General features: G+C 65.3%; 57 protein-coding genes (2 of these 57 running past the window's edge). 28 read left to right on the forward strand and 29 right to left on the reverse strand.

Translation table 11 applies throughout. The features are described from left to right. Both K410_RS0107820 and ubiA read left to right on the forward strand, forming a co-directional pair. A protein-coding gene (locus tag K410_RS0107820) for a hypothetical protein (RefSeq protein WP_028134333.1) crosses the window boundary here: on the forward strand, positions 1–595 show its 3' portion. 59 nt of this gene lie to the left of the window's left edge; 595 of the gene's 654 nt are visible here — the last part of the coding sequence; its start codon lies off the left edge, out of view; its stop codon occupies positions 593–595. Beyond that, positions 592–1,524, forward strand: coding sequence for a 4-hydroxybenzoate octaprenyltransferase (gene ubiA, locus K410_RS0107825; protein WP_028134334.1), 933 nt, complete (start codon positions 592–594; stop codon positions 1,522–1,524). Before K410_RS0107820 ends, ubiA begins: the two co-directional genes overlap by 4 nt. A 100-nt stretch (positions 1,525–1,624) precedes the next feature. Here ubiA and K410_RS0107830 read toward each other — a convergent pair whose 3' ends face one another. Beyond that, positions 1,625–2,143: a DUF6101 family protein gene (locus K410_RS0107830; RefSeq protein ID WP_028134335.1), complete on the reverse strand. Its 519-nt coding sequence runs from the start codon at positions 2,141–2,143 to the stop codon at positions 1,625–1,627. 264 nt (positions 2,144–2,407) lie between these two features. Here K410_RS0107830 and K410_RS0107835 point away from each other — a divergent pair, with 264 nt between their 5' ends. The 6 genes from K410_RS0107835 to lpxK all read left to right on the forward strand — a co-directional run bounded on the left by K410_RS0107835 (position 2,408) and on the right by lpxK (position 7,947). After that, positions 2,408–3,796 (forward strand): TldD/PmbA family protein, encoded by a 1,389-nt coding sequence (locus tag K410_RS0107835; protein ID WP_028134336.1) that lies wholly within the window; start codon positions 2,408–2,410, stop codon positions 3,794–3,796. Then, positions 3,783–4,592, forward strand: a complete 810-nt coding sequence (locus K410_RS0107840; RefSeq protein WP_028134337.1) for a 3'(2'),5'-bisphosphate nucleotidase CysQ — start codon at positions 3,783–3,785, stop codon at positions 4,590–4,592. Before K410_RS0107835 ends, K410_RS0107840 begins: the two co-directional genes overlap by 14 nt. A gap of 78 nt (positions 4,593–4,670) precedes the next feature. Then, positions 4,671–4,913: a DUF4170 domain-containing protein gene (locus tag K410_RS0107845; RefSeq protein WP_028134338.1), complete on the forward strand. Its 243-nt coding sequence runs from the start codon at positions 4,671–4,673 to the stop codon at positions 4,911–4,913. Further along, complete coding sequence (locus tag K410_RS0107850) at positions 4,910–5,629, forward strand: lysophospholipid acyltransferase family protein (protein WP_028134339.1); 720 nt, start codon at positions 4,910–4,912, stop codon at positions 5,627–5,629. Before K410_RS0107845 ends, K410_RS0107850 begins: the two co-directional genes overlap by 4 nt. Next, positions 5,622–6,938 carry a 3-deoxy-D-manno-octulosonic acid transferase gene (locus tag K410_RS0107855; RefSeq protein ID WP_028134340.1) on the forward strand — a complete coding sequence of 439 codons (1,317 nt, stop codon included), beginning with the start codon at positions 5,622–5,624 and terminating at the stop codon, positions 6,936–6,938. The genes K410_RS0107850 and K410_RS0107855 overlap by 8 nt, the downstream gene beginning before the upstream one ends. After that, positions 6,931–7,947 carry a tetraacyldisaccharide 4'-kinase gene (gene lpxK / locus K410_RS0107860; protein WP_028134341.1) on the forward strand — a complete coding sequence of 339 codons (1,017 nt, stop codon included), beginning with the start codon at positions 6,931–6,933 and terminating at the stop codon, positions 7,945–7,947. Before K410_RS0107855 ends, lpxK begins: the two co-directional genes overlap by 8 nt. Positions 7,948–8,205: 258 nt before the next feature. Here lpxK and K410_RS0107865 read toward each other — a convergent pair whose 3' ends face one another. After that, positions 8,206–8,436 (reverse strand): DUF2093 domain-containing protein, encoded by a 231-nt coding sequence (locus tag K410_RS0107865; RefSeq protein WP_028134342.1) that lies wholly within the window; start codon positions 8,434–8,436, stop codon positions 8,206–8,208. A gap of 194 nt (positions 8,437–8,630) precedes the next feature. On the opposite strand from K410_RS0107865, the gene K410_RS0107870 reads away from it, so the two are divergent. Continuing rightward, positions 8,631–9,458: a dienelactone hydrolase family protein gene (locus tag K410_RS0107870; RefSeq protein WP_028134343.1), complete on the forward strand. Its 828-nt coding sequence runs from the start codon at positions 8,631–8,633 to the stop codon at positions 9,456–9,458. A 3-nt stretch (positions 9,459–9,461) separates the two neighbouring features. Beyond that, positions 9,462–9,653 (forward strand): hypothetical protein, encoded by a 192-nt coding sequence (locus K410_RS36595; RefSeq protein ID WP_049819960.1) that lies wholly within the window; start codon positions 9,462–9,464, stop codon positions 9,651–9,653. A 162-nt stretch (positions 9,654–9,815) separates the two neighbouring features. Here the strand turns inward: K410_RS36595 and xseA are convergent, their stop codons facing one another. Beyond that, a complete protein-coding gene (gene xseA / locus K410_RS0107880; protein ID WP_028134344.1) occupies positions 9,816–11,438 on the reverse strand; it encodes an exodeoxyribonuclease VII large subunit in 1,623 nt (540 codons plus the stop codon). A gap of 135 nt (positions 11,439–11,573) precedes the next feature. Between xseA and K410_RS0107885 the strand changes: the two genes are divergently transcribed. From K410_RS0107885 to K410_RS37970, 5 genes are all read left to right on the forward strand, one after another. After that, positions 11,574–12,584: an alpha/beta hydrolase gene (locus K410_RS0107885; RefSeq protein ID WP_028134345.1), complete on the forward strand. Its 1,011-nt coding sequence runs from the start codon at positions 11,574–11,576 to the stop codon at positions 12,582–12,584. Positions 12,585–12,586: 2 nt separating this feature from the next. Next, positions 12,587–13,108, forward strand: a complete 522-nt coding sequence (locus K410_RS0107890; protein WP_080672130.1) for a DUF2306 domain-containing protein — start codon at positions 12,587–12,589, stop codon at positions 13,106–13,108. Then, positions 13,105–13,656: a hypothetical protein gene (locus tag K410_RS0107895; RefSeq protein ID WP_028134347.1), complete on the forward strand. Its 552-nt coding sequence runs from the start codon at positions 13,105–13,107 to the stop codon at positions 13,654–13,656. Before K410_RS0107890 ends, K410_RS0107895 begins: the two co-directional genes overlap by 4 nt. Beyond that, complete coding sequence (locus tag K410_RS0107900) at positions 13,656–13,955, forward strand: winged helix-turn-helix domain-containing protein (RefSeq protein ID WP_028134348.1); 300 nt, start codon at positions 13,656–13,658, stop codon at positions 13,953–13,955. Before K410_RS0107895 ends, K410_RS0107900 begins: the two co-directional genes overlap by 1 nt. A gap of 329 nt (positions 13,956–14,284) precedes the next feature. After that, on the forward strand, positions 14,285–14,473 hold the full coding sequence (locus K410_RS37970) for a hypothetical protein (RefSeq protein WP_063831410.1): 189 nt from the start codon (positions 14,285–14,287) through the stop codon (positions 14,471–14,473). A 40-nt stretch (positions 14,474–14,513) separates the two neighbouring features. On the opposite strand, the gene K410_RS40800 is transcribed toward K410_RS37970, so the two are convergent. Further along, positions 14,514–14,780: a hypothetical protein gene (locus K410_RS40800; RefSeq protein ID WP_210164232.1), complete on the reverse strand. Its 267-nt coding sequence runs from the start codon at positions 14,778–14,780 to the stop codon at positions 14,514–14,516. A 470-nt stretch (positions 14,781–15,250) separates the two neighbouring features. On the opposite strand from K410_RS40800, the gene K410_RS0107910 reads away from it, so the two are divergent. Further along, complete coding sequence (locus K410_RS0107910) at positions 15,251–16,063, forward strand: nickel-binding protein (RefSeq protein WP_028134350.1); 813 nt, start codon at positions 15,251–15,253, stop codon at positions 16,061–16,063. A gap of 108 nt (positions 16,064–16,171) precedes the next feature. On the opposite strand, the gene K410_RS36605 is transcribed toward K410_RS0107910, so the two are convergent. Then, the gene (locus tag K410_RS36605; protein WP_245269339.1) at positions 16,172–16,459 is read right to left on the reverse strand and encodes an REP-associated tyrosine transposase; all 288 of its coding nucleotides are present in this window, start codon (positions 16,457–16,459) and stop codon (positions 16,172–16,174) included. Positions 16,460–17,343: 884 nt separating this feature from the next. On the opposite strand from K410_RS36605, the gene K410_RS0107925 reads away from it, so the two are divergent. The 4 genes from K410_RS0107925 to K410_RS0107940 all read left to right on the forward strand — a co-directional run bounded on the left by K410_RS0107925 (position 17,344) and on the right by K410_RS0107940 (position 21,907). Further along, a complete protein-coding gene (locus K410_RS0107925; protein ID WP_155253283.1) occupies positions 17,344–17,856 on the forward strand; it encodes a hypothetical protein in 513 nt (170 codons plus the stop codon). Positions 17,857–18,153: 297 nt separating this feature from the next. Next, a complete protein-coding gene (locus tag K410_RS0107930; RefSeq protein WP_028134352.1) occupies positions 18,154–18,756 on the forward strand; it encodes a hypothetical protein in 603 nt (200 codons plus the stop codon). Positions 18,757–19,513: 757 nt separating this feature from the next. Next, positions 19,514–20,797 (forward strand): phosphoribosylamine--glycine ligase, encoded by a 1,284-nt coding sequence (purD, locus tag K410_RS0107935; protein WP_028134353.1) that lies wholly within the window; start codon positions 19,514–19,516, stop codon positions 20,795–20,797. Between the two features lie 207 nt (positions 20,798–21,004). Beyond that, on the forward strand, positions 21,005–21,907 hold the full coding sequence (locus K410_RS0107940; RefSeq protein ID WP_028134354.1) for an alpha/beta fold hydrolase: 903 nt from the start codon (positions 21,005–21,007) through the stop codon (positions 21,905–21,907). Between the two features lie 139 nt (positions 21,908–22,046). Here the strand turns inward: K410_RS0107940 and tadA are convergent, their stop codons facing one another. Continuing rightward, complete coding sequence (gene tadA, locus K410_RS0107945; RefSeq protein WP_049819961.1) at positions 22,047–22,505, reverse strand: tRNA adenosine(34) deaminase TadA; 459 nt, start codon at positions 22,503–22,505, stop codon at positions 22,047–22,049. 119 nt (positions 22,506–22,624) lie between these two features. Between tadA and K410_RS0107950 the strand changes: the two genes are divergently transcribed. Beyond that, positions 22,625–24,694, forward strand: coding sequence for a pseudouridine synthase (locus tag K410_RS0107950; RefSeq protein ID WP_028134356.1), 2,070 nt, complete (start codon positions 22,625–22,627; stop codon positions 24,692–24,694). 140 nt (positions 24,695–24,834) lie between these two features. Next, a complete protein-coding gene (gene rsmD, locus K410_RS0107955; RefSeq protein WP_028134357.1) occupies positions 24,835–25,389 on the forward strand; it encodes a 16S rRNA (guanine(966)-N(2))-methyltransferase RsmD in 555 nt (184 codons plus the stop codon). 89 nt (positions 25,390–25,478) lie between these two features. Here rsmD and mutL read toward each other — a convergent pair whose 3' ends face one another. Continuing rightward, positions 25,479–27,293 carry a DNA mismatch repair endonuclease MutL gene (gene mutL / locus K410_RS0107960; protein WP_028134358.1) on the reverse strand — a complete coding sequence of 605 codons (1,815 nt, stop codon included), beginning with the start codon at positions 27,291–27,293 and terminating at the stop codon, positions 25,479–25,481. Positions 27,294–27,609: 316 nt separating this feature from the next. Here mutL and K410_RS0107965 point away from each other — a divergent pair, with 316 nt between their 5' ends. Then, positions 27,610–27,915, forward strand: coding sequence for a hypothetical protein (locus K410_RS0107965; protein WP_028134359.1), 306 nt, complete (start codon positions 27,610–27,612; stop codon positions 27,913–27,915). 170 nt (positions 27,916–28,085) lie between these two features. Here K410_RS0107965 and arfB read toward each other — a convergent pair whose 3' ends face one another. The 7 genes from arfB to K410_RS0108000 all read right to left on the reverse strand — a co-directional run bounded on the left by arfB (position 28,086) and on the right by K410_RS0108000 (position 37,230). Beyond that, on the reverse strand, positions 28,086–28,502 hold the full coding sequence (gene arfB, locus K410_RS0107970; RefSeq protein WP_028134360.1) for an alternative ribosome rescue aminoacyl-tRNA hydrolase ArfB: 417 nt from the start codon (positions 28,500–28,502) through the stop codon (positions 28,086–28,088). Between the two features lie 120 nt (positions 28,503–28,622). Continuing rightward, positions 28,623–29,990, reverse strand: a complete 1,368-nt coding sequence (locus K410_RS0107975; protein ID WP_028134361.1) for a M16 family metallopeptidase — start codon at positions 29,988–29,990, stop codon at positions 28,623–28,625. Further along, a complete protein-coding gene (locus tag K410_RS0107980; RefSeq protein ID WP_028134362.1) occupies positions 29,987–31,378 on the reverse strand; it encodes a M16 family metallopeptidase in 1,392 nt (463 codons plus the stop codon). Before K410_RS0107980 ends, K410_RS0107975 begins: the two co-directional genes overlap by 4 nt. Positions 31,379–31,563: 185 nt before the next feature. After that, entirely contained in the window at positions 31,564–32,292 is a 729-nt protein-coding gene (locus K410_RS0107985; RefSeq protein ID WP_028134363.1) for a hypothetical protein, read from the reverse strand. Positions 32,293–32,387: 95 nt separating this feature from the next. Then, positions 32,388–32,882, reverse strand: a complete 495-nt coding sequence (gene lspA / locus K410_RS0107990) for a signal peptidase II (protein ID WP_028134364.1) — start codon at positions 32,880–32,882, stop codon at positions 32,388–32,390. Between the two features lie 8 nt (positions 32,883–32,890). After that, positions 32,891–36,052: an isoleucine--tRNA ligase gene (gene ileS, locus K410_RS0107995; RefSeq protein ID WP_028134365.1), complete on the reverse strand. Its 3,162-nt coding sequence runs from the start codon at positions 36,050–36,052 to the stop codon at positions 32,891–32,893. A 206-nt stretch (positions 36,053–36,258) separates the two neighbouring features. Then, on the reverse strand, positions 36,259–37,230 hold the full coding sequence (locus K410_RS0108000) for a bifunctional riboflavin kinase/FAD synthetase (protein ID WP_028134366.1): 972 nt from the start codon (positions 37,228–37,230) through the stop codon (positions 36,259–36,261). A 229-nt stretch (positions 37,231–37,459) separates the two neighbouring features. On the opposite strand from K410_RS0108000, the gene K410_RS0108005 reads away from it, so the two are divergent. Beyond that, complete coding sequence (locus K410_RS0108005) at positions 37,460–37,855, forward strand: response regulator (protein WP_008567674.1); 396 nt, start codon at positions 37,460–37,462, stop codon at positions 37,853–37,855. Positions 37,856–38,034: 179 nt separating this feature from the next. On the opposite strand, the gene K410_RS0108010 is transcribed toward K410_RS0108005, so the two are convergent. Then, positions 38,035–38,889, reverse strand: coding sequence for a TIGR01459 family HAD-type hydrolase (locus K410_RS0108010; RefSeq protein WP_028134367.1), 855 nt, complete (start codon positions 38,887–38,889; stop codon positions 38,035–38,037). A 15-nt stretch (positions 38,890–38,904) separates the two neighbouring features. Then, positions 38,905–40,428 (reverse strand): EAL domain-containing protein, encoded by a 1,524-nt coding sequence (locus K410_RS0108015; RefSeq protein ID WP_028134368.1) that lies wholly within the window; start codon positions 40,426–40,428, stop codon positions 38,905–38,907. A 272-nt stretch (positions 40,429–40,700) separates the two neighbouring features. Here K410_RS0108015 and K410_RS0108020 point away from each other — a divergent pair, with 272 nt between their 5' ends. After that, a complete protein-coding gene (locus K410_RS0108020; RefSeq protein ID WP_028134369.1) occupies positions 40,701–41,540 on the forward strand; it encodes a class I SAM-dependent methyltransferase in 840 nt (279 codons plus the stop codon). A 66-nt stretch (positions 41,541–41,606) separates the two neighbouring features. Here K410_RS0108020 and K410_RS0108025 read toward each other — a convergent pair whose 3' ends face one another. From K410_RS0108025 to uvrC, 7 genes are all read right to left on the reverse strand, one after another. Continuing rightward, the gene (locus K410_RS0108025; RefSeq protein ID WP_028134370.1) at positions 41,607–42,737 is read right to left on the reverse strand and encodes a YihY/virulence factor BrkB family protein; all 1,131 of its coding nucleotides are present in this window, start codon (positions 42,735–42,737) and stop codon (positions 41,607–41,609) included. Further along, entirely contained in the window at positions 42,737–43,324 is a 588-nt protein-coding gene (locus tag K410_RS0108030; RefSeq protein WP_028134371.1) for a phage holin family protein, read from the reverse strand. The genes K410_RS0108025 and K410_RS0108030 overlap by 1 nt, the downstream gene beginning before the upstream one ends. A 92-nt stretch (positions 43,325–43,416) precedes the next feature. Then, entirely contained in the window at positions 43,417–44,376 is a 960-nt protein-coding gene (gene prmB, locus K410_RS0108035) for a 50S ribosomal protein L3 N(5)-glutamine methyltransferase (RefSeq protein ID WP_028134372.1), read from the reverse strand. Beyond that, the gene (locus K410_RS0108040) at positions 44,376–44,858 is read right to left on the reverse strand and encodes a molybdenum cofactor biosynthesis protein MoaE (protein WP_028134373.1); all 483 of its coding nucleotides are present in this window, start codon (positions 44,856–44,858) and stop codon (positions 44,376–44,378) included. The genes prmB and K410_RS0108040 overlap by 1 nt, the downstream gene beginning before the upstream one ends. Before the next feature lie 4 nt (positions 44,859–44,862). Then, complete coding sequence (moaD, locus tag K410_RS0108045; protein WP_028134374.1) at positions 44,863–45,114, reverse strand: molybdopterin converting factor subunit 1; 252 nt, start codon at positions 45,112–45,114, stop codon at positions 44,863–44,865. After that, positions 45,111–45,728, reverse strand: a complete 618-nt coding sequence (pgsA, locus tag K410_RS0108050; RefSeq protein WP_028134375.1) for a CDP-diacylglycerol--glycerol-3-phosphate 3-phosphatidyltransferase — start codon at positions 45,726–45,728, stop codon at positions 45,111–45,113. The genes moaD and pgsA overlap by 4 nt, the downstream gene beginning before the upstream one ends. Before the next feature lie 108 nt (positions 45,729–45,836). Next, positions 45,837–47,897, reverse strand: a complete 2,061-nt coding sequence (uvrC, locus tag K410_RS0108055) for an excinuclease ABC subunit UvrC (protein ID WP_028134376.1) — start codon at positions 47,895–47,897, stop codon at positions 45,837–45,839. Between the two features lie 241 nt (positions 47,898–48,138). Here uvrC and K410_RS0108060 point away from each other — a divergent pair, with 241 nt between their 5' ends. Next, on the forward strand, positions 48,139–48,762 hold the full coding sequence (locus K410_RS0108060) for an outer membrane protein (RefSeq protein WP_028134377.1): 624 nt from the start codon (positions 48,139–48,141) through the stop codon (positions 48,760–48,762). Positions 48,763–48,860: 98 nt separating this feature from the next. Here K410_RS0108060 and K410_RS0108065 read toward each other — a convergent pair whose 3' ends face one another. From K410_RS0108065 to K410_RS0108080, 4 genes are all read right to left on the reverse strand, one after another. After that, positions 48,861–49,076, reverse strand: coding sequence for a cold-shock protein (locus K410_RS0108065; RefSeq protein ID WP_008544396.1), 216 nt, complete (start codon positions 49,074–49,076; stop codon positions 48,861–48,863). A gap of 266 nt (positions 49,077–49,342) precedes the next feature. Continuing rightward, positions 49,343–50,203, reverse strand: coding sequence for a 23S rRNA (adenine(2030)-N(6))-methyltransferase RlmJ (locus K410_RS0108070; protein WP_028134378.1), 861 nt, complete (start codon positions 50,201–50,203; stop codon positions 49,343–49,345). A gap of 209 nt (positions 50,204–50,412) precedes the next feature. Continuing rightward, complete coding sequence (locus K410_RS0108075) at positions 50,413–51,117, reverse strand: ribonuclease T2 family protein (protein WP_028134379.1); 705 nt, start codon at positions 51,115–51,117, stop codon at positions 50,413–50,415. Positions 51,118–51,235: 118 nt separating this feature from the next. After that, the gene (locus K410_RS0108080; RefSeq protein ID WP_028134380.1) at positions 51,236–51,697 is read right to left on the reverse strand and encodes a hypothetical protein; all 462 of its coding nucleotides are present in this window, start codon (positions 51,695–51,697) and stop codon (positions 51,236–51,238) included. A gap of 185 nt (positions 51,698–51,882) precedes the next feature. Between K410_RS0108080 and K410_RS0108085 the strand changes: the two genes are divergently transcribed. Then, positions 51,883–52,182, forward strand: coding sequence for a hypothetical protein (locus tag K410_RS0108085; protein WP_028134381.1), 300 nt, complete (start codon positions 51,883–51,885; stop codon positions 52,180–52,182). 42 nt (positions 52,183–52,224) lie between these two features. After that, complete coding sequence (locus K410_RS0108090) at positions 52,225–52,755, forward strand: DUF3617 domain-containing protein (RefSeq protein ID WP_028134382.1); 531 nt, start codon at positions 52,225–52,227, stop codon at positions 52,753–52,755. A gap of 11 nt (positions 52,756–52,766) precedes the next feature. Here the strand turns inward: K410_RS0108090 and K410_RS0108095 are convergent, their stop codons facing one another. Beyond that, positions 52,767–54,155, reverse strand: coding sequence for an ATP-binding protein (locus tag K410_RS0108095; protein WP_028134383.1), 1,389 nt, complete (start codon positions 54,153–54,155; stop codon positions 52,767–52,769). 19 nt (positions 54,156–54,174) lie between these two features. Then, a protein-coding gene (locus K410_RS0108100; protein ID WP_028134384.1) for a response regulator crosses the window boundary here: on the reverse strand, positions 54,175–54,902 show its 3' portion. 4 nt of this gene lie beyond the right edge of the window; only the last 728 of its 732 coding nucleotides appear in the window; its start codon lies beyond the right edge, outside the window — the gene reads right to left on this strand; its stop codon occupies positions 54,175–54,177.

A 54,902-nucleotide genomic window follows, 5' to 3' on the forward strand; every position in this document is an offset into this window, starting at 1 on the left:
TGCCTATTCGCAAAGCGCGTTCCCGGCTCCCTTGCCCAATCAGGCCCCCGCCAGTTCGCCGTTTCCGCCGGTGAACGGTGCGGCGCCGACCGCGTCGGTCGGTACGGCTCCGCAATCGTCATTTCCCGTGAACGGCGCGGCGCCGATCGGTGGTGCCGGTGCCTTCGGCGCGGCTCCGCCGACGCAAGCCGGTCCCGGCGAGGATTGCATGAAGGCGTTCATGCCCCTGCGCGAAGAAGCCGAGAAGCGCGGCAAGCTGATCAAGGCCGCGAGCGACCGTCACGCGCCGCCTGACGAGGCCTGCAAGCTGCTCCGCAATTTCAGCCAGGCCGAGAGCAAGATGATCAAGTACATCGAGACTCACGCCGCCAAATGCGGAATTCCGCCGCAGGTCGGCGCGCAGATGAAGGACGGCCACAAGAACACCGAGGCCATGGCCAACAAGGTCTGCAACGTCGCGCAGCAACAGCAGACGCGCCCCGCAGGCCCGTCGCTGAGCGAGGTGCTTGGGTCGGCCTCGGCGCCTGAGGCCAATGCCGGCAAGAAGGGCGGCAGCACCTTCGACACGCTCAACGGCAACGTCCTCACCCGATGAACGACGCGTCCGCCCGCGTTGCCGATTCCACCGGCAACTGGGTCGATACGCTCGCGCCGCCATGGGCACGGCCTTACCTCCGCTTGTCCCGATTCGATCGTCCGATCGGCTCCTGGCTGCTGCTGATGCCGTGCTGGTGGTCGGCTGCGCTCGCGAGCGGCATGGCGCATGACGTCCGCGGCCTGCCGCTCACCATCGTGCTGTTCTTCATCGGCGCCTTCGTGATGCGCGGCGCGGGCTGCACCTGGAATGACATCACCGATCGCGATCTCGACGACAAGGTCGAGCGCACGCGCTCGCGGCCGCTGCCGTCGGGGCAGGTGAGCACGAAGCAGGCGCTGGCCTTCATGGTCGTGCAGGCGCTGGTCGGTCTCGTGGTGCTGCTGCAGTTCAACCGCTTCGCGATCGCGACCGGCATCGCATCGCTCCTGATCGTCGCGATCTACCCCTTCATGAAGCGGATCACCTGGTGGCCGCAGATCGTGCTCGGGCTTGCCTTCTCCTGGGGCGCGCTGATGGGATTTGCCGTCACCTTCGGCCGCATCGATGTCACCGCGCTGGTGCTCTATGCCGGCGCGATTTCCTGGGTGATCGGCTATGACACAGTCTACGCCCATCAGGACGCCGAAGACGACGCGCTGATCGGCATCAAGTCGACCGCACGCCTGTTCGGCGCGCATACGCACCAGGCGTTGATCCTGTTCTACGGGCTGTCGGTGATGCTGATCGGCGTCGCGCTCGCCTCGGCCGATGCGCTCTGGCCGGCCTGGCTCGGCCTCGCCGCGTTCGCCGCGCATCTGGCGTGGCAGATCGTGCGCTTGCGGATCGACGATCCCGAGCTTTGCAAGCGCCTGTTCTACTCGAACAAGTATGCGGGCTTGCTGCTGTTCGCGGGACTGCTCGCGGACGCGGTGATGCGGTCGGCGTAGCTCTCGCAGGGTGGGTTAGCGAAGCGTAACCCACCACTTCCGTGGCCGCGGAAATATAAGAGGTGGGTTACGCCTTTGGCTAACCCACCCTACGGCACCTTTAATTCCGCGCGATGATCTCGCGTTCGCCCTGATGAACGGTGAGTTCGCGCGCCATCGCAACGCGGCGGCGCATCAGGAATTTCGGACGGCGGGCGCGGATCGCGTTGGCGCGGCGGCGGCGCGGGGCGGGCTTGCGGGCGCCCTCGTCGAGCTGCGGCAGCGCGAAGATTTCGCTCCAGACCGCCCAGGCCTGCGCGATCTCGTCGCCGTCGGCCCCGACCAGCAGCGGCACGGACAGCGAGGGATCGCGATGCACCAGCACGAGGGCCTGGGCCTCGTCGTTGCCGCGCAGCGCGACGCCGGTGAAGTCGCTGACGCGGACGTTGATCGCCATCTGCATGCCGCGGACGGCACGGCGCAGCACGACACGTTCGCGATGAAGCTCGATCTGCCTCGTGTATCCGTCGGCGCGCGGATCATGCGCATCGAAGCGGACCGGAAGGGAAAGAGGGTCGAGCCGCAGCGAGCGGCTCGACCCGGCGGGGTGGGCCCCGCATGTTGCTGTTTGACGCCTCACGGCTTTCGTTCTCCCCGCCGGGATTATGTTCCCGGTCGATGCGAGGACCTTAGCGCGCGCCCTTCCGAAACCGCTTAAAAAGGCTGGTTAACCCACCGTCACTGCTCCTCATGATTGACAAGACCTTGGCGCGCATGATTGACGAGACGTTGCGCCGATGGTGCGAATCTGAGCTTTTGGCGGGCTGAAATGCTTGAAGTCCGCGCGATCAGGGCACATCTGTGGGTTCCGGTCCCCGCACCCCGCCCCAACAGGATTTCGTTCGTGAACTCTTCTCCGTCCGCAAGCTCGACCACAGCCAATCGCGACCTGTTCGATCAGTCCGCGCTCTCCGATCTCGCGCAGCGGCTGGTCGAGGCGGCCAGGCGCGCGGGCGCGGACGCGGCCGATGCGGTCGCGGTGCGCGGCGTCTCGCAGGGCGTCGAGGTGCGCGACGGACGCGTCGAGGAATCGGAGCGATCCGAGGGTGACGATGTCGGCCTGCGCGTGCTGGTCGGCCAGCGCCAGGCGGTGGTCTCGACCAACGACGTCAGCGGCGATGCCGTGACCAAGCTTGCCGAACGCGCGGTCGCGATGGCGCGCGTTGCGCCCGACGACAAATATGTCGGCCTCGCCGATCCCGCGCTGCTCGCGCGCGATTTCCCCGATCTCGACCTGCTCGATCCCGACGTGCCCGCGACCAGCGAGCTCGAGCGCCGCGCGCTCGCGGCCGAAGCCGCGGCTCTCGCGGTGAAGGGCGTGACAAAATCCGGCGGTGCCTCCGCTTCGGCCGGCATCGGCGGCATGGTGCTCGTCACCTCGACCGGCTTCCACGGCTCCTACCTGCGCTCCAGCCAGGGCATCTCGGCCACCGCCATCTCGGGCGAGGGCACCGGCATGGAGCGCGATTACGACTTCACCTCGGCCCCGCATGCCGCCGATCTGCTGTCGCCGGAAGCCGTCGGCCGGTCCGCCGGAGAGCGCACCGTGGCGCGCTCCAATCCGCGCAAGGTCGAAACCTGCAAGGTCCCCGTCGTGTTCGATCCGCGCGTTGCCGGCTCCCTGGTCGGCCATCTCGTCGGCGCCATCAACGGCGCCTCGATCGCGCGCAAGACCAGCTTCCTGAAGGACAAGCTCGGTCAGCAGCTGTTCGCGAACAACATCCGCATCGTCGACGATCCCCTGCGCAAGCGCGGCCTGCGCTCGCAGACCTTCGATGCCGAGGGCGTCGCGGTGAAGAGAACCGCGCTGGTCGACGAGGGCGTGCTGACGACCTGGCTGCTCGACTGCGCCACCGCGCGCGAGCTCGGTCTCGTCACCACCGGCCACGCCCATCGCGGCGTCTCCTCCTCGCCCTCGCCGGGGCCCTACAATCTGCATCTGGAGCCCGGCACGCCGAGCCCGGCCGAGCTGATCTCCGACATCAGCCAAGGTTTCTACGTCACCGATCTGATCGGCTCCGGCGTCAACGGCGTGACCGGCGATTACAGCCGCGGCGCCTCCGGCTTCTGGATCGAGAACGGCGAGATCACCTATCCCGTCAGCGAGGTCACCATCGCCGGCCACCTGTTCGAGATCTTCAAGTCGATGCAGCCCGCGAACAATCTCGAATTCCGCTACGGCATCAATGCGCCGACGGTGCGCATCGAGGGTTTGACGCTTGGCGGACGCTGACGCGAACGACACGATCCTGACGCGCGACGCGGCGCTGCTGCGGGACACGGTGCGGGAGGCGGGCGCGCTGGCGCAGTCGATGTTCCGCACCGAGCTGAAGAAGTGGACCAAGGGCGCCTCCTCGCCGGTGTCGGAGGCTGATATCGCCGTCAACGATCTGCTCGAAACGCGCTTGCGCAGCGCGACGCCGGATTATGGCTGGCTCTCGGAGGAGAGCGCCGACGATGCGGCCCGGCTGTCGCGGCGGCTGACCTGGATTGTCGATCCCATCGACGGCACCCGCAACTATTTGGGTGGCCATGACGATTGGTGCGTCAGCGTCGCACTGGTCGAGGATGCCACTCCCGTGCTGGCCGCGGTGTTCGCGCCGACGACCGACGAGTTCTTCTTCGCCGTGCGAGGCCAGGGCACGACGCTCAACGACAAGCCGGTGCGGGCGAGCTCCGGAGCCGAACTGGATTTCGCCCGCGTCGCGGGGCCGAAGCCGCTGGTCGAGCGGCTGAAGCCGTCGCTCGGCGACATCAAGCTGCATCCGCGAATCGGCTCGCTGGCGCTGCGCCTGTGCCGGGTCGCCCATGGCGCGCTGGATGCGGCTTTTGCGGGGGGCAACAGCCACGATTGGGACCTTGCGGCGGCCGATTTGATCGTGCAGGAAGCCGATGGTAGGATGAGCGACCTCTCCGGAGAACCCATCCTCTATAACCGCCGGGAAGTGGCGCACGGGGTGCTGGTGGCAGCGGGACGCGATCGTCATGCGGGCATTGTCGCGCATTTCCGAAACCGTCCCCTGGCCTGAAGCGCTCGTCGTGGTGCCTGTCAAACACTGTGCTTGTCGAACACTGCTTTGCCGGGCAGCCCGTTAGGAACAGAACTGATGCCAGATAGTGCCCCGCAACAATTGCTTCACCTCGTCATCGGCGGCGAGCTCGTCGATCTCGAGCAGAATGTCTTCAAGAATCTCGACGACGTCGAGATCGTCGGCCTCTATCCGAATTACGCGACCGCCCATGCCGCCTGGCGGGCCAAGGCGCAGTCGACGGTCGACAACGCGCAGATGCGCTATTTCATCGTCCATCTCCATCGGCTGCTCGACCCGAATCAAGAACCGGCACGTTGAAGAGACTGCTTCGCAATACGCTGCGGAGCAGCTGGTTTCAGCGTGCCGTCGGGGTTCTGGCGGCCGAATATCTGCGCCTGGTCTGGCGGACCAACAAGTTCACGCTGGATCCGCCCGACGTCTATGAACGCGTCGAGCCGCAGCTCCCTGCGATCTTCGCCTTCTGGCACGGCCAGCATTTCCTCACGCCCTTCATCAAGAATCAGGACAAGGCCTCCTATCGGGCCAAGGTCCTGATCTCCCGTCACCGCGACGGCGAGTTCAATGCCATCGCGGTGGAGCGGCTCGGCATCGGCCTGATCCGCGGTTCCGGCGATCATGGCGGCGCCTTCCATCGCAAGGGCGGGGTCGGCGCCTTCAAGGAAATGGTGCGGACGCTCCAGGACGGTTGTAATGTCGCGCTGACTGCCGATGTCCCCAAGCGCGCCCGCGTGGCCGGGCTCGGAATCATCATGCTGGCACGGGAATCGGGGCGGCCGATCATGCCTTTCGCGATGGCGACCAGCCGCTTCATCAGGCTGAAGAACTGGGACCGCACCACCATCAACCTGCCGTTCGGGCGGGGCGCCCTGGTCGGCATCAAGGAAATCCACGTTCCCGCAGATGCCGACGCCGCCACGATGGAAGCGTTGCGGCTGGAGCTGGAAGAGACGTTGAACGAGGCGACCCGCCGCGCCTACGCGCAACTCGGCCGCCCGGGGCCGCAAGATGGCTAAATCGCTGCCCATTGCGCTGCCGATGACGTTGCGGATGTATCGGCGCCTGGCCGCGGGCCTGGTGCCGCTTGCGCCTGCGCTGATCAAGCGGCGGCTGAGGCAGGGCAAGGAAGACCCCGCGCGCGTCGGCGAGCGGCGCGGCATCTCACGCGACGTGCGGCCGCATGGCCCGCTGGTCTGGATCCACGGCGCCAGTGTTGGCGAGGTGCTGGCCGCGGCGGCGCTGATCGAGCGCCTGCGCGATCTCAACCTGCGCATCCTGCTCACCTCGGGCACCGTCACTTCGGCTGCGGTGGTCGCAAAGCGCTTTCCGCCCGACGTCATCCATCAATACGTGCCGTACGATTCGCCGCGCTACGTCGCGCGCTTCCTCGACCATTGGAAGCCGTCGCTGGCGCTGTTCATCGAATCCGATCTGTGGCCGAACCTGATCCTGGCCGGGGCGGCGCGCCGCGTGCCGATGGTGCTGATCAACGGGCGGATGTCGCCGCGCTCCTTTCCGCGCTGGCAGCGCATGCACGGCACCATCTCGGCGCTGCTGTCGCGGTTCGACATCTGCCTGGCGCAGTCGAAGATCGATGCCGAGCGCTTCTCCGCGCTGGGCGGCCGCGATGTCGTCACCACGGGCAATCTCAAGCTCGACGTGCCGGCGCCGCCGGCCGATCCCGCCAGGCTCGAGCGGCTGATGGCGATGACGCGCGGCCGGCCCATCATCGTCGCGGCTTCGACCCATCCGGGCGAGGACGAGATGCTGGTCGCGGCGCATCGCAGCCTGGTCGGCTTCTTCCCGCAGCTCCTCACCGTGATCGTGCCGCGGCATCCCGATCGCGGCTCTTCGATCGCCGGCCTGGTCACGGCCTCGGGCCTGACGCCGGCGTTGCGCTCGCGCGAGGAGCTGCCGACTGCGACCACCGACATCTATGTCGCCGACACCATGGGTGAGCTCGGCCTGTTCTACCGCCTCTCGGGAATCGTGTTCATGGGCGGATCGCTGATCCGCCACGGCGGCCAGAATCCGATCGAGGCGATCAAGCTCGGCGCCGCCGTCATCCATGGTCCGCACGTCTTCAACTTCGCCGAATTGTTCGAGACGCTCGATGCGAGCGGCGCGGCGCGGCAGGCCGACACGCAGGAAGCACTGGTCAAGCAGCTCGGCCTGCTGCTGGCCGAGCCGACCGTCCGCGAGAAGATGCAGCGCGCAGGCGCCGGCGTGGTCGAGCAGCTCGGTGGCGCGCTGGATCGCACCATGACGGCGCTCGAACCCTATCTGCTGCAATTGCGGATCGAGATGGGGGCCGCCAATGCGTGAGCCGGCCTTCTGGTACCGGCCACGTTCTCTTGCTTCATATGCGTTACGGCCGCTCGGGGCGCTCTATGGCGCCATCGCCGAATGGCGCATGCTGCGCCAGGGCACCGACGCCGGCATTCCCGTGATCTGTGTCGGCAATTACCATGTCGGCGGCGCCGGCAAGACCCCGACCGTGCTGGCGCTGACGAAGCTGCTGCGCGCGCTCGGCGAGACGCCGGTGGTGCTCAGCCGCGGCTATGGCGGGCGCCTCCAAGGCCCCGTCATGGTCGACCGCGCCCGCCATACCGCGGCCGATGTCGGCGACGAGCCCCTGATGATGGCGCGCGACGTCCCGGTCGCGGTGGCGCGCGACCGTCTCGACGGCGTCGCGCTGGCGAAGTCGCAAGGTGCCACCATGATCGTGATGGACGACGGTTTTCAGAATCCGCGCCTGCTCAAGGACGCCTCGCTGATCGTGATCGACAGCGAGCGCGGCCTCGGCAATGGCGAGGTGTTTCCCGCCGGTCCCTTGCGCGCGCCGCTGCAGGCCCAGCTCGCGCGCACCGACGCGCTGGTGCTGATCGGCGACGGCCGCGCCGCCAACGACGTCGCCGCCGAGCTCGCCAAGCGCAACAAGCCCGAGCTGCGTGCGCGGCTGAAACCGGATGCGGCCTCGCTCGCGCGGTTGGTCGGCCGCAAGGTGTTCGCCTTCGCCGGCATCGGCGATCCCGAGCGCTTCTTCCGCACCCTCCGCGCCTCCGGCATCGAGGTCGCGCGCACCCGCGCCTTCGCCGATCATCACATGTTCTCGCGCGAGGAGATCGCAGCCCTCGCGGCGGAGGCGAAGGCCGAGCAGCTCACGCTGGTGACGACGGAGAAGGACCTCGCACGCCTGTATGGCAGCGAGGGCGTGCCTGACGACATCGTGGCGTTCGCCGTCCATCTCGAGTTCGACGATCCCGCCAAGCTGCGTCAGCTGATCAGCGACCAGCTCTACAAGGCGCGCGAGCGCAGGTTTTCGAGGCGCTGAACAGATCTCGTAGGGTGGGTTAGCGCCACGACTGCGCGAAGCGCAGCCGCGGAGCGTAACCCACCATCTTAGTTCCGCATTCGCCGACGCATGGTGGGTTACGCCGAGCAGATGCGCTTCGCACATCTGCCCAGCTAACCCACCCTGCGGCATCTCACCATTCAGCCGACATTCATCGCAAGGCTTCTATCGATCTTCGGACGATCGGAGAGTTCGATGATTGTCGTCAGCTGTCGCTGCGTGTCTTGCCCTGCGAGATCACGATTCCTGCGGTTTCGGCGCGCCGGGAAAATGCCGCTGCAGGACGGCGGCGGGCGTGGCGTAGGCCTCCTGCAAGTCGACGCTCCAGTACTTCAGCTCGTCGAGCGGAATCCGGACGTCCGTGATCGCGCAGCGCACGAAGGTCCCCGGCGAGATCACGCGGAAATCGCCGTCGAGATATTGCACCTGCGCTTCGCCATGGCCCGAGGGGCCGAACTTGTTCAGCACGGTCGAAAGTCTCCGCGGAAGGCCTCTCCATGGAAAACCGTGGAAGGCACGATGTGTTGGCCGGGATGTAGCATAGATGGGGTGGCTTGTCCGCCCGGTAAACCCACCGGTTCGTGATGATTTGCCGCCGTTTTCGCGTGATAGAGCCTCAGTCCCGGGGCCGCTGGTTCCGGCAGCTCCTGCGGCAGAGTCCGATGCGTCTTCGCCTGACCGCTTTGTTCCTGACGCTGCTGATGTCGGCCGCGCACGCCGCCCCGGTGCCGCAGCCGGTCGAGATTCCGCTTCCCTCCGGGGTGCTCCATGCGCAGCTCTACAAGCCCGCGGGCGCGGGGCCGTTTCCGGCCGTGATCGCGCTGCACGGTTGCGGCGGGCTCGGCGGCCATTCCGATACCATCCTGCCGCGCTATCGCGACTGGGCCGAGCGCCTGCTCAAAGCCGGCAACGCCGTGCTGTGGCCCGACAGCTACGGCTCGCGCGAGCTCGGGCCGCAATGCCGCGTCAAGGAGATGCACGTCAAGGCGCGACGTGAGCGCGTCGCCGACATCGCGGCGGCGCGGGCCTGGCTGATGAGGCAGAATTGGGTGGCGCGCGACCGCGTCAGCCTGATGGGCTGGGCCAATGGCGCCAGCGCGCTGCTCTGGGCGGTGCGTCCGCAGAGTGCCGCGCGGGATTTGAGTCTGGATCTGGGTCCGGATTTCCGCGCCGCGATCGCGTTCTATCCCGACTGCCGGATCTCCGCCGGCCTCGGCTGGAGCACGCGGGTGCCCACCCTGGTGCTGATCGGCGCCGATGACGACGTCTCGTCTCCGCCCGCCTGCCGCCAGATGGTCGAAGGCGCGCACGGCCGCAGCGCGCTCGCGCGCATCGTGGTCTATCCCGGCGCCGATCACGATTTCGACCGTGCCACCCCGCCGCTGCATGCCAGCAACGATGCCGCCGCGCCCGGGCGCGGCCATCCCGGCATGGAGGCGCAGGCGCGCGCGGAGTCGCAGAAGGACGTCGTGAAGTGGCTGGCGCGGTAGCCGATGAAGCGCCTTGGTTCGGCCACGATATCGATTCAACGCAATGCCATGCGCAACCGCATCGTCCTCGTCTCCGCCTTCGCCGTCTTCACCGTCGCGCTCTGCCTCTACGAAGCCCACGCCGGCGCTCCCTTGCGCGCGCCGGACCATTGCGGCTTCTGGACCACGATCGACGCGGGATTGTCCTGCCGGTAGGGCACGCCGTCTCCGCGGACTCCGTCATTGCGAGGAGCCCTTGCGACGAAGCAATCCAGAATCTTTCCGCGGAGGGATTCTGGATTGCTTCGCTGCGCTCGCAATGACGCGTTTGTGCTATAGGGCCGCAACACGCTGCCAGTCGTTGCTCGGCTTACGTCCTCAGAACAGACTGCCCTGATCCACCGGCTTGGCTACGCGCTTCGGTGCGGGCTTCGTCTCCTGCGCGGCCGGCTTTGCCTGCGCCGGTGCGCGCTTGGCCGTCGGCGCCGGCCGGTCCGCATCCGCGGTCGCGCCGACGCGGCCATCGGCGAACTCGATCTCGACGCGTGCGCCAGGACCGATCGCATCCGCCGCATGCACGGGATGGCCGGCCTCATCGCGCACCAGCGCGAAGCCGCGCGCGAGCACGCTGCGATAGGACAGCGCGGAGAGCAGCTTGCCGCTGTTCTCGACCCGCGCCTCGAGCCGGTGCAGCAGCGTGAGAAGCGCGCGCTCTGCCCGCTCGGTCAGACGATGGGTGCGCTCGCGCTGGCGGGCAATCGCATTGCGCTGCGCCTGCGCATTCGCAAGCTTGGAGGCGCGCAGGCGCACCTCCAGTCCGGCAAAGCGGTCACGCCGCCGCAGCAAGAGTGAGCGTGCGGAGAGGCCCAGCCGCTCGCCGCACACGGTGAGACGATGATCGGCCTGCGATATCTGGCCGTGCAGCACCCGCAGCGTCAGCTTTGAGCTGGCCGCGGTGAACCTGCGGAAATGCGCGTGGGTGTTGGCCTTGAGGCAGCGGGGCAGGGAGGCGCCCGCCGAATCCAGTCGCTGCCGCGGGATCGCCAGGAGATCGCCGGCCCCCGGCAGCGCGCGCGCGGCGGCGCGTAATTCGCTCCGGCGGCTTTCCTGGGCGCGCTGCCAATAGGCGCGGGTGCGGCGGCCGAGATCGGCGACCTCGACGAACAATTCGCTGCGCACCGGCACCGCCATCTCGGCCGCCGCGGTCGGCGTCGGCGCGCGCTTGTCGGCGACGAAGTCGATCAGCGTGATGTCGGTCTCGTGCCCGACCGCCGAGATCAGCGGGATCATGCTCTCGGCGGCCGCACGCACCACGATCTCCTCGTTGAACGACCAGAGGTCCTCCAGCGAGCCGCCGCCGCGCGCGACGATCAGCACGTCGGGCCGCGGGATCTTGCCGCCCTCCGGCAGCGCGTTGAAACCGCGGATCGCGGCTGCGACCTGCTCGGCCGAGCCGTCGCCCTGCACCTTCACCGGCCACACCAGCACGCGGCGGGGAAAGCGGTCCTCGAGGCGATGCAGGATGTCGCGGATCACCGCGCCGGTCGGCGAGGTCACGACGCCGATCACCTCCGGCAGCCACGGCAAGAGCTGCTTGCGCGCCTCGTCGAACAGGCCCTCGGCGGCCAGCTTCTTCTTGCGCTCCTCCATCAGCGCCATCAGCGCGCCGATGCCGGCCGGCTCCAGCGCCTCGATCACGATCTGGTATTTCGAGGAGCCCGGATAGGTGGTGAGCTTGCCGGTGGCGATCACCTCCAGCCCCTCCTGGGGCTTGAAGCGCATCCGCCCGTGCACGCCCTTCCAGATCACCGCTTCGATCTTGGCGCTCTCGTCCTTGAGCGCGAAATAGCAATGCCCGGAGGAATGCGCGCCGCGGAATCCCGAGATCTCACCGCGGACCCGGACATGGCCGTAGGTGTCCTCCACCGTCCGCTTCAGGGACTGCGAGAGCTCGGAGACGGTGAATTCGAAGGCGTTGTTGAGTTGTTCCGCAGGCGGCATTGAGCAAACGATTCGGGGTTTTGGGGTCGAGGGCGACGTTAAGGATTTTCGCAGGCCAGCGCCAATCAAGGGATTGATCGAAAGAGTACTCTGCATTATGGAGTTCTCTATTGATTGATGAATTGGGAGTGCGTTATGGCCATCCGATTGCTGCGCGGCGTCTTGAACGGCTTGAAATGGGCCCTGTGTGGCGTCGGCGCCGTGGCGCTGACCTTGACCGCCATGATCGCAACGCCGCTGCAGCGGCCGCCGGAGATGCGTTCGGTCTCCGAGTCCGCCAAGGGGATCGACTGGTCGACGTTGCCGCCGCTCGAGCGCTTCCAGGCCCGCGACGGCACCTGGATCGGCTATCGCCATTATTCGCCGGGCGGCCCTGCGACCGGCGGCGGCGCAATCTTCATCCACGGCTCCTCCGGCTCCAGCGGCACCGTCAACCACGCCCTGACCCATGCGATCGCCGCGCGCGGCGTCGAGACCTGGGCGCTCGACATCCGCGGCCATGGTGGCTCCGGCACCCGCGGCGACATCGGCTATGTCGGCCAGCTCGAGGACGACCTGATCGATTTCGTCGCCCATGTGCGCAAGAGCGCGCCGGACCTGCCGCTCACCTTGATCGGCCATTCCGCCGGCGCCGGCTTCTCGCTGCGCGTCGCTGCGACGCCGATCATGCAGGACATGTTCGTGCGCACCGTGCTGCTCGCGCCCTATCTCGGCTATGACGCGCCGACCAACAAGCCCGGAAACGGCGGCTGGGTCAGCGTCGACATTCCGCGTTTCCTGGGCCTGGCGGCGCTGCGCAAGCTCGGCATCGATTGCTGTTCGCAGCTCCCGGTGCTCGCCTTCGCGGTGCGGCCGAACATGGAGAAGCTTCTCGTCTCCACCTATTCCGACCGCCTGATGCGCAACTTCGCGACGCGCGGCTATCGGCTCGATCTGCCGGCAACCACACGACCGATCACCATCATTGCCGGCGCCGAGGACGAGATGATGATCTCGGACAAATATGCGGACACGGTGCAGGCGATCAAACCGGCGATCGATGTCAGGATCATCGACGGGATCAACCACATGGGCATCGTCACCAATCCGAAGGCGGTTTCGGTGATTGCCGAGGATGTGGCGACACGCGGGGCCGCTGGGAGCTGACCATGTTTGCGCATTTGACACCAATAGGGGCCATTCATGCGGTGCTGGCGCTGCTGTGCCTCGCCGTCGGGCTGGTCCAGTTTCTGCGCCCGAAGCGCGGCGCAGGCCATCGCGCGCGCGGCTATTTCTACGTCTACGCGATGCTGGTCGCGGACGCCGCGACCTTGCTGCTCTATCGGTTCACCGGCCATTTCAACGCGTTCCACGTCGCGGCGATCGTGAACTTCATCTTGATCGTGCTGGCGATCGTCCCGCTCCTGCGCACGCCGCGGCCATCGAACTGGCGAAGAAGCCACTACAATTTCATCGCCTGGTCCTACGTGTCGCCGGTCTCGGCGGGACTCACCAACATCGCGACACGGCTGCTGCCGCTGGCAACACGCGAGCAGGTCGTCTTGATCGCGCTTGCCGCGTCGCTCGTCACGATGACGATCGCCTATATCCTGATCCGGAAGCATCAGCCTCCGTCAGAGGCACCTATCGCGTCCGCCGCCCTGGCTGGGCAGAACGGAGCGCCCTCGTGATCGACAGCAAGCAGGCCACCGACGCGATCGCCGATATCGACGAGACTGTCCGCCGCGTGCGCCAGTCGATGATCTATCAGGTGTCCAGCCTTGCTCTGCTGATGTGGGGCGTGCTCGCGTTCGTCGCCAACATCGCGGGTTGGTTCTGGCCGCGTTATGGGCTCCATTTCTGGATCGCCGCCTACGCAGTATCGATCGCCGGTTTCGTCGCCATCGGCGTCTATCACCGGTCGCGCAGCCGCCTTCGCGTCTTCGATCGCCGCTATCTGCTGACGTTCCTGTTGATCGCCGCCTTCGGCATCTTCGTCTGCTATTTCGGCCAGTTCACGCCGCGCCAGCAGACGGCGTTCTGGCCGATCTACATCATGCTGTTCTACATGATGGCGGGCGTCTGGTTCGGCACTGCGTTCCTCGTGATCGGCGCCGCCATCATCGCGCTGACGCTGATCGGCTACTACTTCATTCCCGGCCTGTCTCTGCTGTTGTGGATGGCCGCCGTCAACGGCGGCGGCCTCACCATCGGCGGCCTCTGGATGCGGCGGATCTGATGGCCGAGCTCGACGACATCATCCACCAGCCCTTGCGGCTGAAGATCATGGCGGCGCTGAACGCGCTGCCCGCGGAGGTGGGCCTGGAGTTCGCGCGCCTGAAAAAGCTCACCGGCGCCACCGATGGCAATCTCGGGGCGCATATCGAGACGTTGGCGAAGGCGGGTTATGTGTCGGTGGAGAAGGCGTTTGTCGGCAAGAAGCCGCAGACGACGGTGACGGCTACGGCTGCTGGGCGAGGCGCGTTTGCGCGGCATGTCGCGACCTTGCAGGAGATCATCGCGGGGAAGCAGGTGTAGTCTCCTCCGTCATTCCGGGGCGCGTCCTCTTGGGCGCGAACCCGGAATCCATCCCTCCGCCGAAGCTGCGACCCAATGGATACCGAGTTCGCGCTGTGCGCGCCCCGGACCCGGGGCAGACATTTCCAGCGCTAATGGGCCCGCATGGAAGCTGGATTGACGCATCGAAGTCGGCCCGGCCTGTTCGGCTGATGTGTGCCGCGGCTCCACGCAGAGCCTCAACGAAACCGGGAACAATGTCCAGGCGATCTGATTGGAACGTTGGTACGTCAATCCGGGATAGACCAGCGAATTTCCTGGGAGGCGTCTTATCAGGAGGAGCCCACCAAATGGATGACGAACGAAAATCATCAAAGGCGGGAGCACAGGCCGCCGAAGGCTTGCGTGAAGCGGCTTCCAAGGAAGAAGCGAAGAACGAGAGCAAGATGGGGCACGATCTAGCCAAGGGGGCTGATCGCTTCGAAGAGCGCTCGAAAAGCTCCGATGGAAAAAGCGCAGAGGAGAAACAAGAACGGTGAATCCAGGCCGCAATCAAACCTGATCTCGTCACGCATTAGTCTAGGTCTCTCGCTCAGGCTCTGCCGAGATCAGGCGTGAGATGACCTCGGCACTCTCGGACGGCTTCAGATGACCTGCATCGATGGTGAGTGCGGGCTGAGGCATCGACAGCATGCAGGCGTCGAACTGCGGTCGGAGTGTGCGAAGCAGCGACAGATCCCGCATCTTGCCGAAGGCGGCACGATCTTCATCAACCAGACGTCGCTCTTGCTCGGCCTGTTCCAGGTGAAGTGCTACGAAGATGACCTCCCCGCCGTTCCGCTCCACCAGTTCCTGTACCCGGACCGGAAAAGTCTCCAGCCACCGTCGGCTCGGGGGCGAATGTGAATATCAACGACCGCTTCTGTCTGGCAGCTTCCTCGAATACGGTCAGCCAGAACTGTTCGCGCAAACGCGAGAATGCCTCCGTACCAAACGGAAACACTGCGCCAACTGCGTCGACGACGAGGTGATTGTGAAACAGCGCAATCCCTTTCCGGGAGGCAAGATGGCGCGCGATAGTCAGTTTTCCCGAGGCGACTTGCCCATAGATGAAAATAAGCTGCATCGAATCAAGATATCACAGGGACTCCCTCGAAGGCGTCTCCTGGAATCGCCAAGTCCAGGCATTGTGGCCGCTACAATGTCGCTATTGGCCCCGGCGCTGACATCAGGACGCAGGGATTGGCCCTTTCGGGAACTTCAAGCCTGGTGCAGACTTCAGGCCATATTTCGAAGAATTGGACAGGGTGCTGCCGATGCCAATTTTCCTCGATCGACACGATCTCTCGGGGCTGACTGCCGCCGATATCGCCGAGGCGCATCGCAAAGATTTGGAAGTGCAAGATCGATACGGCGTTCGTTTTCTAACGTACTGGTTTGATGAATCGCGCGGGACGGGCTTCTGTCTCATTGACGCACCGGATATCCGAACGGCGATGAGGGTTCATGACGAAGCTCACGGCGACGTAGCGAAAGATGTCATCGAAGTGGACCTCTCGGCGGTCCAGGCGTTTCTGGGGAGGGTGTCCGACCCGGTCCCTGGCGGCGGGTCAGACGATGTCAAATTCGATTCGGCGCTGCGAGCTATCATGTTCACCGACATCGTTGGCTCGACCAGCATGACGGAGCGTCTTGGCGATGCCCGTTCAGTGGAGATGGTTCGGGCTCATGACGCGCTGGTGCGCCGGGCCTTGAAGGACGAGGGCGGGCATGTGGTGAAGCACACCGGCGATGGTATCATGGCATCCTTTGCCGACGCCTCTGCCTCCGTGCAATGCGCCCGCGCCATCCAGCGTGCATTTGAAGCCTTCAATCTGGCAAGCAAGGAGAAGCTTCAGGTGCGAATTGGCATCGATGTCGGCGAGCCGATTGCTGACAGCAACGACCTTTTCGGTGCGACCGTTCAACTGGCCGCTCGCTTGTGTCAGTTGGCCGACCCCGATGCCATTCTGGTGTCAAAGGCTGTACAGGATTGCATCCGAGATCGCATGCAAGTGTCAAGCTTGGGTGCCTACCATCTCAAAGGCTTTCAGCAGCCCATTGATGCATACGGAATCGAATGGCGTTAACTGTCGCGACCACTGGCGACGTCTGCGTTTGGCCCATCGCAGTCTTGCAGCGCCTAGCTCGTAGCAGCTCGTAGGATGGGTTGAGCCCTTGCGAAACCCATCGCTGCTCTATCCCCGCTCACCGTAATCGCGGCCGTCATCCGACTGATCGCCGGCCCAATCGACCGGGTCATTGCCAAGCTTGACGAGGCGATGAAACGAGGAGGGCGCCCAGTCGCGCGCCCGGTTGGCGAGCCCGTGCCTGACCGGATTGATATGAACGTAGTCGAGATGCCGCGCGAAATCGACTTCGTCGCGAATGGTGTGCTCCCAATATCTGCGTTGCCAGATGCCCCGCTCACCTTTGGCCGAGCGGCTTTGGGATATCCTCTCGTTGCGCGCCAGAAGAAGAAACACCCACCCGGAACGAAGTTGCGGCGGTACGCAGTCATGACGCGATCTTATCACGAAACAAGCGCGATGGGTTTCGCAAGGGCTCAACCCATCCTACGGGCTACAGCGGAAATTGCTCGGTGGGACAGAGACGCCCAGCAGAAGAGGCAAGCTATCTGAGCAAGCCAAACGCCGCTGATAACCGATATTTCGACCAGTTCGGCACTTGGCTGCAAAGCGATTGGCACCCGTGCCCGATCTACCCAAACCTCCGTGCGGTCGAGCGCTCTCATCCTCGCGGCGTAGCTTTTTGGGAAACCGGTGCAGGGATGAAGGCTCACCACGTCTTCGCTGTCGGCCTCTCCAAGAAGGCTCACCTCGAATACGACGCCGACCACGAGTTTTGAGCAGCGTCATGGGGAGACCCATGCCGAGTAAAAAGGCAATGGGAAGCCCTCGGCGTCAGTCCTGGGCCGTGGATGTTCGAGGGGGGCGTCTAAGCGGACGGCCTAGCGAGGCGGATGCTGGAGCGCCCATAGACCCTGTGGATAATATCCCTTTGCTGTCAGCTAATTATCAATGATCTCAATGTCATACAGGAGGCGGTTTGTATGATAAGCTACAATATGCGTGGAAGCGAGTCGGCGGACTCTTGCGCCGACTCAAGAAACAGCCGACAAACCTAAATCCCCCGGAACACAGCTCTGAACTTCTTCAATGGAGAGCTGTGTCATGTCTGAACCACCGAAATTCGAGTTCGACTTCTGGGGCTGCAGGGTGAGTGCCCAAGGGGCGATGGGCATCGTTGCCGCAGTCAGTGTGGTGGCGATGCTCCTAGCGTTCTACCGGCTCTAGAATCGCCGCAATTCCAGTGTCTATACCGCGCCCCTTTGATTAGAGGCTTTGCCATGCTCACCGATGAACAAAAGGCGTTGGTTGACGAGTGCATATACCTGCGCGGCAGGATCATGACTTCCTACAGCCAGGTCGAATTTATCCTAGCAGATATTTCCGTTATCCTCGATCTGAAGTTTCCGTATCTGATCGACAAGCGCATCAAGGCCGCGAAGGAAATCGCTAATCGCCCAGGCTACGAGAAGTACCGGGACGAGCTGTACGCGGCGTGCGACGGGCTGAGCGAGTTCGATGAAATTCGGCTTTTCATGGCCCATGGGTGGGTCTCTGCCGAGATGGATAAGGCGGGAAATGCGAAGATCGAATTCCTCCGTTACCAGCGGACGGGAGAGGGGCAGTTCGGCTTGATGCGCGGCGGCACTGATCCTGCTCGATTAAGGCAGGCCGCTGACGACATCACGAACTACTGTGAGCGGGTCTTGGCGTTGTTTCGCAGGATCTATGAGGAAAAGGATTTGGAGAACGAACACACCAAGAGGTATTGCGACGAAAAAGCTCCTGCGTGATTACTCCTCAAAGTTTTTTGCTGTTGCCCCGCGCGCGGCGTTGATGGCTTCCCGCATTTGCGCCTCGGTGAGTAGCTCGCGTTCGGGGAGTTTGGCAAAATGCTTTTCGACAAAACCTCGCTGTGAGTCATCGCATCTCCACACAAATTCGCGGGCCTGTTGGACGCGTGCTGTATTGACCGCCCGGGACTACGGTGACAGCACTGTCATCGTAATACTAGCCGTAGTCATACCAATCATCAGAAGGGTCTCCGATTTGGAATGGGCACCTAAGTGAAGCTCTAGGTTGATAGCCGCATGAACCCATTAAGTCAGATATTATCGAAACTGGGGGCCCTGCTGCCTCACCTGAAAGATGCCATTGTGATTGTGCCACTCTTAGGTACAGCGCTCGCCATAACCTATGATGTCGGATTTTTTGGCGGCATTGGGTTGCCGTACTTCACGATGTTCACGCTTTCGGAGCACATCGTGTTCGCCCTGGAGGCTGTTCCATTCGTTATCATTGTGATCGTAGCAATCCCCATCTGCCTTTATGCAGTGATCAATCTCCAGACGATGACGAAAAGGGTCGTGCCGGATGACGCTGGGGAAGGCGATACAGAAGAAGCTAAGATGCATGATGTTTCGACGCTCAGGGTCACGTTCGTGACCATCTGCGTCCTTATTATTGGGGCGTCGTTTGCGTTGGTCGGATACTTCGTCAATTCTGCCATGGCCACGATGGCCGGAGGCGGATTGGTCGGAGTGCTTCTGCTCGCCCAAATCGGCGCACCACTCGAAGTCGTCGCGATCGGTTCGTTCTTCGCGGGCACTTTTCTGCTTACATTGGGGTTTGCTCTCGACACGAGCCGCAACATGCTCAAAGCCCCAGCACCAACCTACACACTTGAAGCGTAACGGGATCGATATCGGGGTTACTGATTAGGAGTGGTGAGCGCGGTGTCCTATTCTTCAACCGAGAAAAGGCTGAAGTTATTTTCACGCGTTGGGATGGAATCAGCAGGATCAAGACAACGCCGCCATAGAACAGCCGGAGGTTGCTTGTAAAATGACACGTGCTGAAAAGCTTTGGGACCTATATACCCGGTGCGTTCGCGCTAATCAGGGCACGCTTTTTCACGATCATGGGCGAGTGTTGAAGCGGGTTATCCGAGATCCACGAAGCGTACAAGGCATAGCGCGAGCTACGAAGCTTACACTTGCTGATGTCCTTCTGACTTGGGACTGGGTGAATGAGAAAGTCGCTTCAGAATGCGACGACGCTGACTCGATCGAAGTTGTTCGAGAAACCCGCGCGAGAATAGGGGAGCTTTGGAATCAAGGAGCTGACGATCTTTCGCTCCAGAGTGATGCCTGCATCGACAAGCTAGCCGAGATCCTTCTCGTTGAAATCCCGAAGTCCCGTCGCAAGGTTTAGTCCGGATCATAATATTTTCCCGGTGGTCGATGAGTTTCTTCGGATCGTCCTTCGGGTCCCTTTCAATCTTGCCTGGGAGACCGACTGCGGCGGTGGGCAAATTGATGGTCGAAGGTGCGGTCACGCCAACGCGCCGCACCCCGGAATGCCGGGGAGCCCAGCCCCCCATCCCCCTTGAGCCCCACCCCGATTCATGCGACTTCCGCCCCCAGCAAAACCCCTCATCTTGAGCCTTCGATGCACATTCTCCTGCTCGGTTCCGGCGGCCGCGAACATGCCCTGGCGTGGAAGATCGCGGCCTCTCCCCTGGTGACCAAATTCTGGTGCGCGCCCGGCAATGCCGGCATCGCCAGGGAGGCGGAATGCGTGGCGCTCGATGTGGCCGACCATGCGGCGGTGATCGACTTCTGCAAGACGAACGCGGTCGAGCTCGTGGTGGTCGGGCCGGAGACGCCGCTGGCGGCCGGCATCGTCGATGATCTCACGGCCGCCGGCATCAAGGCGTTCGGGCCGAGCAAGGCGGCGGCGCAGCTCGAAAGCTCCAAAGGGTTCACCAAGGCGCTGTGCACCGAGTTCGGCATTCCGACCGGGGCCTACAAGCGGTTCACCAAGGCAGCCGACGCGCGCGCCTATGTGCAGAGCCAGGGCGCGCCGATCGTCGTGAAGGCCGATGGCCTCGCCGCCGGCAAGGGCGTCGTCGTTGCCAAGACCGTGCGCGAGGCCGAGGACGCCATCGCCATGATGTTCGAGGGTGCCTTTGGCGAGGCTGGCGCTGAGGTCGTGATCGAGGAGTTTCTGCCGGGCCGCGAGATCAGCTTCTTTGCGCTGTGCGACGGCGAGACCGCCATTCCGCTGGCTTCCGCCCAGGACCACAAGCGCGTGTTCGATCACGACGTCGGCCCGAACACCGGCGGCATGGGCGCCTATTCGCCGACGCCGCTGGTGACGCCGGCCATCCACGACGCGATCATGGCCAAGATCATCCTGCCGACGGTCGCAGGGATGAAGCAGCGCGGCACCCCGTTCCGCGGCGTGCTCTATGCCGGGATCATGCTGACGACGCAGGGGCCAAAGCTGTTCGAGTTCAACGTGCGCTTCGGCGACCCTGAATGCCAGGTGCTGATGCTGCGGATGATGAGCGACCTCGTGCCAGCGCTGCTGGCGTCCTGCGACGCGCAATTGAAGAATTTCGATCTGCGCTGGCACAAGGAAAGCGCGCTCACCGTGGTGATGGCCGCACAAGGCTATCCCGGCGACTACCAGAAGGGCACGCGCATCGAGGGGCTCGATGAAGCGGCCAAGGTGGACAATGTCGAGATCTTTCACGCCGGCACGGTGGCGAAGGACGGTGCGATCCTCGCCAATGGCGGCCGCGTGCTCAATGTCTGCGCGCTGGGGGCGACCGTGACCGAAGCGCAGGCGAGGGCCTACCGGGCCGTCGACCGCATCCGCTGGCCGGAGGGCTTCTGCCGCCGCGACATCGGCTGGCAGGCGGTGGAGGCGGAGAAGGCCAAGGGCTAGCTCGTCATTCCGGACGGCGCGCCGGACGCGCCGATCCGCAAATCTCGAGGTTTGTGTCACCGGATCGCCACATGCGCACCCCAGAATATGTAATCAGTCATTGGGCTTAGTGACCCCGATGATCATACCGCTACTGTGCATGGGGTTGTTTTCGCACTTTTTGGTGTCGGGGGCCGGCCCCGACTGACCCCTCAAGGATGCAACAAGATGTCCGATCTCGCCGACCTCTATCCTGGCTTTGCCGCCGAATGGATCGATACCTCGTTCGGCCGCGTCTTCGCCCGCGTCGGCGGCAAGGGCCCGCCGCTGTTGCTGCTGCACGGCTTCTCCGAGACCCACGTGATGTGGCACCAGGTGGCGCCTGAGCTGGCCGAGCACTTCACGCTGATCATCGCCGACCTACCCGGCTACGGCTGGTCCGACATGCCCGAGAGCGACGCGCTGCACATCCCCTACAGCAAGCGCGCGATGGCCAAGGCCATGGTCGAAATGATGGAGCGGCTCGGCCATGTGCATTTCGCGCTCGCCGGTCACGACCGCGGCGGCCGCGTGTCGTATCGGCTCGCGCTCGACCATCCCGGCCGGCTGTCGAAGCTCGCCGTGCTCGATATCCTGCCGACCTATAATTACTGGGAGCGGATGAACCGCGCCTACGCGTTGAAGATCTATCACTGGACCTTCCTGGCGCAGCCCTATCCGCTGCCGGAGACGCTGATCTCGAGCCAAGGCGAGTTCTTCCTGCGCTTCAAGATGGCGAGCCAGACCAAATCGAAGACGTTAGACGCGATCGATCCGCGAGCGCTCGAACATTACCTCGCCCCGTTCCGCGATCCCGCCCGCATCCATGCGATGTGCGAGGATTATCGCGCCGGCGCCTATTTCGACTACGACCTCGACAAGGCGGATTTCGAGGCCGGCAAGAAGATCACCATTCCCATGCTGGCACTGTGGGGCAATGCCGGCGTGGCCCAAGCCGCCGCGACGCCGCTCGATACGTGGAAGCAATGGGCCACCAACGTCGACGGCATGCCGGTGGATGCGGGGCACTTCCTGACGGAGGAGAACCCGGACGTGACCGCGAAGGCGTTGCGGGAGTTCTTCTCGGCCTAGGCACCGCCCTCCGCCACACACTCAACTGTCATCGTCCGCGAAGGCGGACGATCCGGTACTCCGAGACGAATGTGGTTCACTCGATGCGGCTTACTGGATGCCCCGCCTGCGCGGGGCATGACAGCGGAGTGTGGAGCACTCAGCGCCGCTCCCGAAAGAACTCCTTGAGCAGCCGCGCCGCCTCGGTCTCGCCGACGCCGGAATAGACGTCCGGCGCGTGATGGCAGGTTGGGGAGGCAAAGAACCGCACGCCTGATTCCACCGCGCCGCCCTTGGGGTCGGCGGCGCCGTAATAGAGCCGCCTGACCCTTGCAAACGAGATCGCGCCCGCACACATGGTGCAGGGCTCCAGCGTCACGTAGAGGTCGCAGTCGACGAGGCGCTCGCTGCCGATCTTCCTTGCGGCTTCGCGCAGCGCGACGATTTCGGCATGGGCGGTCGGATCATGGTCGGTCAGCGTCCGGTTGGCGGCGGTGGCGATCACCTCGTCATTGCGGACCACCACGCATCCAACAGGAACTTCGCCGGCTTTTCCGGCATTTTCGGCCGCCTGAAGCGCCAAATCCATGAAAGAGGGGGCTTTCAAGCCTCGTATCATCGCCAGAAACCTGCTAGTAGCTCCGCCTTCAGCAAGAGTGGATACCGATTTTGCCTGAGCATGCGGCTCGGAACGAGCGCGCGCAATGCTCATCGCGCTACCCCCAAGTGAGATCATTCATGCCTCGCGACAGCGACAAAGACAACGATTCCCGCGGCCGGCGAGGCCCGCCCAAAGGCGGCCGCAGCGGCAAGGCGCGCGGCCCCGAGAAGAAGTTCGCCAAGCGCGGCTTCGAGGGCAAGAAAGAGGGAAGGAGCGAGGGCAGGGGCGACCGCGACAGCCGCCCGCCCCGTGGCGATCGCGACAGCCGCCCTTTCCGCCGCCGCGAGGAGGGCGATGCCCCGCGCCGGGATTCGTCCGACCGTCCGCGCTTCAAGCGCGACGATCGCAGCAGCGAGCGCAGCTTCAAGCCACGTGGCGACCGTCCTTTCTCCGATCGTGGATCGCGCGATGGCGACAAGCGCTCCTTCAAGCCGCGCGGTGACCGCCCGTCCCAAGGCCGTGACGACCGTCCGCCGCGCAGCCGGGATCGCGATGAGTCCCGTCCCGCCGGCCGGTTCGGCGACAAGAAGTTCGGCGACAAGCGGCCGTATTCGCCGCGCGGCGACCGTCCGGAGCGTTCGTTCGACGGCGAGCGGAAGTTTTCGCGGGGCGGTCCGGATCGCGATCGTGGCGATCGCGGCGAGTCAAAGCCCTGGCAGAAGCGCGACGACCGTCCGCGCGGCGATCGGCCGCCGCGCAAGGATTTTGGCAAGGGTCCGCGCAAGGATTTCGGCGGCCGTGACCGCAGCGGAGACAAGCCCTGGCAGAAGCGCGACGAACATCGCGATGGCGGCCGCGGTGACGACCGTCCGCGGTTCTCGCGCTCACGCGACGATCGCGCATCGGGCGATCGCCCGTTCCGCGAGCGGCCCAAATTCGACCGTCCGCGCGAGGATCGTCCAAAATTCGACCGGCCCCGTCGTGACGGCGATGGCGACCGCGGCGGCGACCGGCCGAAATTCAATCGTCCGCGCGAGCGGTCTGAGGGCCGTTCCGATTGGCACGAGCATCCGCGCAGCGAAGGCCGTTTCGGCGATCGCCCGCGCCGCGAAAACGAGGATGACAGCAGGATCTTCGAGAGACGTCCCGCCTTCGGCGGCCGCGGTGCCTATCGCGAGCGCGATCGTGACGTCGACCGGCGGCCGCGCCGGGACGAAGAGCCGAAGCCGAAGAAGGCCGGCGAGCGCATCGCCAAGGTGCTGGCACGTGCGGGCCTCGCCTCGCGCCGCGACGCCGAGGAGATGGTCACGCAAGGCCGCGTCACCGTCAATGGCCGCGTCATCAACTCGCCCGCGCTGGACATCACCAAGAACGACGTCGTCATGGTCGACGGCAAGCCGTTGCCGGAGCGCGAGCGCACGCGCCTGTTCCTCTATCACAAGCCGCGCGGGCTGATGACCACGCATGACGATCCCGAGGGGCGTCCCACCGTGTTCGACAATCTGCCGGAAGGTCTGCCGCGGCTGATCAGCGTCGGCCGGCTCGATTTCAATACCGAGGGCCTCTTGCTGCTCACCAACGACGGCGGGCTGGCGCGCACGCTGGAGCTGCCCGATACCGGCTGGCTGCGCCGCTACCGCGTCCGCGCCCACGGCGACGTCACCCAGGCCCAGCTCGACGAGCTCAAGAACGGCGTCGAGATCGAGGGCGTCAAATACGGTCCGATCGAGGCGACGCTGGAGCGCGACCAGGGCGCCAATGTCTGGCTGGTGTTCGCGATCCGCGAGGGCAAGAACCGCGAGGTGCGCAACGTCTGCGCCCATCTCGGCCTCGAGGTGAACCGGCTGATCCGCGTCTCCTACGGCCCGTTCCAGCTCGGCGAGGTCCCGGAAGGCCAGGTCGAGGAGATCAAGTCGCGGGTGCTGCGCGAGCAGCTCGGCGACAAGGTGATCGAGAAGTCGGGGGCGCAGTTCGACGTGCCCGCGAAGCCGGCCGCGCGCGAGGACGATGCGCCGCGCGAGACGAAGCCCGCCAGCAAGCGCGCCGTGATCAACGACCGCAAGGGCCGCCGCGTGCTGGTGCAGCGCACCGGCAGCGAGGAGGCACGCGAACGCAACGAGGAACAGGCCAGCGGTTACGGCCCGCCGCGCCGTCCCAAGCGCGGCTATCACGGCAAGCGCGACTTGACGCCACGGGATGGCGAGTAAGCTTCAATGCTTGGAGCGACGCCGACACCGCGCAACAGGTCGTCATGGCCGGGCTTGACCCGGCCATCCACGTCTTGCTTGCGCCTGCTACTGAAGAACGTGGATGCCCGGGACAAGCCCGGGCATGACGGAGTCGTGTAATGCGCGTCGTTGGCGGTCGCTTGAAGGGGCGCAATCTGGCCTCGCCGTCCTCGCGCGACATCCGCCCGACGGCGGACCGCTTGCGCGAGTCCGTGTTCAACATCCTCGTGCACGCCTATGACGATCCGATTGCCGATGCGCGCGTGCTCGACCTGTTCGCCGGCACCGGGGCGCTCGGTATCGAAGCGGTCTCGCGCGGGGCGAAGTTCACGCTGTTCGTCGACAATGGCGCGGAAGCGCGGGCGCTGTTGCGCAACAATGTCGAGACGCTGGGCCTGGGTGGCGTCACCAAGGTCTATCGCCGCGACGCGACCGATCTCGGCCCCGCGCATCCCGTCGAGCCGTTCTCGCTGGTGTTCCTCGATCCGCCCTACGGCAAGGGTTTTGCGGAGAAGGCGCTGGCGTCCTTGCGCGACGGCGGCTGGCTGACGCCGGGCGCGCTGCTGGTGGTGGAGGAGGCGAAGGCCGCGCAGTTCGTGACGCCGGAAGGATACGAGGAGCTGGAGCGGCGCGCCTACGACGACACGGAGTTCGTGTTCTTGAGGAAGCGGTAGGACGGGTAGAGCGAAGCGAAACCCATCGTCTCACTGCCTGGGTGGAAGGATGGGTTTCGCTACGCTCTACCCATCCTACACGACCAGAACTATCTCCGCCCGAACAGCTTCTCGACGTCGCTCAGCTTCAGCTCGACATAGGTCGGCCGGCCGTGATTGCACTGGCCGGAATTCGGCGTGTCCTCCATCTCGCGCAGCAGTGCGTTCATTTCCTCCGGCCGCAGCCTTCGGCCGGCGCGCACCGAGCCGTGGCAGGCCATGGTCGCCGCGACGTGCATCAGGCGGCGCTCCAGCGGCAGCGCTTCGTCCCACTCGGCCATGTGCTCGGCGAGATCGCGCAACAGGCCGCCGGCATTGGTCTTGCCGAGCAGCGAGGGCGTCTCGCGGACCGCGACTGCGCCGGGGCCGAAGGATTCGATGGCGAGGCCGAACGAGGCCAGTTCCTCGCTGCGCTCCAGCAGGCGCTCGACCGTGGCCTCGTCCATCTCGACGATCTCGGGAATGAGCAGGATCTGCCGCTGCACGCCGTTGGCGGCCATCGAGGCCTTCAGCCGCTCATAGACGATGCGCTCATGCGCGGCGTGCTGGTCGACGATGATGAGGCCGTCACGGGTCTGCGAGACGATATAGGTCTCGTGGATCTGCGTGCGCGCCGCGCCGAGCGGGCGGTCGACGAGGTCCGCCACCGGCTGCGTCTCGAATCGCACGTCCGCGCTGGGAGCACCGACATCGAACGCGGCCTGCGCACGCTCCGCTAGAGCGGATGTCGCGGAGCCCTCGAATGACGGCATCGGCGCAACAGGGGCGGCGGGCGAGGCGCGCCAATCCCAGCTCGCGGGACGCGGCGGCGTGAAAGCGGGCCGGAACGCGGACAAGGCGCTCTCGCCGCTATTGGCAGCGGTGCGCCGGCCCTCGCGCGCCAGCGCCTCCTTCAATCCGTGCACGATCAGCGCGCGGACAAGGCCGGCATTGCGGAACCGCACTTCGGTCTTGGCCGGATGCACGTTGGCGTCGACCTCGCGCGCATCGAGCGTGACGAACAGCGCCAGTACCGGATGGCGGTCACGCGGCAGATAGTCGGAATAGGCTGCGCGCACGGCGCCGAGAATCAGCTTGTCCCGCACCGGACGGCCGTTGACGAAGAGATATTGCCCGAGCGCGTTGGCCTTGGTCAGCGCCGGTGCCGCCGCATAGCCGGCGACGACGATGCCCTCGCGCTCGGCATGGACCTCGATGGCGTGGCTGCGAAACTCCGCGCCCAGGATGTCGCCGAGCCTGGTCAGCCGTCCGGCCGCGCCGGGCAGCGCGGCGGCCCAGGTCACCGGCGCGCGTTCCTCGCCGGCCAGCGTGAAAGCAATGTCGGGCCGCGCCATGGCGAGACGCCGCACCACCTCGCGGATCGCCTCGGCTTCGGTGCGGTCGGTCTTGAGGAATTTCAACCGCGCCGGCGTCGCATAGAAGAGGTCGCCGACCTCGACGCGCGTGCCGTGCGCCAGCGCCGCCGGCATGATCTCGGATTTCTCGCCGCCTTCGACCGTCAGCGCCCAGGCATGCGGCTCGCTGGCGTGGCGCGTGGTGATGGAGAGCCGCGCGACTGAGCCGATCGAGGGCAGCGCCTCGCCGCGGAAGCCGAGGGTTCGAATCTGGAGCAGGTCCTCGTCGTCGAGCTTGGAGGTGGCATGGCGCTCGACCGCGAGGGCGAGATCCTTCGCGGTCATGCCGCCGCCGTCATCGGTGATGCCGATCCGCCGCCGCCCGCCGCCTTCGGTGAAGACGTCGATCCGGCTCGCGCCGGCATCGATCGCGTTTTCGACCAGTTCCTTGACCACGCTCGCGGGGCGCTCGACCACCTCGCCGGCGGCGATGCGGTTGACGATCTGCTCTGGAAGTTGGCGGACGGGCATGAGCTCACTCGGCGAATGTCCCAATCTAACGCCACCTCGCAACAAATGCATGGGGAAGGTTGCGCTTCCCACATACCAGATGTGGGAATCTCCAGCATTCACCGGTCGTTGACGAATGCGGCGCGGGCTCGCGCGTTGCCGCATATGAGGAGTGCAATTCCGCGAAACCGCCGCGAAATCCCTAAACCATCAACACACGATACGGCTTGGATGAGCACCGCGCCGTTCGCACGCTTGACGCGATGTCACGGTTCGATCCAGGCGAACGGCGCTGCGGACAATTGGACTGTCATCGCGGAAAATCCAGGAGAAGTGGATGAAGTTGGTCAAGACCTCGATTATCGCATGCGCTCTGTCGGCTTTCATTGCGACGCCCGTTCTCGCGCAAAGCGCGCCCCCCACCGCCAAGCCGGGCGGCGCCGTGCAAAGCAAACCCATGCAGGGCAGCACGATGGGCAGCGGCGACGAGGAGATGAATGCGCAGCCGGGCACTGCGGGCGAGAAGACCGGCATGAAGCCGACTAAAAGCACCCGAGGCACGGCCGGCACCACGGGCAGCGCTACGCACAAGGGGACGGCCGACGATGCCGCGACCGGCGCAGCCCCGTCCAAGCGTTACTGACATCAGGGCGGATCGTTCACCTCTCCCGCTTGCGCACGCGAGAGAGGACGGCGCGGAGCGCTGGGTGAGGGCTTTCTCCGCGTCGGGATTGTCCCGTTGCGGAGACACCCTCTCCCCGACCCTCCCCCGCAAGCGGGGGAGAGAGCTCACTGCCGATGCATCTTCGCGCTTTAGTCGTCGAAGCTTCGGCCGCGTCCGGCCTTGATGTCGCTGCGGCGCTTCTTGCCTTCGAGACGGCGTTGCTTCGAGCCGAAGGTCGGTTTTGTCGCGCGCCGCGGCTTTGGCCGCACCATCGCCTCGCTGAGGATTTCGACCAGCCGGTCGATGGCATCCTGGCGGTTGCGCTCCTGGGTGCGGAAGCGCTGCGCGTGGATCACGATGACGCCGTCCTTGGTCATGCGCTGGCCGGCGATGCGGGCAAGGCGTAGCGCCACATCCTCCGGCAAGGTCAGCTTGCGCGTGTCGAAACGCAGCTGGGCCGAGGTCGCGACCTTGTTGACGTTCTGCCCGCCCGGGCCGGAGGCGCGGACAAAGCCGATCTCGATGTCGTCCTCGTCGATGACGAGATCGCGGGATATCCGCAGCATGATGGCACCATTCGTGATGTCCGGACATATCGCGGACGTCTACGTTCGGCAATGGTGCTTGGCGGAAACGCAAGATGGCCGGGCGAGCCCGGCCATCTTGGGAAGCGCAAGAGCGTGACGTCAGTTCGACTTCGTCGCCGGTGCCGCCGCCGGTTGCGCCGCGGCCTGCGGGGCACGGCCGACGACGACGGTCAGCAGGCCCTGGCCCCAGAGCCGCCGGGCGGCCGCCTTGGCGTCGTCCAGCGTCACGGCATCGACGATGGCGTTGCGCTTCTCGATGTAGTCGATCGGCAGCTTGTCCTGCTGGTACTGCAGCAGCGCTTGCGCCAGCTTGGAGGAGGTGTCGAGCGCCAGCATCTGCGAGCCCTTGAGGTAGGACTTGGCCTCGTCGAGCTCCTTCTGCGTCGGACCTTCCTCGGCGATCCGGCGCACTTCCTTCTCGATGGCATCGATGGTGTCGCCGGCGCGGTCGGCGCGCGTGCCGGTATTGCCGATGAAGATCGCCGAATGCTCCATCCAGAGCAGCGATTCGAACACCGAATAGGCGAGGCCTCGCTTCTCGCGGACCTCGCGGTAGAGGCGCGAGGACAATCCGCCGCCGCCGAGGATGTGGTTGACGACATAGGCCGCCATGAAGTTGGGATCGCTGCGCTTCACCCCGGGCCCGCCGAATGTGATCACGGTCTGCGGCACGTCGAGGGTGACGAAGGCGCGTTGCGGCGGCTTTGCGGCTTCGACGTCGGGGACCGGCGTCAGGTTGGCCTTGGCGGGCAGGGCGCCGAAGGTGTGGTCGAGCAGCTTGCCGAGGGCCACCGGATCGACATCGCCGACGACTGCGATCTTCAGCCCATCCCTGGCCAGCACGCGGCCGACATAGTCCTTCATGTCGGCGACCGTGATGGTCGGCACGCTGTCGAGGTTGCCGTTGGTCTGCCGGCCGTAGGGATGATCGCCGAAGGCGACTTCCAGGAACTTGCGGCTCGCCAGCGAGGTCGGGTTGGTGGTCTCGCGGCGCAGGCCCGAGATGACCTGGGAGCGGATGCGTTCGACGTCGGCGGGGTTGAAATGCGGCGAGGTCAGCGCGCCCCGCAAGAGATCGAAGGCCTCGTCCTTGTTGTCGCGCAGCATGCGCAGGCTGCCGCGGAAGGTGTCGCGGGTGGCATTGAAGGACAGCTCGATGGCGCGGCGGTCGAGCCGCTCGTGGAAGGTCTTGGAATCGAGATCGGCGGAGCCTTCGTCGAGCAGGTCGCCGACCAGATTGGCGACGCCAGGCTTGTCCTTGGGATCCTGGGCCGAGCCGCCGGCAAAGGAATATTCCATGGCGATCAGCGGCACGGTCGCGTCCTGCACGAACCAGGCCTCGATGCCGCCGGGCGAGACCAGGCGCTGGATCTTTGCGGCGGCGAGCGACGGCGACACCGCAGCCAGCGCGAGCGCGGCGCCGGCGACGAACGAGAATGCAACGCGTCGAAGGAAGGGATAGGTCACGAACGCTTCTCCTCGCGCTTGGCAGCACTGGTGTCCTTGATCAGATAGCCCGTCACCGAGCGCTTCTTATCCAGCCATTTCTGCGCGACGGCGCGGACCTGCTCGGCGGTGACCGCGCGGATGCGATCGGGCCAGCTCCTGATGTCCTCGATCGACAGGCCGGTGGTCAACGCGCCGCCATACCAGCGTGCCAGCACTGCCTGGTTGTCCTGGGCGTAGATCGCTTCCGCGATGAGCTGGGTCTTCACACGCTCCAGATCCTCGGCGCGGATCGGGTTCTGCGCCACGTTGGCGATGACGCCGTCGACCGCCTGCTCGATCTCTGCGAAGCTGACGCCGGCTTTCGGCGCAGCCGAGATCGCGAACTGGGTCGGGTCGAGCGCGATGCTGGAATAGCTGGCGTTGGCGGAGACCGCGAGCGGCTTGTCGACGACGAGGGCGCGGTAGAGATAGGAATTGCTGCCGCTGCCCATCAGCTGCGCCAGCACGTCGAGGGCCGCGCTCTCGCCGGCCGCGGCCGTGGTCGCCGACGGCACGAGATAATAGCGCCGCATGTTCGGCTGCTCGACGCGCGGATCGGCCAGCGTGACGGTGCGCGGGGCGGCGGGCTCAGGCTCCTGCGGACGGACCCGCCGTGCCGGGATGGCAGGCTGCGCCGGGATCGAGCCGAAATTGCGCTCGACCAGCGGGCGGATTTCGGCGGCGTCGACGTCGCCGGCGATCACCAGGATCGCGTTGTTCGGCGCATAGAAGCGGCGGTAGAAGGCGAGCGCGTCCTCGCGATCGAGCTTCTCGATTTCCTGATGCCAGCCGATCACTGGCCGGCCGTAGGGATGATTGAGGTAGAGCGCAGCCATGATCTGCTCGTTCAACCGCGCGTCGGGATTGTTGGCGACGCGCATGTTGTATTCTTCCAGCACGACATCGCGCTCGGGCAGCACGTTCTCGTCCTTGAGGATCAGGCCGGTCATGCGGTCGGCCTCGAACTCCATCATGGTCGGCAGCTGCTCTTTCGGCACACGCTGGTAGTAATTGGTGTAGTCGACCGAGGTCGAGGCGTTCTCGTTGCCGCCGACGCGGAGCACGGTCTGGGAGAATTCGCCGGCGGGATGCTTCGAGGTGCCCTTGAACATCAGGTGCTCGAGGAAATGCGCGAGCCCGGATTTTCCCGGCGTCTCGTCGGCCGAGCCGACCTTGTACCAGATCATCTCCGTGACCACGGGCGTGCGGTGATCCGGGATTACCACGACCTGCATGCCGTTGCTGAGCGTGAAGCTGGCGGGCGGGGCCGATGTGACCGTGGTCTGGGCGAGGGCCGCACCTGATGTCAGGACACTGGTCGAGAGCAGCGCGGCAAGGAGGCAGGCAGCCGATCGGGAAGAGGGCATCATGATCCTTTTGAACGCCGAGGTCCGGATCTCCGGCTCGGAGGCGCCGCATGCTACACCGTGCGGCTGAGACTTCGCGTCACGAAGCAGAGAACGCCATCAACGCGTGAGCAAGTCAGGCCAAAGCCATGCAGGGGCCGGCAGCCAGCTCCGCGATCCGAAATGCTCGGGGCCGGGCAGGAGTGCTATTGCACCTTCTCCTTGCCGGACAGGACGTCGAAATAGGTTCGCTTCGAGTTGTCCGGCCCGGAGCCGTAGGCGTAGTTCGGCGAGGGCGTCTGGTATCCCGGCGGCGGCTCCACCAGCGATTGGCGCGGCGGCTCCGACGTGAACTGCTTCGACTCGGGCTCGTTGCCTTTGAACAATTTGAACAGTCCACCGGTGTATCCGAGCTGGGCGGGGCTGAGAGTCGGATTGGCGGTGGTGCCCGGCTGAACCGGATCATTGCTGGTCTTTGCGGCGGCGGCCGTCTTGTGGGCGTTCATCTCGGCGGGCGAGAGCGGCCGGGCATTCTTCAGATACTCTGCTGCCTTGTCGCCGCCCCCCTTCTTCCGCGCGGCGATGGCGTCCTTGCGACGCTTCTCGTCGGGGTCCTTGGGCCAGTTCGGCGCAACCGCGGCCTCCGCCGCGGCCGGCGGCGGCAGGTCGAGCTTGGGCGGCACGACCAGCGGCGAACGCTCGCGGTATTCGATGCCGGGCTTCTCCATGCTCTTGGCGCCGAGGCCGGACATCAGATTGTCGATGAGCTTCTCTTCGAAGGTCATGTCGTCGTCCTCGTCGTCATCACCAGCGCGGGCGGCGCCGGTCGACATGACGAGGCCAATGCCGAGCGCGACAGCGGACAATTTCAAAGCCCGCCAGACCCCCCATTGGGAGTCTCGAACCATTGAACCGCTGGTCTTCGAGCTGCGCATTACGATACCTGTTCCATATTGTGGCAGATCGCCGCTCAAATGCGGCCAGTCCCTCGCAAAACCAGGTTCCGCCTGCCGGTCCGTATCGGCCGGGATCAGGGCGCTTTTGCGGCGGGTACCCCCAGGAAGGAATCATACAATAGCGCTGCCACCCCAGCAACGATTGCCACGTCCGCGAGGTTAAACACGTACCAATTATAGGTATTTCCGCCGATCTCGATATGGAACAGCGCGAAATCGACCACCGCGCCATGGATCAGGCGGTCGATGCCGTTGCCGAGGGCGCCGCCGATGATCAGGCCCAGCGCAACCGTGACAAGCCTGGTGTGCGAGCGGGCCATCCAGATCGCCAAGGCGACCACGGCGAGCGCCTTGACCGCCATCAGCGCGAGCTGCGCCGCCTGGCTGTCGTGCTGCAGCCAGCCGAAGCTGATGCCGATATTCCAGGCCAGCACCAGGTCGAAGAACGGCGTCACCCTGACGACGCCGCGCCGGGCGAGGTCGAAGACGTTCAGCAGCCAGAGCTTCGAGGCCTGGTCGGCCACGAGCGTGACAATTGCCGCGAGGGTGCCGGCGCCAAGCGGGGTCATGCGGGGGATCAGACCGCCACTCCCAACGCCTTCCATTCGCGCAGCGCCTTGGCGTCGCGCGGGGTGACGTCGGGGTACTCAGGATCGTCGCCGACAAACGGCGAGATCTTCCAGGACCGGGCGCATTTGGTGCCGACCGCCTTCTCCACCACGACCGCGACACCGGGCACCGCGTCGAGACGGAACGCAGCAGCCGGCGCCTCGCCCTCACGCACCTCGTAATTCGAGGTGATGCAGACTTCGGCCAGATCGATGTCGAACAGCGTCGCCAGCATGCCGCGGTCGGCGACATAGATCACCGGCGAGGCCTCCAGCGAGGAGCCGATGTTCTTGGCGGCGCGTTCGAGCTCGAGCGCGCCGGTGACGACGCGGCGAACGTTGCGGATCGTCTCCCACTTCGCGGCGAGCCTGTCGTCGCGCAAGCCGTCGAGATCGGTCGGGAACAGCGTCAGATGCACCGACGGCTCGGCGCCGGGGCGGTACATGCGCCAGGCTTCCTCGGCGGTGAAGCTGAGGATCGGCGCCAGCCATTTCAGCACCGAGGTGCACAACAGGTCGATCGTGGTCAGCGCCGCCTTGCGGGTCAGGGAGGACGGCGGATCGCAATACAGCGTGTCCTTGCGGATGTCGAAATAGAACGCCGAGAGCTCGCTGTTGAGGAAGGCCGAGAGGGTCGCGACCACGGTCTTGTAGTCGAACTCCCGATAGGCCTTGTCGATGGCGGCGGCGCGCACCGCCAGTTCGTGCAGCATCAGCCGCTCGAGCTCGGGCATCTCGGCGGGCGCGACCGCCTCGGCCGGCTTGTAATGATGCAGCGTGCCGAGCATCCAGCGCACGGTGTTGCGCAGCTTGCGATAGGTCTCGACCGTGTTCTTCAGGATCTCGGGACCGATGCGCTGGTCGTCAGTGTAGTCGCACGACGCGACCCAGAGCCGAAGGATGTCGGCGCCGGATTCCTTGATGACCGCTTGCGGCTCGATGGTGTTGCCGAGCGACTTCGACATCTTGCGGCCGTCCTCGGCCTGGGTGAAGCCGTGGGTCAGCACGATGTCGTAAGGCGCGCGGCCGCGCGTGCCGCAGCTCTCCAGCAGCGAGGAGTGGAACCAGCCGCGATGCTGGTCCGAGCCTTCCAGATACATCACCGTGTCGGTGCCGCCGTCGACCTTGCGCTTGATGCCGGCGAGGCCGGGAAACTGCTCGGGGTCCTCGAGCACGAAAGCGTGGGTCGAGCCGGAATCGAACCAGACGTCGAGAATGTCGTCGACCTTCTGCCAATCTTCGCTTGCGCGCGCGCCCAGGAAGCGCTCGCGCGCGCCTGTCGCATACCAGGCATCGGCGCCTTCCTGCTCGAACGCCTCGCCAATGCGGGTGTTGACCGCCTCGTCCTGCAGGATCTCGGCGGAGCCGTCGCCTTTCTCGCGCACGAAGACCGCGATCGGCACGCCCCAGGCGCGCTGGCGCGAGATCACCCAGTCGGGCCGCGCCTCGATCATGCCGTTGATGCGGTTCTCTCCCGAGGGCGGCACCCATTGCGTCACCGAGATCGCGTGCAGCGCGCGGGCGCGCAGCGTGTCGCCGGGAGTGGTGATCGTTGCTTCCACTTCAAGTGTCGGCAGCGGATTTAGTGAAGATTGGAGACCCATAACGAGATTGGTTGAACTCGAAACATTCCTATCAAGAGTCCGGCGCCGACCAAGATGGACCACTTTCCGAGCGATGTCCTTGTCCATGGCGATGAACCATTGCGGCGTGTTGCGAAAGATCACCGGCTTCTTCGAGCGCCAGGAATGCGGATATTGATGTTTAAGGCGGCCGCGCGCCAGCAAATGTCCGGTCTCAATCAGCGCCGTGATCACGGCCTCGTTGGCGTCGCCCTTCTCACCCTTGTCGGTGATCACGTGCCTGCCGGTGAAGCCGGGCGCTTGCGCGGTGTAGGCGCCGTTCTCGTCGACAGTATAGGGGATCGCCGTCGAGATGCCGCGCGCGTGGAGCTCGCGCGCGTTTGCCGTCCAGATATCGAAATCCTCGCGGCCGTGGCCGGGTGCGGTGTGCACGAAGCCTGTACCGGTGTCATCGGTAACGTGATCGCCGGCCAGCAACGGAACGGTGAATCCGTAGCCGCCAATCCCTCTTAATGGGTGATCGCACACAAGGGTTGCGAGCACTTCGTTGGGGACGTCGTCGAGCTTTTCGTAGTCTTGCGGCTCAACGCGAGCTTGCTTAAACACTTCTGGCGCAAGATTTTCGGCCAACACGTAAAGATCGCCTGCCTTAGCCCAATTTCCGGCGGGCGCCTTCCTGACACCGTATAGTGCGTACTTAATTTTTGGCGAAAAGCTAATGGCCCGATTTCCGGGCAAAGTCCAAGGAGTGGTCGTCCAGATTACGATAGATGCCGCGAGCAGAGCCATGTTCTTGAAAACAGGCTTGCTGTTTGGATCAACCGGCTGAAATTCTTCCCTAATCGGGAATTTCACCCAGACCGTATCGGAGGTGTGGTCCTCGTACTCGACCTCGGCTTCGGCCAGCGCGGTCTTCTCGACCACGCTCCACATCACCGGCTTGGAGCCGCGATAGAGCGTGCCGTTGGCGGCGAACTTCATCAACTCGCGCGCGATCTGGGCTTCGGCCGGGAAGCTCATGGTGGCGTAGGGATGATCCCAGTCGCCGATGACGCCGAGGCGCTTGAACTCCTCGCGCTGCACGCCGAGCCAATGCGTGGCGTAGGCGCGGCACTCCCGGCGGAAGTCGATCATCGCGGCGGAGTCGCGGAAGTCGGGCTTCTGCTTGCCCTTCTTGCGATAGTGCTCCTCCTCGACCTTCCACTCGATCGGCAGGCCGTGGCAGTCCCAGCCCGGCACGTAATTGGAATCGAAGCCGAGCATCTGCTGGCTCTTGGTGACGAGATCCTTGAGGATCTTGTTCAGGGCCGTGCCGATATGGATGTTGCCGTTGGCGTAGGGCGGGCCGTCATGCAGCACGAACTTGGCGCGGCCACGGGCAGCCTCACGCAGCTTCTCGTAGAGACCGATCTCGTACCAGCGCTTGAGGATCTCCGGCTCGCGCTGGGGCAGGCCGGCGCGCATCGGGAATTCGGTTTGCGGCAGGAACAGGGTCTTCGAATAGTCTTTGGCTTCGGACTTTTGGGACTTTTGCGGCTTTTCGGACATGAGGCTGACTGGCTCGGAATGGCGCGGGGACGGATGGCGATGCGGAAATCGCGGGGGTGAAACGACCAAATCCCGGTCTTGCGCCGAGCCGTCAGGCTCAGGCGGAAGCCGGGCCGCTAATCCCTATGATGCGCCGCGCAAACATGGGCTCTCCATAGCAGGGGGCCAAAGGAAGCGCAAAGGTTCGGGAAGGCCGGATTCGGGGCTCAATCGACGGCGCCGAGCCGTGGAAACGCGTCCGGGGCGGCGGCCAGGATGGTACGGGCGCGGGCGGAATCGTCGTCCATCTGGCGGATCAGGGCCTCGATGCCCTCGAACTTCAGCTCCTCGCGGATGAAGCCGATGAAGGCGCAATCCAGCGCCTGCCCGTAGAGATCGCCCTTGAAGTCGAACAGGAAGATTTCCAGCAACGGGGCACCGTTGTCGAAGGTCGGGCGGCGCCCGAAGCTTGCCACTCCGTCCAGCCGCTCGGTGCCGCGGCCGACCCGGACCGCATAAATGCCGTGCTTCAGGCCGCAATTGGCATCGAGGCGGATGTTGGCGGTGGGATAGCCGAGATCGCGGCCCCGCTTCTCGCCATGGATCACCTCGCCGGTGATGAACCAGGGTGCGCCCAGCATGGTGGTGGCCTCATCGAGCTGGCCTTCGGCGAGGGCGATGCGGATCGCGCTGGAGGAGACCGGCCGCTCGTCGATATCGACATGCGGCTGCACGTCGACCTCGATGCCCAGCCGGGGCGCCTCGTTGACCAGCAGGCTCGGCGAGCCGACCCGACCCTTGCCGAAATGGAAGTCGTAACCCACCGCGATCCCGCTGACGCCGAGCCGTCCGATCAGGTCTTGGTGAATGAAATCTTGCGCGCTGGTTCCGGCGCGTGCCTTGTCGAAGGTCATGACCACGGCGCCGGCAAGCCCGGTACCGGCCAGAAGCCGCAGCTTGGCCGGTTCGTCCGTCAGGCGGAATTGCGGGGTGTTGGGGCTGAAGAACCGCCGCGGATGCGGCTCGAAGGTCAGCGCCAGCGCGGGGCGGCCATGGGTCCGGCCCATTTCCAGGGCGGCGGCGATCACGGCGCGGTGACCGAGATGAACCCCGTCGAAATTGCCCATGGCGACCACGGCGCCCCTTGGAATCGCGGAAACGGGCGTGGTGTCGCGGATAACGTTAAAATGCGGGGCCATCAGGGGAATTCTCGAACCGGCGGGACCGGCCGGGACCGTGGCGCGACCGGCCCGATGAAGTCAAGCGGAAGGGGGAGCGCCGAATCCCACGCAATTTCAGTTCTTTCGGGCCGCCCCCAATTAACGCGCTGTTTAACGCCTTGGTGCTAGTCCTTGCATCTGGAGCAGGCGGGCCCCGGCCCGGCAGCTCCGATCGTAATATTCCTGGGTATGCGTTGGGGGAGTCGAGATGGCGGTTGATTTGTCGATGCCGGTTCTGGTGGTGGATGACTACAGCACCATGATCCGCATCATCAGGAATCTGCTGAAGCAGCTTGGCTTCGAGAATATCGATGATGCCAGCGACGGCTCGGCAGCGCTGAACAAGATGCGCGGCAAGAAGTATGGGCTCGTGATCTCCGACTGGAACATGGAGCCGATGACGGGGTACGACCTCTTGCGCGAAGTGCGCGCGGATCCGAACCTCGCCACCACGCCCTTCATCATGATCACGGCGGAATCCAAGACCGAGAACGTGATCGCGGCCAAGAAGGCCGGCGTGAACAACTACATCGTCAAGCCGTTCAACGCGGCGACGCTGAAGACCAAGATCGAGGCGGTGTTCCCGGACATGGCAAGCGCGTAAGCGCGCCGCCCGACCGTAAAGCAACTATCCATTGAGATCGTCATGCCCGGGCTTGTCCCGGCCATCCACGTTTTTGGATCTGCAAAGCAAGTCGTGGATGGCCGGGTCAAGCCCGGCCATGACGGCTTCCAGGGCTCAGCAATTGGTCTAAGCCTACGCCACCAGCGCGGACTTCGCCGTCACCACTTCAATTCGCGCATCAGCGCCTTCGGCGGGTGGCCGAACAATTCCAGCACCGATGCCGGGTCGAGCTGGTCGAGGCCCTCGAACTCCTCGGCATGGATGCCGCGGGTCACGAACAGGCAGTCGATGCCGAATTCGCGCGCGCCGGTTAAGTCGGTGCGGACGGAATCGCCGATCGCCAGCACCTTCTTCCGGTCGATCTGGTGGCCCTGGCGTTCCCCGGCGAGCGCCATGGCGCGCTCGTAGATCGGCCGGTGCGGCTTGCCGTAGAAGATCACCTCGCCGCCGAGCTCGCGATAGAGCTCCGCGATGGCGCCGGCGCAGTAGATCAGCCGGTCGCCGCGTTCCACCACGATGTCGGGGTTGGCGCAGACCAGCGTCAGCTTGCGCTCGCGCGCCTTCAGCATCATGCCGCGATAGTCCTCCGCCGTCTCGGTCTCGTCGTCATAGAGGCCGGTGCAGACAATGTAGTCGGCTTCTTCCAGCGGCGCGGTCTTCGCATCGAGGCCGCGATAGATCGAGTTGTCGCGCTCGGGCCCGAGCCAGAACATTTTGCGGCCGGGATGCTCGGCGACATAGAGCCGGGTCAGGTCGCCCGACGAGACGATCGCGTCGTAGGTCTCGTCGGCAACGCCGAGCTTGCGCAATTGCCGCTGCACGGAATCCGCCGGCCGCGGCGCGTTGGTGATCAGGATCACCGTACCGCCGTGGCTGCGATAGGTATGCAACGCCTCGCAGGCTTCGGGGAAGGATTCGAGGCCGTTATGGACGACGCCCCAGATGTCGCTGAGAACGACCTCCACACCGCCCACGAGCTCGCGCAGGCTTTCGGCGAAATGCAGCGTGGTCATGATAGGTGCGGCCGATCAGATGCGGCGCGCCAGCGCCGCGTTGCCGGTGATGCGTTGTGCCGGAGCAGCGGCCGCGCCAGATGTCGCGCCTTGGCTGGGGGAAGCGGAGCCATTGGTTCCTTGCGTGTCCTGCGCCTGGTTCGGCGCGGCCCCGCCGGTAGCAGATGCCCCTTCCGGCCGCAATGGCCGGGGCGGCGCGAACAGGAAGCCCTGGCCGAACCGCACGTCATAGTCGAGCAGGTCCACGACCGCGCGCTCGCCCTCAATCCTTTCGGCGATCAGGTCGATGCCGAAGCGGCCGAGCAGGTCGGAGAGGTCGGAGGGATGGATGTCCGAGGTCGACGCCCGCCTGGGGTCGAGCAGCAGCGCGGCCGGCACCTTGATGAAGCGCACCCCGCGGTCGGCCAGCTCGCGCGGCTCGATGCGCAGGTCCGTGACGTGGTCCATCGAAAAGCGGAAGCCGCGCTGGGCGAGTGCGGCGAGATTCTCGGTCTCGGTCGGGCCGAGATTGCGGAACGTCGATTGCTTGAACTCCAGCACCAGCGAGGGCGCCAGCGCCCGGTTGGCTTCGAGGAAGTCGAGGCATTGTGCGAAGGTGGTGGAATTGCCGAGCGTGGACGCCGCGACGTTGCAGAACACGCCGACGTCCTTGTTGCGCACCATCAGGCGCCGCAGCACCTGCACACAGCGCAGCATCACCATGTTGTCGATGCGCCCGATGAGCCCGGAAGCCTCCGCGATGCTGATGAACTCCTCCGCTGCGACCAGCTGGTCGCGTTCGTCGCGCAGGCGCGTCACCGCCTCGTAGAACCGCACCTTGCGCTGCGGCAGCGTCACCATCGGCTGGAGGAAGATATCGATGCGGTTCTCGTCGATGGCATTACGCAGCGTCGCCAGCAATTGAGTCTGGTTGCGCCCGGTGGCCGTCTGAATCGGGTTGGAGGCCGGGGGCTGGACCGCCGGCGCCGGCCGCGGCTGCGCCGATGCCGACGGAGGCGGAGGTGCTGCGGCAAGCGGGGGAGGGGCGGCCGGCCGCTCCTCGAACGGCGCAACCAGCTCGATCGGCGCCTCCGGCTCGGACTTGAGCTCGGACTTGATCTCGGAGCTGGCGACCGGGGCGGGCGCCGCCGCGCTGCCGGCCAGCATGTCCTCATGGGCCGACACGGTGGTGGCGAGCTGTCTGACCAATCCGCCGAGCTCGTTGATCTCGCCGACCACCGACTGGATGCGGTCGGAGTTGGTCGAATTGGACGAGGCGATGCGTGCCTCGATCGCGGCCAAGCGGCGGCCGAACTCGGCCACCTGGCGGGCGAGGTCGGCGGTGCCGCGCGACAGATCCGTGATCTGGCCGCCGACGTCGCTGCGGTCACGCAGCCGCATCGACACGGCGTTGTAGAGGATGAGGAAGGTCAGCGCGGTGAGCGCCACGATCGCGGACTCGGTTCCGCTGATGCCGGCGACGGCGTAGAGCACAAGCCCGAGCGAGGCCGCGACCAGAACCATGCAGATGGCGATGAAAATCGTCGAAATGCGAATCATGCCGCGCGTTACGCCTCAAGAGCTGACTGCTTCCCCCGGGAAAACACGGGTCGCGTTCGAACCCGTCGCGGCTCATGCTTCCCCAAGCAATGCATGACCCTAACATCATTGTTGATTCGAGGGGATAGTGACTGTCTGGCGGCCTGCATCAGGCTCGTCGCGGCTCCCATCAGCAAATCAAGGCGTTCTCAGCGCAAAATAACGCTGCTCTCAAGGCCAGCGGACCGCATGCGCCTATCGTCCCGGCGTTTTCAACCACAGGAGATTTGCTCATGTCGACATCCGCAGCCCTCAAACAGCCCGCATCCCAGCCCGATCTTGCCGCCGTCAAGCAGCGCCAGCACGGTGCCTGGTCGTCGGGCGACTATGCCGTTGTCGGCACCACCTTGCAGATCGTCGGCGAACAGCTCTGTGAGGCCATCGACTTGCGCGCCGGCAGCAAGGTGCTGGACGTCGCCGCCGGCAACGGCAACGCGACGCTGGCCGCGGCGCGGCGCTGGTGTGAGGTCACATCCACCGACTATGTGCCGGCGCTGCTCAAGCGCGGCCAGGAGCGTGCGGCGGCGGACCATCTGACGGTCGAATTTCGCGAGGCTGACGCCGAAGCGCTGCCGTTTGCGGACGCGAGCTACGACGTCGTGCTCTCGACCTTCGGCGTGATGTTCACACCGGACCAGGAGAAGGCGGCCTCCGAGCTTGCACGCGTCTGCAAGTCCGGCGGCAAGATCGGCCTTGCCAACTGGACCCCACAGGGTTTCATTGGCCAGCTGTTCAGGACCATCGGCAAGCACCTGCCGCCGCCAGCCGGGGTGAAGTCTCCGGCGCTATGGGGCACGCCGGCGCGGCTCGAGGAGATGTTCAAAAGCCAGGCCTCGGATATTTCGGCCGAGCCGCGCATGTTCGTGTTCCGCTATCGCTCGCCCGAGCACTGGCTCGACGTCTTCAAGACCTTCTACGGGCCGACGCTGAAGGCGTTTGCCGCGCTCGACGAGAGCGGGCAGGCGGCGCTGAGGCGCGATCTCCTGGCGCTGCTCGGCGAGTTCAACCATGCCGACGACGGCACCATCGTCGTGCACAGCGAATATCTGGAAGCCGTCATCACCAAGCGTTGAGATGCCGCTCGATCGGGCCGGGTGAGTTCCGGTCCGATCTTCGTCATTGGCTAACATGGCGCGGCGTCAGGCCGGCGCGGCGGCGCCGACGGTGTCGGCCGAGACCGCATCGCGGGTGCCGAGCGGCTTGGGCTGCCCCTCGGTGGTGTCCCTCAGCGTCTGCCGCTCGATCTCCGAATTCAGCTCGGCGCCGAACATGATGACGATGGCCGACATCCACATCCACGTCATCAGGCCGATCGCGGCGCCGAGAGAGCCATAGGTCGCGTTGTAATTGGCGAATTCGGAGAGATACCAGGACAGCAGTGCCGAACCGGCGATCCAGAGCAGGGCGGCGGTCACCGCGCCGAGGCTCAGCCATTGCCAGCGCGGTGCATCGCGGCTGGGCGCGAAGCGGTAGAGGATCGCGAGCGCGACCAGCAGGACGAGGAACATGAGCGGCCATCGTGCCAGTGCCACGATCAGCTTGCTTTCGGGCGCCAAGCCGAGATGATTGAGTGCCAGCGGGAAGGCGACGACAACCCCCACCATCACCAGCAGCGCAACGATGCCGCCGATCGTGAACGCGAGCGACACCGTGTTGAGCTTGATGAAGCTGCGCTTCTCACGCTCCTCATAGGCCACGTTGAGGGCATCGAAGATCGCCTTGACCCCGGCATTGGCGCTCCAGATCGCCAGCAGGAGGCCGAACAGGAAAGTGGCGCCCAGCGTGGTATTGCCGTTCGAGACCACGCGCGCCACCTGGTCCTCGACGATCTGGAAGGAACCCTCGGGCAGCATGGTCGCCAGCGTCTGCAGGTTGGCGCTGATCGTGGCGGGATCGGCGAACAGGCCGTAAGAGGACACCAGCGCCGTGACCGCCGGAAAGATCGCGAGCAGCCCGAAGAAGACGACGCCGCCCGCGGTCGCGAGCAGGCGGTCCTCGTCGATGCGCTGATAGGTCCGCCAGAAGATGTCCTTCCAGCCGGCCCACGGGATCGAGAACGGGCTCTTCGCATGGCGGCCGTGCCCGGGCTGCACGGCCGCGCGCGCCGGATGTGTCTCCGGTGAATTCGCCTCGCCTTTGCGGTGGTCTTGCGGAGGGCCCGACCCGACCAGGCCCGAGCCCTGGAAGTAGCGCTCCGCCGTCAGCACGAACACGGCTGTTGCCGCCACCAGCAGCCAGGAATCGATCTGCTCGGAGCGCCGCAGCAGCATCAAGCGTCCAATCGATGACCGTGCCGCCTGCGGCGCGCCGCCGTATACCCCGCCAGTCCAATCGCCGCGAGCATCAGGCCAAGCTGCACGGGTCGGTTGGTGCGAACCGGCCAGGCTCCTGCGCCATGGCGGCGCTCGCCCGGCGCCAGCGGTGCAAGGGGAATCGTGGTCGCGACCTCTTTCACGGCCTCCTTGACCGTTCCGCGGGGAATCCGCGGGGTCGCAATGGCAACGCGCAACCGGCTGGCAAGCGGCACGATCGGCTTGGTCTTGCGCTTCGTCTGCGCCATCGCCACGCCGGCGCAGACCGCCGCCAGCACCAGCAGCACGCCCGCGACGACACCGAAACCCCAGAACTGCCCGTAGCTGATGGCGACCCAGCGGTACAAGGCGATCAGGCCGACGAAGAACGCCGCCATGACGAACAGGCCCGCGGCCGCGAACAGCCCGCCGGCCACGGCGTAAGACGTCACCTTGCCGGTGGCCTGGCTGGTCTGGTCGCGCAGATAGGATTGCGCGGCGCGTTTGACGTGATTGAGCTTCAGCGCCATGCCGGCGCGCAGCAATTCGCCCGATGGCGCGAGCATCTGGACATCCTCCGAGAGCGGCAAAATTCGTTCGGAGGATGAACGTGGCCGAATTTGACTTGTTCCGACCGCGCTCCGTTCGCCGCGATGAATCAGCCGAGATCGGCGGCCGCGATCCAGAACACCTCGCCCTCGGACTCCTCGGTGTCGAGCCAGAGCAGCGGCAGGTTCGGGAAAACCTCGTCGACCAGGTCCCGGCCGCGGCCGATCTCGCAGAGCAGCCCGCCATCCGGCGTCAGGTGATCGGGCGCCTCGCGCAGGATGCGGCGCACCACGTCAAGGCCGTCGGCGCCGCCGTCGAAGGCGAGCTTGGGCTCGGCCCGGCATTCCGGCGGCAGCGCGGCCATGCCTTCGGCATCGACGTAAGGCGGGTTGGTGATGATCAGATCGTACCTGCTGTCACCGAGGGGAGCGAACAGGTCGCCGCGATAGAGGCTGATCCGCTCCTCGAGCCCGTAGTCGCCGACATTGCGGGCGGCGACTTCGAGCGCGCCCTTGGAGATGTCGACGGCATCGACAAACGCGTTCGGGAAATGATGCGCGGCGAGGATGGCGAGGCAGCCCGACCCCGTGCAGAGATCGAGCACGCGCCCGACGGCGGTGGGATCGTCGATCAGCGATCCGGCCTCGCCGTCGCCGCCGAAATGCGAATCCAGGAGCTCGCCGATGAAGGAGCGCGGAACGATGACGCGCTCGTCGACATAGAAGGGCAGGCCGCGCATGTAGATCTTGTTGACGAGATAGGCGGCCGGTTTGCGCGTGGTCACGCGCTGGTGGATCAGATCGAGGACGGTCTTGCTTTCCGCGGCCGTGACGCGCGCGTTGGCGAAGCTCTCGAGCTGTTCGGGATGCAGATGCAGCGCCTCGCAGACCAGAAAGGCGGCTTCGGCGACCGGATCCGTCGTGCCGTGGGCAAAAGCGAGCTTGGCCTCGTTGAAGCGGCTCACCGCGTAGCGGACGAAATCGAGCAGCGTGAGCAGCTCGCCGCGCCCCACCTTCGCGAGCTTTGGCGCGGCGCGCCCGCGCGCGGTCTTCTTGGATGCTCTTGCCATCAGGATTTGGTCCAGCGTGCGGCGGCTTCGTCGTCACGGGCCTGGGCTTCGACCCAGCCGGTGCCGGTCGCGCTCTCTTCCTTCTTCCAGAACGGCGCGTTGGTCTTGAGGTAATCCATCAGGAACTCGGCCGCCTGGAACGCGGCCTGGCGATGCTGCGAGGCGGTCAGCACCAGCACGATGTTCTGGCCCGGCATGAAGCGGCCGACGCGGTGGATCACCGTGACGCCGTTGAGCGGCCAGCGCGAAACAGCTTCGTCGGCATGACGCCTGATCTCTTCCTCGGCCATGCCGGGATAATGCTCGAGCGTCAGCGCCGCGACCTTGGCGCTGTCGTCGTCGGCGCGGCAGATGCCGGAGAAGCTCACGACCGCACCGATGTCGGTGCGGCTCCGGGTCAGGGCCGCGATCTCGCGGGCGATGTCGAAATCGTCTTCCTGAATCCGGATGGTGACGGGGCAGGTGGCGACAGCGGAGGTCATGGGCCTAGCCGCCGGTCATCGGCGGGAAGAACGCGATCTCCCGGGCGCCGGCGATCGCGGCGTCCGACTTGACGTGGGCGTGGTCGATGGCGGCGCGGATCACCTTCGGCTTCTCGAATGCGTAGGCATAAGCCTCGCTCTGGCCGGACAGCCAGGCGATCAGCTCCTCGACGGTGCGCACGGTCGGCGGCGGCTCGACGATCTCCTCCGCCTTGCCGACGCGCTCGCGCACCCAGGCAAAATACTTCACCTTCATCCCTCGTCCTCCTTGATGAGGTGATGGATGCCGGCGCGGAAATAATCGTAGCCGGTGTAGATGGTCACGATCGCGGAGGCCCACAGCAGCGCCAAGCCGATCATCGAGACCACGGGCACCACCTCGTCGCCGGCAGGTCCGGCGAGCAGGAAGCCGATCGCGACGAGCTGGACCGTGGTCTTCCACTTCGCAAGCTTGGTCACGGGCACGCTGACGCGGAGCGCGGCGAGATATTCGCGCAGGCCCGAGACCAGGATCTCGCGGCACAGGATCACGATGGCGGCCCACAGCGACCAGCCATGGATGATGCCGTCGGCGGCCAGCATCAAGAGGCAGGAGGCGACCAGCAGCTTGTCGGCGATCGGGTCCAGCATCCGGCCGAAGGCCGATTGCTGATTCCAGATCCGCGCATAATAGCCGTCAAGGTAATCGGTGACCGCGGCCGCGATGAAGAGGGCGACCGCGACCCAGCGCAGCCACAGCGGCTGATCCAGAATCGACTGCGCATAGATGCACCCGACCACGACCGGGATCGCGGCGATCCGGCCATAGGTCAGGAGATTGGGGAGGGACATCGCGCGGCTGGTGGTCCCTCGTGTCGTGGCGATGTTCATCCGTCCTACCAATACCGCTGCAGCCTGAAGGTCAACCGTTCCGCTCCCCAGATGGGGCGCGGGATGCGACGACCATATGACCGAGGCTACCTTTGGGTCCCCTTTAGTTCATCCCGGCTGGGGATGGAAATACTCGAAAATCCTGCGGGCGCTCTCGGCGCTCACCCCTGGAACCTTGCCGAGATCGGCGATCGAAGCGCGCTCGATCTCCTTCAGGGTCCCGAAATGATGCAGCAAGGCACGTTTGCGTGACGGACCGATGCCCGGAATCTCCTGCAAACCGGCCTCGCGGATGTCCTTCTTGCGCAGCTTGCGGTGCGAGCCGATGACGAAGCGGTGGGCCTCGTCGCGCAGGCGCTGGATGAAATAGAGCACGGGGTCGCGCGGCTCCAGCTTGATGGCCTCGCGTTCCGGCATGAACAAGGTCTCGCGGCCGGCATCCCGGTCCGGACCCTTGGCGACCGACATCAGCGACACCTGGCTCAGGCCGAGATTGGTGAAGATCTCGCGGACGGCGTTGAGCTGGCCGCGGCCGCCGTCGATGATGACGAGGTCGGGCCATTGCGGAAAATCGTCGTCCTTGGCCTTGGTGCCGGCATCCTCCGGCGGATTGATCAGGCGCTTGAAGCGCCGCTCCAGCACCTCGCGCATCATGGCGAAGTCGTCGCCGGGCGTGATCCCTTCCGACTTGATGTTGAACTTGCGGTACTGGTTCTTCACGAAGCCGTCGGGGCCGGCGACGATCATGGCGCCGACCGCATTGGTGCCCTGGATATGGCTGTTGTCGTAGACCTCGATGCGCTTCGGGACATGGGGCAGGCTCAGCGTCGCGGCCATGGCCTCCAGCAGCCGGCTTTGCGTGGCGGTGTCGGCGAGCTTGCGGCCGAGCGCCTCGCGCGCATTGGTCAGGGCGTGGATGACCAGCTCCTTCTTCTCGCCGCGCTTGGGCGCGGTGACCTCGACCTTGTGGCCGGCCTTGATCGCCAGCGCATTGGCGAGCAGCTCGCTCTCCTCGATCTCGTGCGAGAGCAGGATGTTCCTGGGCGGCGGCTTGTCGTCGTAGAACTGCGCGAGGAAGGAGCCGAGCACCTCTTCGGGGGTGAACGACTTCTCCGCGCGCGGAAAATAGGCGCGGTTGCCCCAGTTCTGGCCGGTGCGGAAGAAGAACACCTCGACGCAGGAGAACCCGCCCTCCTGGTGGATGGCGAACACGTCGGCTTCCTCGACCGTGCGCGGATTAATGCCCTGCTGCGACTGGATCGCCGAGAGTGCAGCGAGGCGGTCGCGGTAGAGCGCGGCGCGCTCGAACTCGAGCTCACCCGCCGCCTTCTCCATCTCGCCGGCGAGCTCCTGCTTCACGGCGTGGCTCTTGCCGGACAGGAAGTCGCTCGCCTCGCGCACCAGCGTCGTGTAGCCGCCGAAGTCGATCTCGCGGGTGCAGGGGCCGGCGCAGCGGCGGATCTGGTACAGCAGGCAGGGCCGGGTTCGGCTCTCGAAGAAGGAATCGGTGCAGGAGCGGATCAGGAACGCGCGCTGCAGCGCCGTGATGGTGCGGTTGACCGCCCCGGCGGAGGCGAACGGACCGAAATAGCGTCCGGGCCGGCTCTGCGCGCCGCGATGTTTCAGGATCTGCGGCGCCCAATGATCGCCGGTGATCAGGATATAGGGAAACGACTTGTCGTCGCGCAGCTGCACGTTGAAACGCGGCCGCAGCTGCTTGATGAGATTGGCTTCCAGCAGCAGCGCTTCGGTCTCGGTGTTGGTCGAGACGATCTCCACCGTCACGGTGGCGGCGATCATGCGCAGGATGCGCGCCGGCTGCGGCGCGCTCTGACGCGCATAGCTCGACAGGCGTTTCTTGACGTTCTTGGCCTTGCCGACATAGAGCACGTCGGCATTGGCGTTGAGCATGCGATAGACGCCGGGCGAGGTCGGGGCGAGGCGGACCGCGCGCTCGATCGCCTCATGGCCGGTCGCCAGCGGCTCCTCGCCGACCGCACCGCTCTCCTCCAGGATATCAGGCAGCCGCGAATCATCCTCGTCGTCGCCGCCCGGGGCGGCGGGATCGACGTCCGGCGCCGTCAACGTCTCCGGCGGCACGTCGCTCGCCGCAGCGCGCGGCAGTTTGCGCGCGCGTTCGTCCGGATTGTCGGTGGAATCGTGAACCATGGGGCGAATCTAGGCGCTCGGGGTGCCGATTTGAAGTTCCGGCCGTGCGGCACGCACAGGACGGCGGCGGTAACGCTTCCTTAAGTCTGTTAACAGCGCGGTAACCCGGCTTAACAGCCCTTTAAGCTAAAACTCTCGATAAATCCTACGCGAAAAAGTGGTGGTTCCGTAACCATGCGGTTTGCCTCGCGCGGCAAGCGCAGGCGCCGCAGCGGCGACGGCAGTTGCGTTGGAGTGTGTGATGAAGAGGCTCGTTGTGGGCGCGGCCACGTTGGTTGCAGCCGGCTGGACAGCTTCGGCAGAGGCCGCCGATCTCAATTACGGGCAGCGCGCCCCCTATACCGTCAACCAGCCGCTCAATGCCTATAGCTGGGCGGGTCCCTATCTCGGCGGCAACATCGGCTACGAATGGGGCTCGGTCGACAACAATCCCTCGAAGCCGTCGGGCTTCGTCGGCGGCGTGCAGGCCGGCTACAATTTCCAGAACGGCCCTTGGGTGTTCGGTGTCGAGGGCGATATCCAGGCCAGCGGTGCCGACGACACTTTCGCGCCGTGGAAGTTCTCCAATCCGTGGTTCGGCACATTGCGCGGCCGCGCCGGCTATGCCTTCAACAACGTGCTGTTCTACGGCACCGCGGGCCTTGCGTTCGGCGAGCTGCGTGGACAGACCTTCGGCTGGGCGGAATCGCACACCACCGCAGGCTGGACCATCGGCGGCGGCGCGGAAGTCGGCCTCACTTCGAACTGGAGCGCCAAGCTCGAATATCTCTACATCGACCTGTCGACCAGCCAGTTCGCGATTACGGGGGTGTCAAACGGCTATAGCGCCAGCGTCGTTCGCGCAGGCGTGAACTATCGCTTCTGATAGCTGAAGAAGAAAATACCGGACAACACCTTCCCGGCCGCTCGCGGCCGGGATTTTTTTGCACGAAATATTGCGCGGCGTGCTTTGCGTCAGGCCCGCTAGGAGAGGATGACCAGGTTGACCGCCTTCGGCCCCTTCCCCTTCTTGTCCGGTTCGACTTCGAAAGTAATGCGCTGTCCTTCCGCAAGGTCCTTCAGTCCGGCCCGCTCCACAGCAGTAATGTGCACGAAGACGTCGCGGCCGCCGTCGTCAGGCTTGATGAAACCGTAGCCGCGTTCGCCGTTGAAAAACTTGACCGTTCCCGTCATGGCCATCGGGAAACTCCCCCTCATTGCTCCTCCGCCGCGACGCAGACTCACGTCGCGACATGACCGGGCCTTACGAAGCCCGGGAGAGCTGGCCATCCTTGGGCGGACCCTGACGGTCCGGCCGGATCTTTCTTAGGCCTTCACTCCGCCGCAACCATTCGCGGAAGCGGAACGTAAAGCCAGTCACAGAAACAGCATAATACGGTTCTCTGCGGATTGACTACCGCTCCTGCATATTTTTCCCAAGAATGCCGGAGTGTTACGGCTTTGATTTAGGGCTTGGGTACCTCCAATCGGAATCTGGCAGCGCCGCCTTGGCCGAGCGGCATTTCCAGCTCGGGCAGGATGGTCTTGAGCTCGCCCTGCAGCGTGTAGGGCGGGTTGACGATCAGCAGCCCGGCGGAGGAAAGAGCCCCGCCATCGAGCTGGGGCGCGACGCTGAATTCGAGGCGCAGGCATTTTCCGGGTGGTTTTGCTGCGGCTGCGAGCCGTGCCACTGTCTGGGCCAGCGTGTCGGTGGCACGCCGGCTCTTGGCCGGATACCAGATGACATAGATACCGGTCGGCCATTTCGCGAAGGCGGCGGAGAAGGCTTCGCCCAACCGCTCGAACTCGTCCTTGGCCTCGAACGGCGGATCGATCAGCACAAGGCCGCGCCGCTCTTTGGGCGGCACGAAGGCCGGCAGTGCCACCCAGCCGTCGAGGTCGACCACGCGGGCCTGTTCGTCGCGGCGCAGCACGCCGATCAGCGCTTTCCGCGCCTTCGGCTCGAGCTCGCAGGCCACCAGCCGGTCCTGCGGCCTGAGCAGGCCGCGCGCGATCAGCGGCGAGCCCGGATAGGCCTTGAGCTCCCCCTTCGGATTGTAGGCGCGCACGATGTCGAGATAAGGCTTGGTCAGCGCCGCGCTCTCGTTCGACAAACGGGCCTGCATCAGCCGCGCGATGCCGGTGAGCCATTCGCCGCTCCGGCGCGCCTCGTCGCCGTCGAGATCGTAGAGGCCGGCTCCGGCATGGGTATCGATGACGCGGAACGGACCCGGCTTGTCCTGCAGATAGGTGATGATGCGAGCCAGCACGATGTGCTTGATGACATCGGCGAAGTTGCCGGCGTGGAAGGCGTGGCGGTAGTTCATGCAACAGCACTACGCCACGCGAGCGCTTGAGCAAAGAGGCGCAATCATGTGTCCCGGATGCGTCGCAGCGTGCAGCGCTGCGACGCTGAGCCGGGACCCAGGGCGACGGAGGCTATTGCAGCATGGACCCCGGCTCTGCAGCGCACCGCCGAAGTGGCGCTGCGCCGCGTCCAGGGCACGAGATAAGGGTGCTGCGTGCAATAATGGGATCAACCACCTCTGATCGGCGGCATCGTCACCTGCTCGCGGCGGCAGGCGCGGCGGTCGGTTTCCTCGCAGGCGCGGAATTGCAGGTCCTTGCTGAGGCAGATGCGGACCTCGGAGAGCCTGGTCCGGTTGCAGGTGACGGAGACGGCGGCATTGCTGAGACCGGGGTTGGCCTTGATGAAGGCCTCCTCGACCTCCGCCGGCGCCACGGTCTTGGCCTGCGACAGATCGAGATATTCGGCCGGGATCTTGATCGCGGCGCGCGCTTTGCGGATCGTCTCGAAATAGCTGCGGCCCTCGAGCCCCGAGCAGGTGCCGTGCTTATCCCATTCGTTGAAGATCAGGCCCGTCGCCGGCATCAGGTCGAGCATCGAGGAGACGATGTTGCGATTCAGCCGCGGTGCCGGGCGCTGACAATATTCCGGGAAGCCGGCTTCATATTGCGGCCACAGCCCATGCACCACGAACGCATAGGGCCGTCCGCCGCACTGCATCTGGGAACGGCCGCCGCGCTCGGCCGCTTCCTCGCAGAACGAGGGCGACCACGACAGCGCCAGCACATAGAAATCGAACTCGCCCGGTGCGTTCTGCCGCTTGTCCTGGGCCATGGCGTCACCGGCGAACGAGGCCAGGCCGGCGGCCAGGATCAGGGAAAGGGCCAGCGAGATCACCAGGCGAGAGAAGGAATGCAATCCGGGATGAAACATGGCAACGCCCCTCAACTAGACTGTGCAAGGAAGCCTAGCAGGCGACAAGAACATTTCAAGAACAAAATTCCGGCGACCGCCGTTTGACCGCTGGTGGCCGACGCAGGGCGCCTCGGACTCAAGGCCTGGCAGCGCGGCAGGCCGGATTGTAAGCCCAGTTGCGGTCGAGCCCGACCACGCACCATTCGACGCCGCTGCCGTAGCCGGCGAATCCACCATCCTCGATGAGCGAGTAGTGCACCTTGCGCACCTTGCCGTCGGTGAGCATGGCGTCAGCGCTGCAATAGCGGCGCGGGATGTTGTCGGACTGCCAGGGCCGGAACGCGGTCTCGTGAACGGCGGAGAAGCCGGTGATCTTCAACGAGGAATTCCAGAACGTGCTTTCCTTTTCCCAGAACTGGGTCGCGATCGTCGGCAGCGCCCGGTCGCAACCGGCGACGGCGCCGTCATAGCGCGGTCCGCTCAGCCAGAAATTCATCTCCAGCGGATTGGCGGCCCTGGCCTCGCCGAGCGACACCGCCCCGAGCATGAGGCCGAGCACGGCGGCATAGCGGAATGATTTCAGGGAGGGGGCGCGCATGGATAATCCGGACAGCTAAGGTCTTACGAAGGTCGGACGGTGCCGCGAAGGCCAGGGGAGGTCAAGTGCAGCGCGGCAACACTTCGCCAGGACTTGACCACAACGTCGCGGTCGGCACGGCTTCGGTTCTTTCCACTTCCATCCCGGCACCGTAGACTGGAGGCCAGCCAATTGGAGTGACGGGAATGCGAATCATTGCGGCCGCGGGTCTTCTCGCCAGCCTGGTTGCCTCGGGTATGACGGCGAGCCAGTCGGCGCGTGCCGACTATGTGCCGCCGTTCAAGGGCAACGACACCGGCGGCATCATTGCCTATTCGATGGCCACCCAGGTCGATGCCCGGCAGGTCGCGGTCGATCACTGCGCGCGCTACGGCAAGGTGGTCAAATTCCTGGGCGTGCAGGCTTATGAGGGCGGCTACATCTCGTTCTCCTGCCGCTGGGTGCCCTACGGCGCCGCCGAGCAGCCGATCCGCACGCTCTACTGAGGCGTTGTCGTAACGCCGCAATCTCTCAAGTTGGGAGACCCCATGACGCGCAAACTCGCTTTGCTCGGCTCGATGCTTTGCCTCGCGGTGACGGCGGGCAGGGCCAGTGCCGACGATCTGCCGGTGCGGAAGGCCGGCCTCTGGGAAATGAAGCTGGCCACATCAGGCTCGCCCGTGCCTGAGATGACCATGCAGCACTGCACCGACGAGACCGTCGACAAGGAGATGAGCAACAACGTCTCCCCGATGGCCAAGCAGATCTGCTCCAAGCAGGAGATCAAGAAGACCGCCACCGGCTATGTCAGCGATTCCGAGTGCAGCGTCGCCGGCGTCAACACCACCTCGCACGCCGAGATCACGGGCGATTTCAACTCGGCCTACACGGTGAAGACGACATCGCATGCGAAAGGCGGCGTCGCCGGCGTTGCGGGACGCGATACGACGATGACACTGCAAGCAAAATGGCTGGGGGCGTGCAAGCCGGACCAGAAGCCCGGCGACATCGTGATGCCCGGCGGCTTCAAGATGAACGTGCGCGACATGGACAAGCTGAAGGCGCTGCTGCCGAAGTAGGGCTACGGCAGCTACACCGGGATCCGCACGCTCGCCCGCAATCCGCCCATCGGGCTGTCGCCGAGCGTGATGTCGCCGCCGTGGGAGCGGGCGATGTCGCGGGCGATGGCAAGGCCAAGGCCGGTGCCGCCTTCGTCCTGGTTGCGGGCGTTGTCCAGCCGCAGGAACGGCTTGAACACTTCTTCGCGCAAATGCGCCGGAATGCCCGGGCCGTCGTCGTCGATCGTCACGGTCAAATAACGGTGATCACGCTGGCCGGTGATGGCGATGTTCTTGCCGTAGCGCGCCGCGTTGGTGACGAGGTTGGCGAGGCAGCGCTTGAACGAGGCCGGCTTCACCGTCACCACCGGCAGGCCGTGGAAGGCGACGGTCGCGGTGTGGCCATGGCGCTCGGCATCGCTGCGCAGTTCCTCGAGCGCCTGCGCCATGTCGGTCGGCTGCGACTGCTCGCCGGAATCGCCGCGCGCGAAGGCGAGGTAATCCTCCAGCATCATCGACATCTCGTCGACGTCCTTGCGCATGCCCTCGAGCTCGGGGCTGTCGCCGATCAGCGCCAGCTCGAGCTTGAAACGGGTCAGGATGGTGCGCAGATCGTGGCTGACGCCGGCGAGCATCGCGGTGCGCTGCTCCATCGTGCGCTCGATGCGCGATTTCATCTCGAGAAAGGCGACGGAGGCGCGCCGCACCTCGCGCGCGCCGCGCGGGCGGAAGTTAGGGGCTTCGCGGCCCTTGCCGAAGCTTTCGGCGGCGTCGGCAAGCCGCAGGATCGGCTTGATCTGGTTGCGCAGGAACAGCACCGCGACGATCAGCAGGATCGAGGACGTGCCGACCATCCAGAACAGGAAGATCTCCGAATTCGAGGCGTAGGCGGCGCTGCGCTGTGCGAACACGCGCATCACGGCATCGTCGAGCTGGATGCGAATCTCGACCAGATTGGAGCGGCCGACCGTGTCGATCCAGAACGAGCGCCCGATCTGGCGGCCGAGCTGCACCGACAGGGTCTGGTCGAGCAGCGAGAAGAACGGCTTCGGTCCCGGCGGCGGCATGTCGCCGGCGGGCAGGAAATCGACCACGAGGCCGAGCCGCTGCTGGGCGATGCGGCGGATCTGGTCGCGGTCCTTGTCCTGCGGATAGCCCTTGTAGACGTCGATCAAGGCGGCGATGTCCTGCACCACCGCGGCCGAGAGGCGGCGCGTCACCGTGTTCCAGTGCCGCTCCATGAACACGAAGGCGACGACCGATTGCAGCACCACCATCGGCACGATCATGATGAGGAGCGCGCGGGCATAGAGGCCGGTCGGCATCCAGCCCTTGAACGCGTTGCCCATCCAGCCATTGGCGGCGGAGACGCGGCCGGCGGCGCTCTTCAGAAGCGTCAGGCCGGTGTCGATCGTGCTCATCTGGCGCGCTTCACTTGATTTATGGCGAGGCCACCAGCCGGTAGCCGATGCCGCGCACCGCCTGGAGGAACAGCGGATTGGCGGGGTCGGTCTCGATCTTGCGCCGCAGGCGGTTGATCTGCACGTCGACGGCGCGCTCGTTGACGCTGCCATTGCCGGTCAGCGCGCTGCGCGGCACGGTCTCGCCCGGCGTCTCCGAGAGAATGCGCAGCATCTCGCGCTCGCGGTCGGTGAGGTGGATGACCTCCTCGCCCTGGCGCAGCTCGCCGCGCTCGAGGTGATAGATGTAGGGACCGAAGGCGATCTTCTCGATCGTCGTGGCCTGCGGCGGCGGGGCGGCGCGCTTGAGGATGTTGTTGATGCGCAGCGCCAGCTCGCGCGGCTCGAACGGTTTTGCCACGTAGTCGTCGGCGCCGATCTGCAGGCCCTCGATGCGGGCCTCCGCCTCGTGCCGCGCCGTGAGCATCACGATCGGCACCGAGGAGGATGTGCGGATGAAGCGGGCGAGATCGAAGCCGGTCTCGCCGGGCATCATCACGTCGAGGATCAAGAGGTCGAAATGCAGACCCAGCAATTTAGATCGTGCATCACCGGCGCTTGCGGCGGTGGTGACGCGGTAGCCTTCGCCGGCAAGGAAGCGCGAGAGCAGATCGCGGATGCGACGGTCGTCGTCGACCAGCAGCAGATGCGGCGCGTCGTCGGCAGGGCGCGCCGGCGGGCGGGCGAGAATGGCAGCGAGCGACACGG

This window comes from Bradyrhizobium sp. 22 (assembly GCF_000482425.1).
Classification (GTDB): domain Bacteria; phylum Pseudomonadota; class Alphaproteobacteria; order Rhizobiales; family Xanthobacteraceae; genus Bradyrhizobium; species Bradyrhizobium japonicum_B.

What these genes read in the sequence shown, in the direction of transcription:
- K410_RS0107950 (WP_028134356.1), top strand. Translation starts at nt 22,625, where the DNA reads ATGCCTCGCGACAGCGACAAAGACAACGATTCCCGCGGCCGGCGAGGC.
- K410_RS0107930 (WP_028134352.1), top strand. Translation starts at nt 18,154, where the DNA reads ATGAACCCATTAAGTCAGATATTATCGAAACTGGGGGCCCTGCTGCCT.
- xseA (WP_028134344.1), bottom strand. Translation starts at nt 11,438, where the DNA reads ATGCCGCCTGCGGAACAACTCAACAACGCCTTCGAATTCACCGTCTCC.
- K410_RS0108015 (WP_028134368.1), bottom strand. Translation starts at nt 40,428, where the DNA reads ATGATTCGCATTTCGACGATTTTCATCGCCATCTGCATGGTTCTGGTC.
- K410_RS0107985 (WP_028134363.1), bottom strand. Translation starts at nt 32,292, where the DNA reads ATGCGCAGCTCGAAGACCAGCGGTTCAATGGTTCGAGACTCCCAATGG.
- K410_RS0107890 (WP_080672130.1), top strand. Translation starts at nt 12,587, where the DNA reads ATGTTTGCGCATTTGACACCAATAGGGGCCATTCATGCGGTGCTGGCG.
- uvrC (WP_028134376.1), bottom strand. Translation starts at nt 47,897, where the DNA reads ATGGTTCACGATTCCACCGACAATCCGGACGAACGCGCGCGCAAACTG.
- K410_RS0108000 (WP_028134366.1), bottom strand. Translation starts at nt 37,230, where the DNA reads ATGGCCCCGCATTTTAACGTTATCCGCGACACCACGCCCGTTTCCGCG.
- K410_RS0108090 (WP_028134382.1), top strand. Translation starts at nt 52,225, where the DNA reads ATGACGCGCAAACTCGCTTTGCTCGGCTCGATGCTTTGCCTCGCGGTG.
- prmB (WP_028134372.1), bottom strand. Translation starts at nt 44,376, where the DNA reads ATGGCAAGAGCATCCAAGAAGACCGCGCGCGGGCGCGCCGCGCCAAAG.
- moaD (WP_028134374.1), bottom strand. Translation starts at nt 45,114, where the DNA reads ATGAAGGTGAAGTATTTTGCCTGGGTGCGCGAGCGCGTCGGCAAGGCG.
- ubiA (WP_028134334.1), top strand. Translation starts at nt 592, where the DNA reads ATGAACGACGCGTCCGCCCGCGTTGCCGATTCCACCGGCAACTGGGTC.
- K410_RS0108030 (WP_028134371.1), bottom strand. Translation starts at nt 43,324, where the DNA reads ATGCTCGCGCCATCGGGCGAATTGCTGCGCGCCGGCATGGCGCTGAAG.
- K410_RS0108040 (WP_028134373.1), bottom strand. Translation starts at nt 44,858, where the DNA reads ATGACCTCCGCTGTCGCCACCTGCCCCGTCACCATCCGGATTCAGGAA.
- tadA (WP_049819961.1), bottom strand. Translation starts at nt 22,505, where the DNA reads ATGATACGAGGCTTGAAAGCCCCCTCTTTCATGGATTTGGCGCTTCAG.
- K410_RS0107940 (WP_028134354.1), top strand. Translation starts at nt 21,005, where the DNA reads ATGTCCGATCTCGCCGACCTCTATCCTGGCTTTGCCGCCGAATGGATC.
- ileS (WP_028134365.1), bottom strand. Translation starts at nt 36,052, where the DNA reads ATGTCCGAAAAGCCGCAAAAGTCCCAAAAGTCCGAAGCCAAAGACTAT.
- K410_RS0107855 (WP_028134340.1), top strand. Translation starts at nt 5,622, where the DNA reads ATGGCTAAATCGCTGCCCATTGCGCTGCCGATGACGTTGCGGATGTAT.
- K410_RS0108065 (WP_008544396.1), bottom strand. Translation starts at nt 49,076, where the DNA reads ATGGCCATGACGGGAACGGTCAAGTTTTTCAACGGCGAACGCGGCTAC.
- K410_RS37970 (WP_063831410.1), top strand. Translation starts at nt 14,285, where the DNA reads ATGGATGACGAACGAAAATCATCAAAGGCGGGAGCACAGGCCGCCGAA.
- purD (WP_028134353.1), top strand. Translation starts at nt 19,514, where the DNA reads ATGCACATTCTCCTGCTCGGTTCCGGCGGCCGCGAACATGCCCTGGCG.
- K410_RS0108095 (WP_028134383.1), bottom strand. Translation starts at nt 54,155, where the DNA reads ATGAGCACGATCGACACCGGCCTGACGCTTCTGAAGAGCGCCGCCGGC.
- K410_RS0107980 (WP_028134362.1), bottom strand. Translation starts at nt 31,378, where the DNA reads ATGCCCTCTTCCCGATCGGCTGCCTGCCTCCTTGCCGCGCTGCTCTCG.
- lpxK (WP_028134341.1), top strand. Translation starts at nt 6,931, where the DNA reads ATGCGTGAGCCGGCCTTCTGGTACCGGCCACGTTCTCTTGCTTCATAT.
- K410_RS0108070 (WP_028134378.1), bottom strand. Translation starts at nt 50,203, where the DNA reads ATGAACTACCGCCACGCCTTCCACGCCGGCAACTTCGCCGATGTCATC.
- K410_RS0108005 (WP_008567674.1), top strand. Translation starts at nt 37,460, where the DNA reads ATGGCGGTTGATTTGTCGATGCCGGTTCTGGTGGTGGATGACTACAGC.
- K410_RS0107965 (WP_028134359.1), top strand. Translation starts at nt 27,610, where the DNA reads ATGAAGTTGGTCAAGACCTCGATTATCGCATGCGCTCTGTCGGCTTTC.
- pgsA (WP_028134375.1), bottom strand. Translation starts at nt 45,728, where the DNA reads ATGAACATCGCCACGACACGAGGGACCACCAGCCGCGCGATGTCCCTC.
- K410_RS0107925 (WP_155253283.1), top strand. Translation starts at nt 17,344, where the DNA reads ATGCTCACCGATGAACAAAAGGCGTTGGTTGACGAGTGCATATACCTG.
- K410_RS0108080 (WP_028134380.1), bottom strand. Translation starts at nt 51,697, where the DNA reads ATGCGCGCCCCCTCCCTGAAATCATTCCGCTATGCCGCCGTGCTCGGC.
- arfB (WP_028134360.1), bottom strand. Translation starts at nt 28,502, where the DNA reads ATGCTGCGGATATCCCGCGATCTCGTCATCGACGAGGACGACATCGAG.
- K410_RS0107870 (WP_028134343.1), top strand. Translation starts at nt 8,631, where the DNA reads ATGCGTCTTCGCCTGACCGCTTTGTTCCTGACGCTGCTGATGTCGGCC.
- K410_RS0107845 (WP_028134338.1), top strand. Translation starts at nt 4,671, where the DNA reads ATGCCAGATAGTGCCCCGCAACAATTGCTTCACCTCGTCATCGGCGGC.
- K410_RS0108025 (WP_028134370.1), bottom strand. Translation starts at nt 42,737, where the DNA reads ATGCTGCTGCGGCGCTCCGAGCAGATCGATTCCTGGCTGCTGGTGGCG.
- K410_RS0108085 (WP_028134381.1), top strand. Translation starts at nt 51,883, where the DNA reads ATGCGAATCATTGCGGCCGCGGGTCTTCTCGCCAGCCTGGTTGCCTCG.
- K410_RS0108020 (WP_028134369.1), top strand. Translation starts at nt 40,701, where the DNA reads ATGTCGACATCCGCAGCCCTCAAACAGCCCGCATCCCAGCCCGATCTT.
- K410_RS36595 (WP_049819960.1), top strand. Translation starts at nt 9,462, where the DNA reads ATGAAGCGCCTTGGTTCGGCCACGATATCGATTCAACGCAATGCCATG.
- K410_RS0107900 (WP_028134348.1), top strand. Translation starts at nt 13,656, where the DNA reads ATGGCCGAGCTCGACGACATCATCCACCAGCCCTTGCGGCTGAAGATC.
- K410_RS0108075 (WP_028134379.1), bottom strand. Translation starts at nt 51,117, where the DNA reads ATGTTTCATCCCGGATTGCATTCCTTCTCTCGCCTGGTGATCTCGCTG.
- mutL (WP_028134358.1), bottom strand. Translation starts at nt 27,293, where the DNA reads ATGCCCGTCCGCCAACTTCCAGAGCAGATCGTCAACCGCATCGCCGCC.
- K410_RS0108010 (WP_028134367.1), bottom strand. Translation starts at nt 38,889, where the DNA reads ATGACCACGCTGCATTTCGCCGAAAGCCTGCGCGAGCTCGTGGGCGGT.
- lspA (WP_028134364.1), bottom strand. Translation starts at nt 32,882, where the DNA reads ATGACCCCGCTTGGCGCCGGCACCCTCGCGGCAATTGTCACGCTCGTG.
- K410_RS0108060 (WP_028134377.1), top strand. Translation starts at nt 48,139, where the DNA reads ATGAAGAGGCTCGTTGTGGGCGCGGCCACGTTGGTTGCAGCCGGCTGG.
- rsmD (WP_028134357.1), top strand. Translation starts at nt 24,835, where the DNA reads ATGCGCGTCGTTGGCGGTCGCTTGAAGGGGCGCAATCTGGCCTCGCCG.
- K410_RS0107910 (WP_028134350.1), top strand. Translation starts at nt 15,251, where the DNA reads ATGCCAATTTTCCTCGATCGACACGATCTCTCGGGGCTGACTGCCGCC.
- K410_RS0107885 (WP_028134345.1), top strand. Translation starts at nt 11,574, where the DNA reads ATGGCCATCCGATTGCTGCGCGGCGTCTTGAACGGCTTGAAATGGGCC.